Origin of the sequence: Paraburkholderia unamae (assembly GCF_003096875.1) — a bacterium.
Lineage (GTDB): Bacteria > Pseudomonadota > Gammaproteobacteria > Burkholderiales > Burkholderiaceae > Paraburkholderia > Paraburkholderia unamae.
Window position 1 is genome coordinate 57,323 of the sequence record NZ_QEOB01000023.1, and the last position, 57,671, is coordinate 114,993.

Genomic DNA, 57,671 nt, shown 5'->3' on the forward strand with positions numbered 1-57,671 from the left:
CAACGCGCAACCGATCTGCTCGGCCTCACTGAGAGCCGTCCTGCCGTCTCTGCGCCTGCCTCCCTGCCTTCGCCGGCTGTCACGCCTACCGAATCCGATTCTTTGCAGGGTCCGTCTGCCAAGGTGGCAGACGGCGCTATATATAAGGATCTTAGCCCTACTTCTTTTCAAAAGAGACAATCAGGACAGGTGCCCGCGGATCTTCAGCGTCTGAAGGTGCTGGGTTTTTCTGATTTCCTGATTTTCAAACTCATGCGGATTGCACGCGAACACGGCAAGCGCCTCTCCGAAGTTGTCGAAGCCACGTGGGAACACCTGAAGCAAGCTCGCACCCCGATCAACTATCTCGGTGCACTCCTTCGCAACCCCGTTGATTTTGGGTATCAGATCCGTCAAAAGCGTGCTGCGGAGCTCGAGGTGCAGCAACGCGCCGTACAGGCCAAGGAAGCCACGGTCGTTGCAGAACGGCATGCCGGCGAGACATTCGAGTCCGCCGACGGCCTGGTACGCTACAGCATCGCTCCTGATGGCCAGCAACTCACGGTCTGCAACGTCGACGAGGGCGTGGAGCGTGTGGCGGTCGACTGGAAGCAAGGCTTTGCGCGTGCGCTCCAAGGCGGCCGGATTCGCCGCGTTGTCCAGGCGCCGCCTGTGGCTATCCTGTCGCTTCCGGGCAAGGCGCCTGTTACCGAAGTCGTGCGGTCGCATATCGCCGGACTGAGGAGCTTCCTCGGCATGCGTGCAGATCAGTCGACTGCTTGAGCGGGGTAAGACGGGGCGAAGATTTCAGACTCTGGCATTTGCCACCAATGCTCGCCGCTTACGCACTTCTTGCCCGGCGGAAGGTTGAGCACATATCTCACTGCGACCCGCACCGTCTTTGCAACACGAATCACGTAGCGCTTCCTGTGCGAACTTATGTGTGTCTTTGATACTGGTTAGGCACGCGGGAGTGGGCGGTAAGTCGCGAGCGATGTTCCCGGTGCCTTCTTATGAAGTAGGCCGAGCATTCGATCCCACACCGGGCTTTGACGTGTTCAAGTTTGTCCGCCTGGCCGAGCATAGCCCGTGGCTCCTTTGCCGCCCAATATCATCAAGCTATAGTTTGCATTACTAAATATATTTCAGATTGTGCTCGCTCACCTCTATCGCGCGTGTCCTCTTGTTAATCCTTCTAGATGCAGAGAAAAGTCCCACCAGCCGGCCGCGTCGAAAACGAACATCGATAGCCAAATTCGCGCACAGGTATGTAGTCCTAAATTACTAGTCCCCGAACTTTGCGAAGCTTCAGAAGCAAGAAGTCGTTCTCGCGGCGAAACAGGTATGAGTCGACCTGACCCAAATCTGCAACCTGAGGCGCAAACACGATTTGAGTCTTGCCGACATGGAAAGGCTCAATCGGTAAGTAGGGCGGAGGAACCCGTGTGGCGATGGAAGCCGTTGATGTTACCCACACGCCTGAAATATCAGCAGCGCAACGCCCGATCACCCAGGTTCCACCGGGCGCAAGATGAAACACGAAGAAGCTAGTGTGCAACCTGGAGGTGGCTATCATTGGTGCGCGTTTCACGCGCGGCGAGATCAACAAGCTTTCCGAGGTGATCGCTCGCCCGGGCAACGATCTCCCTGCGGGTCACGCACAGTTGACGGTCGTACTCGTTGACCACGGCAGTGATACCGTCGATCAACGACTCGGACACGTTCCACCTTCCGGTGTGATCCGCTTCGGAGAGCACTTGTCCGAGCCCACGTTCAGCGTGTTCAATCTCCGCGATATCGAGCTTCCCATGTCCCGCACGGATGATGAACCCCGCGATGATCACAACCTGCGAAATGAGATTGACGAGCGAGCGGCTGGCTTCGCCATTACGCAGACGCTCCAGTGCAATCCGCGCACGCAACGCGAGATCCGAGGCTTCCTTCCGGGGCATGGGGAGAAAGAGCGACTTCGCATGCGCCCCTGCGGACCGCTGACGCAAGGATCGATAGTTTTTGCTGTCAGGCATATCGAATAGTCGATTAATGGATATCGAAATGCCATATTGGGATCCGTCTCGGCTCGTCAAGAGTGGATGCCGCAATTCATCTTTGACGCGTCAAAGTCGCGAGTGTCAGGGCAGGGGCCTGCCAGCGGATAACGATACCGGTAAAACGCCATGATCGTGATGCCGCTTCGGCTGTCGCACAGCCGAATAGATGCCTGGAATCCGCGTTAGAACTAACCGCGCGGTTAGCGACAACGACTCAATGTCTGGCGGTAGCGAGAAACGACGCCCGGATTGCCCGAGTTTGCCCGCAATAAAGACAAGGCCAACGCGAGCCGGCAGGCAGCCGCGCACTCAATGCAATTGAAAGGGCGATACCGTCCATTCCGGACTGACTTCGGCGCCATCCAGGTCCAATGACGCACCGCTTTGGACGCACTTCAGAAACGTCGCGACCGCGCCGTTGATTCACGAATGCTCAGAGGGTACCCACGCGCTCGGGCGTTGCGGTCGCCAGACGGCTACCGGCGAACGGATCGTCGGCCCAGTTGACTTCACGGCGTTTGGCCGCCGGTTTCTCGACCGGGGCGCTGATGGCGAAGTGCTCGCGCGATTGTCCCGCGCTCATCGCCTGAACGAGCCACTGCGGAATCTCGCCCTGGCCGTCCCACTTTTCTCCTGATGCATTCTGGTACCGTGCGGCGCGCTGCCGAAGCTGGTCTTCTGCGATCGACGCCGCGACATCCTCCGGCTCGATCCCGAACTCCGCCATCCTGTGGCGAAGATATGAAATTATGCTATCCCGTTTGCGTTCATCCACGCTTGAAACTCCTTCTATGCGACAGGCTGCTTCACAATTGCAGCTCGCAAATCGCATAACGCAAGCATAGCACGGCGGTTGACATACGTTACCTAATCCAGGGTATTCGCCGAAGGGCTGCGGGGCGCGCATGGAATGGTTTGCCCATTCCCGGCGAATATGCCGCTTTCCGCCGAAAACTGGACTGCGATTTAGCAGGAGCTTGGGCGTCATCCCGCTTCGGATCAGCATCGGACAAAAGTCACTATCATGAGCGCGTGGTTTCCACATGGGGGGACATTCCGTGGCAACGTACAAGGAACTGAAAGCACAACTCGCCGAACTCGAGAGCCAGGCGGCCGCCATTCGGCAACAGGAATACGACGCGGTTCTCGCCGATATCCGCGCAAAAGTGGCTGAATTCGGATATACGGAACGGGAGATCTTTGGTAGTCGTCGCGGCAGGCCGCGACACTCGCCCGATGCGCTGCCTGCGAAGTATCGTGATCCGGCGACCGGCGCCACCTGGTCCGGCAGGGGACGCGCACCAAACTGGATCAAAGACGCGAAGAATCGCGACAAGTTCCTGATTCTCGAATAGGGTGCCTTGTCCCTTACGATCGATTGCCACAACGGCAATACCGGCAGTCATCGGACCTCGGCAAGCGATCTTTATGAAAGGGCTTGTTCTCCGGATTTATTCCAGGGAGAATTTGCGCTGACTGAAGATGTCGGGCGGCGCTCATCCTGGTCACCCGGCAGGGCGCTCGGACATTCTCGATTGGCCGCCAAAAACCAGCATCGACGCTGGCCATGTGCGATCGGATACATCGCAGCGGGCGGGGCAAAAACTTCTCGGGCAAAGGCGTCCGGAACGGCAGCTATCCGGAAGCAACCTATGTTCAGACGCATCTTTCTCGAACTCTCCCGTGTCTTCGAACCGGCGGAGCATAAGCCCGTGCTTCCTCCCGCGAGTCTGCACGAACGCATCGACCTGCCATTCGGCGCTTTTGACGACCCGAGCGTTGGCGACGAAAACGGTCTATGCCGGCGACGTGACTGTGCAGGAATGCGTCAGGCCCGTTCAGGTCGCCGTGTCTGGAGGCCGCGCGAAATGCGTCATTCAGCACGCTCGTACGGAGAACGGCCCCTGCGTCGCGCGAACGTGCCGCGAAGTTGATCCTCGATTCGCATTTCAATGCTGTACTGCGCCTGGCACCGGATGGTGCCTTCAGGCTCCTTATGCTCGCCGCCGTGAAGGCGCCCACCCGTTATTCGGCATTTATTATGCATAACGAATTATTGAGGAAAAAGCGGCCCCTCGCTGCTTGCCAGAGATAAGGGTTAGAGGGCCAACGAGGCAAGCGTCTCCACAAGCCATTTGCCTGCTTCCCAGACATCGTCGAGCACGTTCCGCGAAGCACCCGTGATATCGGCTGCGCTCGAACTGACCCGCATTGCATCCGTTGACCGCGGTCGCACCGTCCTGTAGTCAACCCCGCATTCAGTGTTAATACTGATATCGAAACCGATATTGGTATCGCTCATTTTCTCATTAGAAATTTATCGATCGTGTCCTTAAACTGCTTCGGCGGTTAATTCTTACGAATAAGCAGGCCCATTTTCCGGGAGGAGACACCCGCCGTGACAAGCACTGTCGCGAGGCCCATAGGGCAAATCCCTATGGGTCGGCCGTTTTTCACAATATTAATATATTAGAACGCATTTGGCACCGCGTAGCGGGCGCTGTTCATGGCGCTTACTGTCTTGCCGGGACGAGAGGCGGTCCGCGATCGGCAAGGAGATGCGTTGCGAATGTTTTCTCGGAGCAAGGATGTGATCGATAACATCAAGTCGAAGGAAGGCGCGTCCCCACTCATACGGTTTTCCGGTATCGGTAAAAGTTTTGGAAATGTAAGGGCCTTGTCGGAGATCGATTTCGATTTCATGGCGGGCGAATGCGTTGGCATTGCGGGCCACAATGGAGCCGGCAAATCGACGTTGATGGCAGTGCTGGCCGGCGTCTACACGCCAACCGACGGGTATATCGAAACCGGCGGCATCCGCACCCAGCACTATGACGCCGACGCCGCACGCCGCGCGGGCGTGCGCTGCGTATTTCAGGAACTCTCTCTCTGCCCGAACCTCAGCATTGCCGAGAATATGTGCGTTGTGCACCCGCGTTTGCGCGGGCGCGGCTGGCGCAAACGCGCGAGCGCGCTGATGCGCGAGAAACTCGAAGAGATCTTCCCCGGCAATGGACTGAGCGGTAGTGAACTGGTGTCCGATCTCACGCTCACGCAGCGCCAGATGGTGGAGATTGCCCGTGCGTTCACCGAAACCGATACGCTTGTGCGGCTCGTGATTCTCGATGAGCCCACTTCCAGCCTCGACGCGCACACCGCCGAACAACTGCTCGATTACGTGCGCAAGGCCAACGCGCGCGGCGTGACGTGTCTGCTTGTCACGCACATGCTCGGCGAGATCGAGCGCGTGTCGGACCGCGTGATGGTGCTGCGCGACGGCAAGCTCATACGCATTTTGCCGCGCGAGAATCTCACGCGCGACGCGATCATTCAGGCAATGGGCCAGCACGTCGAGGTGGCGCATGCGCCGCGCGAGCACGCGGTAGCGGGCGCCTCAGTCGGGGCGCAAGCGGCTGCAAGCGAGTACCGCTGGATGGTCGGGCCGCACCGGCGCACCGAAATCAATGCCGCGCGCGGTGAAGTGATCGGCTTCGGTGGCCTGGCGGGGCAGGGGCAGACCGATGCGTTGCTCGCCATTTACGATATCGCGCAGCGCACGGCACGTGACAGCGTCGCGTTCGTGGCAGGCGACCGCGCCCGCGACGGCGTGTTTCCCGTCTGGTCTATCGCACAGAATCTCGACGTGCGCTGGCTCGGTCGAGGCGGCATCGGCGCTGATGGCGCGGTCGATAGTCAGCGAAAGCGATCGGGATGGCTAATCGATTTCCGGGCGGCGCGCTCGCTCGTGGAAACGTGGCGCACGAAGATCGGCATTCGCGGCGCGTCCATGCAAGCCAATATCCTTTCGCTCTCCGGCGGCAATCAGCAGAAAGTGCTGTTCGCGCGCGCCCTCGCTTCGAACGCAGCATTGATTTTGATGGACGACCCCACACGCGGCGTGGACATCGGCACCAAGCGCGAGATCTATGCGCTCGTGCGAGCCGAAGCCGCGAAGGGCCGCACGTTCGTCTGGTACACGACCGAAAACGACGAACTTGCGTATTGCGACCGTACGTTCGTGTTCCGTTCAAGCCGCGTCACGCGCGTGCTGCACGCGAGCGAATGCACGGAGGAAGCGCTGCTTGCGGCAAGTTTCGAGGAGCAGGCCGCATGAGCACGGTTCTCACGCAAGCGCGTTTGCGCACGCTGTTGCCTGTCGTCTCGCTGGGCGCGGTGCTGGTGCCCATCCTGATCCTGCAACCGGCCACCTTCAGCTATTTCGGCTCGAATCTGCTGCTCAATCTCGCGGTGCCGCTGGTGCTCGCGACGCTCGCCCAGCTTGCGATCATCACTGTCAACGACCTTGATCTGTCGATCGGGCCGTTCGTGAGCCTCGTCGCCTGCATCGGCGCGACGATTCTCGACCAGCATCCGTGGCTCGGCGTACTCGCGCTCGCCGCTTGTGTGCTGGGTTACGCGTTGATCGGCGCGCTCATCGAGATCCGCCGCATTCCGTCGATCGTCGTCACGCTCGGTCTGTCGTTCGTCTGGAGCGGGCTTGCGATCGTGCTGCTGCCTTCGCCGGGTGGCGCGAGCCCCACATGGCTTGGCACGGCAATGAGCTTTCAGACGCCGCTGATCGCCGCGCCCATTGTGTGGTCGGTGCTCATCGCCTTGCTCGCGCATGTCTTCCTGATGCGCAGCTCGGTGGGCGTGCGCAGTCGCGCCGTGGGCGGCAATCCGCGCGCGGTAAGCCGTTTCGGCTGGTCGCTGGTCGCACGTCGCGCCATGCTCTACGCCGTGGCGGGCGTGTTCGGCGTGCTCTCGGGGCTCGCGTTGCTCGGTCTCACGACTTCCGCCGACGCCAACATCGCGCTGCGCTACACGCTGCTCTCGATCGCGGCCGTGATTCTCGGCGGCGGCGAGTTCGTGGGCGGGCGTGTTTCGGTAGTAGGCGCCGTGCTCGGCGCCATCACGCTCACGCTCGCGGCCTCGTTCCTGGCATTCTTGAATATTTCGTCTGACTGGCAGGTCGGCATGCAGGGCGCGATCCTGATCGTCGTGCTTTCCCTGCGCGTCCTGCTTCAACGCAACGGAGACCGCCAATGACGCTCCCCCGTTCCGGCGGCGTCATCGCGCCGCCTCCCGAGCCGCCGGTGCGCGGCAACCTGTTTGCGCGCGTGAAAGCGCTCGACGCGCCGTGGGCCCTCTCGTTTGCCGGCGCCGTGCTGGTGTGGGGCGCAACCGTCGGCTTCTTCGGCTTGCCGGTGGCGGCCAATGTCCTCCAGACCGCGCTCGTCTACGGCATTTTCATGGTGCTCGTCGGCCTCGGGCAGATGCTCGTGATCACGTCTGGCACCGGGAATATCGACCTCTCGGTGCCGTCGACCATCGCGCTCGCGGGCGTGATCGGCATGCATGTGATGAACGGCGCGGACTCGCGCATCGCGCTCGGCATCGTGGCCGTGATCGGCGTCGGGCTCGCGGTCGGCCTCGCCAATTACGCGCTGATCCGCCTGCTGCGCATTCCGCCCATTATCGCTACGCTCTCGTCGAGCTTCATCATCCAGTCGGTGGCGATCACGCAAGGCGCGGATTTGCCCGCGCCGCCCGCGGCGCTCGGCAACTTCGCCACCGGCCGCTTCCTGCATGTGCCGTATCTCGCCTGGCTCGCGGCTGTGCTCTCGCTGCTGCTCGCGGTGCTGATGTATCGCTGCGTGTTCGGCCGCCGGCTTTCGGCAGTTGGGCAGAATGCGCGCGCGGCCTGGCTCGCGGGCGTGAACGTGCATCGCACGCGTTGCATCGCTTACGTGCTTTCGGCGGTAATCGCTTCGCTTACGGCCGTGTGTCTCTCGGCGGTGGCGGGTGGCGCGGCGCTCGATATGGGCGTCGAGTACATGCTGATTTCGATCGCGGTGGTGGTGATCGGCGGCACGCTCGTGACAGGCGGCAAAGCCTCGATTCTCGGCGTGTGGGGCGCCTCGATGTTCCTCTTCATGATGACGTCGATCCTCAACGCCGTCGGCGCCGACGCGGGCGTGCGCTCGCTCGTCTACGGCGCGCTGATCATCGCCGTGACAGCGATAGCGGGCGGCCGCGCGCCGCGCTGAGCGCACCCGACATAAAAAAGAAGGAGACGACATGAATCAGCACGACCACGAAGTTCACGACGCGCGTTTCCGGCATCTGATCCAGCCGAACGCGCTCTTGCAGAAGATCGCGGGCGATTGCTTGTGGACCGAAGGGCCGGTGTACTTTCCCGCGAGCGACCTGCTCGTGTGGAGCGACATCCCGAACAACCGCATGCTGCGCTGGGCGCCCGGCATGGGCGTGGGCGTGTTCCGTGCGAACTCGAACTTCAGCAACGGCAATACGCGCGACGGCGAAGGGCGGCTCGTGACCTGCGAGCATGGGCGACGCTGCGTCTCGCGCACCGAGCACGACGGCAGTGTGAGCGTGCTTGTTTCGCATTACGAAGGAAAACGCCTCAATTCGCCGAACGACGTCGTGGTCGATTCGCAGGGCACGGTCTGGTTCACCGATCCCGACTACGGCATTCTCAGCGACTACGAAGGCTTTCGTGCGGACAGCGAGATTGGCGGCTGCCACGTCTACGCGCTCGCACGCGGGGAGCGCGAGGCGCGCCGCGTGGCCGACGATTTCGTGAAGCCGAACGGCCTTGCGTTCTCGCCCGACGAAACGAAGCTCTATATCGCCGATTCGGGCGCTTCGCATGTCGAAGACGGCCCGCGCCATATTCGCGTGTTCGATGTGCGCGACGGACGCCTTTCGAACGGCCGCGTGTTCGTCACGATGGCAAACGGCATTCCCGACGGTCTGCGGCTCGACGAGCACGGCAACGTCTGGACCAGCGCCGCCGACGGCGTGCACTGCTACGCACCCGACGGCACGTTGCTCGGCAAGATCCTGCTGCCGGAGGCGGTGGCCAATCTCACCTTCGGCGGATTCAACCGCAACCGGCTGTTCATCACGGCGACGACTTCGGTCTATTCGTTGCACGTGGGCGTGCGCGGGGCGGGGCGATAGCGGCGCAACGGAAGGCAACCGAAGGCAACCTAGGGCCCGTTTCCGGGCGCAAGCAACCAACACCATGCAGCAGAGACCATCAGAGGAGATGACATTTCATGCGTAGACTGAGCCAGATTGCGCTTGCCGCGACCACCCTGAGCCTTGCGCTCGCCGCGGCGAACGCAAACGCGCAGGTCGTGCAGACGAGCACGGCCACCAAGAAGATCGCGCTGTCGAACAACTACGCGGGCAACGCCTGGCGTCAGACGATGCTCAAGGACTGGCAGGCGGTGACGGGCGAGGCGGTGGCGCAAAAGCGCGTCGCGGCCGCGCCCACCTTCACGACCGCTGAGAACCAGGTGACCGAGCAGGCCCAGCAGATCCAGAACCTGATCCTGCAAGGCTATAACGCGATCGTCGTCGATGCGGCTTCGCCGACTGCACTCAACGGCGTCATCAAACAGGCCTGCGCGGCGGGCATCGTCGTGGTGTCGTACGACGGCACCGTTACGGAGCCGTGCGCGTACCGCGTGTCGTTCGACTTTCACGCGTGGGGCGAGGACCAGGTCGACTATCTGGCCAAGCGCCTGAACGGCAAGGGCAATCTGCTCGAAGTGCGTGGACTCGCGGGCGTTTCCGTCGACGAGGCGATTCATCAAGGCGTAGTGGACGGCCTGAAAAAATACCCCGGCCTGAAAGTGGTGGCGAGCGTGAACGGCAACTGGACGCAGACGGTCGCGCAAAAGGCCGTGGCGGGCGTGTTGCCGACCTTGCCGAAGATCGACGGCGTGACGACCCAGGGCGACGACGGCTTTGGCACCGCGCAGGCGTTCAAGGCGGCCGGCCGCCCGACGCCGATCATCGTGCTCGGCAACCGCTACGACGAGCTCAACTGGTGGAAGAACCAGGCGGGCGCGGGCTACGAAACGACGTCTGTGTCGAATCCGCCGGGAGCGGTGACGGCGGCGTTCTGGGTGGCGCAGCAGGCGCTTGCGGGCAAGAAGATGCCGAAGGACATTCAGGTGCCGCTCGTGACCGTGACGCACGGCGATCTCGATGCGCAACTCGCGAAGCTCAAGCCGGGCGGCGTGAGCGACAAGCTCTATAACGCGGAAGAGACAGTGGCGGTCGTCGACAAGAAGTAGTGCGAACGAGTGCCGCCGCGCGAACGCGGCGGCGCTCGAATTACGCTTCAGGTGATCGCGCCGATCTGCCAGGGCACGAACTCATTCTGGCCGTAGCCGTGCAATTCGCTGCGCGTGCGCGCACCCGACGCGGTGTCGAGCATCATGCGGAACAGCGTCTCGCCGAGCGCTTCGATGTCGTCGTCACCATCCATGACGCCGCCACAGTTGAGGTCCATGTCGTCGGACTGGCGACGCCACAGCGCGCTGTTGGTCGCGAGCTTGAGCGAGGGCGAGGGCGCGCAGCCATACGCCGAACCCCGGCCCGTGGTGAAACAGATGAGGTTCGCGCCGCCCGCCACCTGGCCCGTTGCGGAGATCGGGTCGTAGCCGGGCGTGTCCATGAACACGAGGCCCTTCGCGATTACCGGCTGCGCGTATTCGTACACTTCGACGAGATTGGTGCTGCCCGCTTTTGCAATGCCGCCGAGCGATTTTTCGAGCACCGTCGTGAGGCCGCCCGCCTTGTTGCCCGCCGAGGGGTTGTTGTTCATCGCCGCGTTGTGGCGCGCGCAATAATCCTCCCACCAGCGGATACGCGCCACGAGCTTCTCGCCGACTTCGCGCGTGAGCGCGCGGCGCGTGAGCAAATGTTCGGCGCCGTAGATTTCCGGCGTTTCCGAGAGGATGGCGGTGCCGCCGTGACGCACGAGGCGGTCCACGGCCGCGCCCAGCACCGGATTCGCGGTAATGCCGGAATAGCCGTCCGAGCCGCCGCATTGCAGGCCCACGCTCAGGTGGCTCGCGCTCACGCGTTGGCGGCGCACGGTGTTGGCGTCGGCGAGCATCGACTGCACGATCTCGATGCCTTTGGCAACGGTCTTTGCGGTGCCACCCGAGTCCTGGATCGTGAAGGTGCGCAGCCGCGCGTGCTCCTTGAGTCCTTGCGTTTCGAGCAGGCGCGGGATCTGGTTTGTCTCGCAGCCCAGCCCGATCACGAGCACGCCGGCAAAGTTCGCATGGCACGCGTAGCCGCCGAGCGTGCGTTGCAGGAGCGCAAGCGCCTCGCCTTCGGTATCGACCGCGCAGCCCGCACCGTGTGTGAGCGCAACGACGCCGTCCACGTTCGGATAACCGGCGAGCGCCTCGGGGTGGATGTCGCGGCGAAAGTGATCGGCGACGGCGCGCGCCACGGTCGCCGAGCAGTTCACAGAAGTCAGGATGCCGATGTAATTGCGCGTGGCGACGCGGCCGTCCTCGCGCACGATGCCTTCGAAGGTCGCACGCTGGTCGTCGGGAACGAAGGCTGTCGTGTGCGCGCCCTGACCGAATGCATAGTCGCGTGCGAACTCTCCCATGTCCAGGTTATGCATGTGCACATGTTCGCCCGGCGCGATGGCCTGTCTTGCGAAGCCGATGATCTGCCCGTAGCGATGCACGGGCTCGCCCGCCGCAATGGCGCGCGTGGCCATCTTGTGGCCGGGCGGAATCAGGCCGCTTGCGACAACGCCTTCGCCCTCGATGGGCATACCGCCGATCAACTGCTCGATCGCGATGACGACGTCGTCGGCGGGATGCAGACGGATGACGCGTGCAGGAGAGATGGATTGCATGGTCGACAGGAAGAAGTGGGCGTTGTCGTTCAGTCACGAGCGCACGAGGGGTCCTGCGCGCACAGAATCTCGTAGGCTGTAAATTGATACGGTAATATATTAGTTGGCAAATTATAGAAAAACCTGGGCGGGAGAACAACGCAAACCTGGCCGGATCGAGGGAAAACCCCGACTGGAGCGGCAGGCAGGGCCGCAACGATGGGGACACCCATATACTGACGGCTGCGCTTCGCCCCGGATGCCGGAGCACGCCGTAACCAATCGACTTATGACTGAGAACCGTAATGAGCCGGCGGCGTTCGTCGCCCGGCTGCTGCCCGCCGATTTCACACTCGATCGCGCGAATGCGCTTTCCGCGCAGCTTTATCAATTGCTGCGCGAGGCGATCGTGACCATGACGCTGCAACCCGACGACGTCATCTTCGAGCGCGCGCTTGCCGATGCGCTCGGCATCTCGCGCACGCCGGTGCGCGAGGCGCTGCTGCAACTGTCGCGCGAGGAACTCGTGCGCATCGCCGCGCAGTCGGGCACTTTCGTCGCGCCGGTGAAGCGCGAGCAGTTCGCCGAGAGCGCGCTGATCCGCAAGGTGCTCGAAACCGCGAGCATTCGCCGCGCGGCCGAGATCATCACCACGCGCGAGCTGGAGCAGTTGCACGACATCCAGGAGGCGCACCGCCGCGCGATCGAACGCAACAACCCGGTTGCGGCCATCAGTTGCGACAACGCGTTTCATGCCACCGTTTGTGCCGCCGCGCGACTGCCGCGCGTGCAGCAGCTCGTGGAGCTTGCGCGCGCACCGATCGACCGCGTACGCCATATCACGGTGCGCGATCCGGTTGTCGCGGACGTCACGCTCAAGCAGCATCAAAAGGTGCTTGAGGCGCTCGAGCAGCACGACCCGGACGCCGCCGAACGCGCGCTATGCGATCACCTCGACGATGCGTTCGAGCGTCAGCAGGCCGCTTATGACGCGAACATCGGCCTGTTTCAGGGCCGCTGAAGGCGGCAATCGCGCGGCAACCGCGCGACACTGCGCCGCGCATATTGCCGGTATGCGTCGCTCAGTGCGCACTAGAATTCAAGAAGCGGCACGAACGATCCGAACCACACAATCATCGTTCGCCGTATCTCCCGACTACCTGGTTCTACGTATCGAGACGGCTCACGAGGCGGTCTCGCACGCGCAGGGCGTCCTTTTACCCAAAGGAGCTTAAAGTGAAAACGACCGGTCAACTTCAGTCCGCCGTCAACGAAACGCGCTTTCTCGGCGTATTAGGCGGCCTCGGCCCCATGGCGGGCGCATCGTTCCTCGAACGCTTGACAGCACTCACGCGAGCGCCGCGCGATCAGGACCACATCCCGACTATCCTGTGGAGCGATCCGCGCGTGCCCGATCGCACCGACGCCAAGCTGCATGGCGGCGCGAACCCGTTGCCGCTGCTGCTCAACGGCATCGAACATCTGGAGAAGGCGGGCGCGAGCGCCATCGCCATTCCGTGCAACAGCGCGCATCTGTGGTACGACGAGCTGCTTCAGCACACCGACCTGCCCATTCTCAATATCATCGACGCGACTGTCGACGACCTGCACAACCACGGCGTGTGGCGCGGCAAGATCGGCTTGATGGGCACGGCCGCCACGCTCAAGTTCGGCATGTACCAGAAGGTGCTCGAAGCGCGCGGCTTCACGCCGGTCGTCCCGACGGAAGAGGAGATCGATGAGTACTGCATGAAAGCGATCCGGCTGGTGAAGGCCAACCGTCTCGACGAAGCTTTCGCACCCGCTGCCGAAGGCGCGCGCTTGCTCAAGGAGCGCGGCGCAACCGCGATCGTGCTGGGCTGTACCGAACTGCCGCTCGCTATTCCCCACCATCGGCGGCCCGAGCTGCCCATGTCGTTCGTTGATTCGATCGACGGACTCGCGGTGGCCGCGATTCACTGGTTTTATGGAACGGGTTTGCCAGTGATGAGCGAGGCTGCTTGACGCCTTGTTATTGACTCGGCGCGCTTGAGCGAATTCGAGGCGCGAGCCTGCGAGCTGCTCGCGAAGATGCGCGCCGTGGCGAATCGCAGCACTTTTTTATTCGATTTTTTTCTTTCTTTTTTCCGGGAAATTGCCGGGCTCGATTGAATTCGATTCTCCGCATGTCGACAGACCGGACATGGTCGAATATCGGAAAATATTGTCGAACCAGACGATACATTACATGCGTTCGTTGCGGAGATTCTGCGGCGCAATGAAATAATCGGAATCTCGATGGCGGGCGCAGTCGTTCATTTGGACGTTGCGTTTGTTCGCGTAGCGATGCGCATCTGTTGTGCCGGACCTATGTCGTCCACAAGCCTTGCAGTAGGGTGCAGCCCTGGTTTGCCCGGCAGTGTTGTCCATGAGCACACGGGCTGCATCGATATCGACGCCGCAAATGAAAATCGTGGGCGAATCTCGTCGGTTTTGCGGAGTGGAATGAATCTTTTTCAGCGCTGAAAGGCGCGGACACAGGAATATCGGCGTGGGCTGTCATGGACAGCCCAATGCTCAATCCTGCCCAAGGCGCGGTACGCGCGTTGCTGCAATTGATAGCGACTATGTGCGGCTCACCCTTGACATGCAAAATGGGAGGTACCAGTGTGCTATCGGCACTAAACGAAAAAAGTTTAGGGTTTTTGCTAGACCCCCAGGACATTTCCCAGGAATTGTTAAATCCGACACTTTTTGCACGCGACATCGCGTAGACTCGCTAATATTCAATTTCGCACGTTCTTTCCGGAACGGCGTTGTCAAGCGGGTCCGTGTGGCGGTATCGATAAAACACCGTTTCACGTTACACCTGCGGGTGCCAATGACCTATGAAAATTGCAATCCTCGAATCCGACGTCGACAAATTAGACAAAACCCTCGAAACGCTTTCTGCCTCGGGGCATTTGTGCTTCGGCGTGAGGAGCGATGAGGGCGTGCGGCGGGTGCTCGATGACGTGTCGGTCGATCTGTTTCTCATCGACTGGACAGATCCCGACGGCGTGCGCTATGACACGCTCACCCACCTCTCGCAGTGCGCGCCAGGTGTGCCCGTCGTGTTGTGTGTTGCACCGCACACGCCCGACTCCGTGGTCAATTCCGGCATCAAGTGTGGTGCGAGCCTGGCGCTCGAAAAGCCGTTGCGCGGCATCGACTCGCTCAACAGCCTGCACACCTTGAGCCGCGACGGTTTCGCGTCCGTATTCGCCGCCGGCACTCACGTCATGTGAGCGAAAGGCGCTGGGTGATGGCGCGCGGGCTGTCGCAACGCGCCCGCGCCGCGCCGCCCGAACGCCTTCCGCGATGCGGTCGCGCGTCGGCTGTTGTCTCAGCCGGCATTGCCGACTTCCCTTGGATGACCGCATCCATGCGCCCGCTGACCTTGCGGGCGGCGCCGAGCGCATTCTGGCGGCTGGCGTAATCTTTCTCTCCACCTGGGCGGCATCTCTCCCGATCGTCATCTACAGCGCCGTTCGCAGCTTCGTGCCCGAACGCCTGTCACTGCCGTAGCAGCGGATTGGCGCGTGCAAGCGGCCTTGCCATTGAACGATGACCACAGCAACCGCACTCGCTGGCGCCCGCCAGGTGTGGCTCTGGATATTCGTGATATTGGATATTTCTCCACCGAGTTTATGCATTCAGAATGCATATTTTTGGGCACGGATTTCTGATACGTGCTAACCCATTGGGAAACAGAAGTTGTCTACCGATCGAGAGCCGCTTTCGGTGATGCAAATGCCGGCAATGCGATTTTTCGAGGGAATTAGCCGTGACTTTTCTATTGATCGTTGAATGACATTTTTCAACGATCACTTCACTCCACGGTCACATTGCGGGCTCCGGTCAATTCTCGCATTTGTGGCGTTCCGACACGTTGACAGTTGGCTAGACCACATTTCTCAGAAGATATTGAGAAATAGTGGCGAATCGTATATTTATTGCTTATGATCTCGTCTCGGTTCGAAATAGATCGATAAATAATTTCGAAAATTTGAGCAGTGCGGTCAACATGCGGCGATTGCTGCCAGTCACCTCACGAACGTGTGGTGTTTTCTGCTGTGACATTGGCTTGGATTACCAATTCGACTTAACGCAAGCTAATGCGACTATTGAATAGCGGGGGGTACTGATGGAGTGCGGAGGTGGCGGTCAACGAAATCGCGTCGCGGAGTGTTGCGCCTTGCCTGACCCGGATGCGGTCAGGCCTATTGGGGTTCTCCTCTGCGGTGGATTCTCGCTTTCCGAACTGGCCACCGTACTCGAGCTATTTCAGTCGGCCAATGCACTGTCGCAGTTGGACTATGCCGACGATGGACGTACCGGTTATGAGGTTTCCCTGCTGTCGCTGGCCGGCGGGCGTGTCGAAAGCTCGTCCTCGGTGTCCGTGTGGACGAACAGCGTCGAGGATCGACGCTATGCGGGCGGATTTCACACCTTGTTCGTCGCCGGCGGGCTTGTGCCGCGACACCTGCTTTACGATGAGCGCCTGCTTCATTGGCTGCGCCTCGAAGGCTTGCGCTGTGAGGTCGTGATCCCGATCGGGGAAGGCGAGGCATTGCTCGACGCGGCGGGCATCGAACGCTCAGCCAGCCGGCTGGATTGCGCGATGCAGGCCAGCACAGGCCAGGACCGCATTACCGCAACCGACTTCGCGGACATGGCCACGGGCCCGTTGCGAGAGGCGCTCGCGCTCATCGAGCGAGACCTCGGAAGCGCGCTTGCGCGCGAAGTGGCGGGCCACGCCATGCCGCGCCGACAACGAAACGGCTTCACCGCGGCGATCCGCACGACGCTCTCCGGCGGCGTGAGCGAGCGCATCCAGGCATCCGCAAACTGGCTGGAAGCGAATGGCGATCGCCCGGTGACGATTGACGACGCAGCGCAGATCGCCGCCATGAGTGAACGCAATTTTCTGCGCCGCTTCAAGATCGAAATGGGCGTCACGCCCTCGGATTACCTGCTCCATGTGCGCATCGACATGAGTTGCCGCCTGCTGGTCGAAACCGATCTACCCGTGGACAAGATCGCGCGGCGCTGCGGGCTGGGCAGCGGTGGCCGGTTGGCGAAACTGTTTCGCAAACACCTTTGCGCGACACCTACGGAATATCGCGCCCGGCGCCGTCACACCAACGACTAATATCGCCTCGGCGCCATTGCGCGGCCGGTAGAGCGCCGCAACAGGAATGCCGGATTCGCTGGTTCCTCGCGCCATGTAACCCGAACGCGAGACGCTCGCATGAGGCAGAAGGGATCGATACACCCGGCGGTGTCTGCAATGTGGCGGAAATTACGTATACATTGACGTACTCGCCTGGATGGATTTCGCATATCTTATGCGTCGTGGTTGGGATCGGGAGCCTGTCTTGTGAGTCCCCCGGCAACGTTTCATCAAGCGCTGCCGTGTGATTTCCGGTGAAAGACGCCAGTGGTTCGGTTCAGCTGATCCGTCCCGGATTATTCCGGGACAGTGCATCGCACCAGGATGGCCCCTTTCGACAACCCACGAGTTGCACCGGCTATCGACTTCCACTATGAAAATTGCAATCCTTGAGCCAGACGTTGGCGAGCTTGACCGTACGCTTGAAATACTTTCTTCCGCAGGCCACCTTTGTTTTGGAACGAGGAGTGACGAAGGACTGCGGCGTTTGCTCGAAGACGTATCCATCGATCTGTTTCTGCTGGATTGGAGTGAGCCCGACCGCGGACGCTATGAGACGCTGCGATACCTTGCTCGTCGCGAATTCGTGGGGCCGATCGTACTGTTCACGTCGCCGCAAACAGCATGTGGCGTGATCAATTCAGGCCTGGAGTGCGGAGCGGACGTTCACGTGACCAAGCCGCTCTCCGAGGGGGAATCCCTCGCGCCTTTGCACGCGCTTGGCAACGGTCCGTACTACGCGGCACGTACGGCAATCAGCCAGATGATGTGATCCCTCGCCGCATCACCGCGCATTGGCCTCGAACATAGCCGTGGTGGTTATTGAAGGTTGCTTACCTGAAGATCACCGGCCCATGTCGGCGAGTCCAGGTCGAACTCCAGCCACGCGCTACCGGCCGATGCAAACACGCCGTCTCTGATCCCCTGTCCAATCGCGGTTCTCACGAGTGCTTCGGTCGACAGCCGGCGGCTCTTCGCCACTTTGACCCTCGGTATCTCGAAGGCGACTACCATCTCCTGTGCGTCCATGCGAGAAAGCAAAACGTAGAGATCTCGCGAAAAGTGAGCCATATAAAGCGAATCGTCGGATTCAACTTCGGGAAGACGGAAGCAAAAAAAGGAATCGTTGTCTGAAATTTCCATGGTGTTGGGTCGCCCCGATGTAGCGCAACTTTCGGGTGAGCAGGTTGATCAGTCATCCTCTATTTCCGGCGACTTTCAATAGCGTGTCGCTTTGAAACACGCGAAGGCGCTGCGCGGAATCTGGCGCAAGTAAAGCGCCGCTCGCGTGTTTCCAGTACAGCATCGCTGACGTTAAACGTGAAGCGCGGCTTGAACCGACAAGAGCGTCCTTTTAATCAACTTCTTGTCTTCTACGTCGAGCGCGCTTGCGTGGCCGCGCAACAACTCAGTCATCGAGCCGCCAAGTTGCCGAATATCCAGGTCTGTTGGCTTGGGGATCGGCCAGACGTGCATTAGATACGCAAGCGGGATCACATTGCGCCTGGCACACCAGCGCTCGAAGAGCGCCGCGCAAGCGACTTCGACAGCGCTGAATCTATCGGACTGCGAATCGCCCGCACATTCCGGGCGTGCATCCATACTCGCGCGCGGGGCCGGGTCGACGATGGCCGCGAAATCGATTGTATGGCCCATTCCCGGAGAGCATGTAGTCATGGATGAGTGAAAGAGTATTGAAACGGCGTGAACGTGTCACCGCTCGACAATCAGTAAGATCTTTGCTTGCCTACGCTTGCGTTCTCGTTTGAATTGTATGTGAGCGCAGCGTCGAACATGGATCAGATCTCTTGCGATGCTGGAATTGACCAACGTTTGGCGGCGATCGTCGTCCGATCAACCAATTGCATAGCTTGTTTAGAAACCACGGTTCGCGGAGTATTGACCTGTGGCGGCACATGGTCGGAACGGTTTCGGGACGAGGTCTCTCTGGAGATCCCGGTCAACATGGTCATAAATCACGATATTTTCGGTAATTACTTAATTCGCGAATCGAAAATTTCGATTCGATTTTCTTTAAAATCAGCTAATTAAATTAGAAGATATTTACGTGATTCTTCATCATGCTTGATGATTCCGATCAATGTCGGATGGGAGAACTTTTCGGAAAACGACAATCGATTGATACCTTATGAATTGGCAGTCGGTCCCCGCCTAAAAGTACTCGGCAACATTGAAATCGACGCAGTTGCGCTGCTTCCTGTCAATGATGGGCGATGCGGCAACACCCCAATCGATGTTGAGATCCGCGTCATCCCAGCAAATTGTGCGTTCGGAATCGGCCAGGCGCGGCGACGACGCCTTTGAGAGTACCTCCGCGACCTCTGATCGAACAATGTACCCGTGCGCGAATCCAGGCGGTACCCAGAGCTGGCGACAGTTCGATGCGGAGAGAGGCTCGCCAGTCCATCGCCCAAAGGTGATCGACATACGACGCAGATCGAGCGCCACGGCGAATACTTCTCCAGACAGCACTCTCAAAACGATCCCGCGCGGATTTTGAACCTGGTAGGTCAGGCCGACCAACGCATTGCGCGGGCAAACCGCCTGCTCGTCATGGGTGAACAGGTAGCCTCGGGAGACGTTCGCATTGAACCAGTCCTGATCAAAGCTCCTGAAAAACGCGCCCGTTGATCGAGCTTCGATCTGCGGCTCAAATACTTTAACGTCACGAAGAGCGGTATTCCCAAGGCGAAAGGACATTCTTTTTCTCTGTGTGTTCCGGGTGCTTTTTGCGACTCTTAACTTATCCAATTTCTCCCCGACTATGTCACGAACTCCGACGACTTACCTGTTTCATACCGGACAAAACATTATCCGCTTCCGCCAAAGCGATTCAATTGCGTCAATGACGTTACAAAATTCGCTATCCCGGGAGTAGCCGAAGTTGATGTCGGATTGAACCCGTTCTAGTGCATGTGCTTTAAACCGACAAGATATTGCTTTAATCGGTCAAGCATCCGGACAATTTAGTAGCTCATGTATGATGCGTCGCATTGAAAAGAGGTCGATTCAGCGTCACAAGCCATACCAATATCAAGTACTCGAAAATAGAAGAGGGGGTGAAGATGGGCGACATCGGTGCCGGGGGTGCTGAGCGGGGAAATGCCGTTTCTGGCACAGGATGGCCGCGATCCGGAACGACGAGAAGAATCGGCGTGCTGCTCTACAAGGGCTTTTCGCTACTCTCGATCGGCGTGGTTCCGGAGATCTTTCACCTCGCGAATGAGATTGCGGAACGGCAACGCGACGACGGATTGCTGTATGACGTCAAGTTTTACTCCACACAGGGTGGCGACGTAGAGTGCTCGTCCTCAGTCAACGTGTGGACACAAGAATGCGACGCCACGAAGAACCTTGGCTTTGATGCACTGTTTATCGCGGACGGCGGCGACCTGACCGAAGTGACGCGCGACGAGCGCGTTCGCCAATGGCTTCGCGTGGTCGTACCGTCGACGAAAATCGTTTCCGGCATTGGCAAAGCAGCGGCGCTAATCGACACGATGCAGCTCCGTCCCGACTCTTACCGCAGCAGCTTGCTTCAATCGAATACCGATCCGTCTCAGGCGAAAGCGCCAAGCAATAGGGCAAATCGTTACGAGCCGACGAAGACGGCCCTTATGCTGGTCGGTTGGGATCTCGGCCAGGAAGCAGTCAAGGACATCTCACGCAAGCTCTCGGCAAACGGTTTTGCGACGCTTACGCCTCTGATTGCCGACGCGAGAGCTGACACGGCAATCGAAAAGGTACGCGCGTCTGCACGCTGGCTCAAAGAGAACTGTGACCGGCCGATCTCCGTGAGCGATGCGGTGAACGTCTCGGCAATGAGCGAACGCAATTTCCTTCGATGCTTCAAGCAGGAGATGGGCGTCACGCCATCCGAGTACCTGCTGCAAGCTCGACTGGATTTGACCTCCCGCATGCTCGCAGAGACCGATCTCTCGATCGACAAAATCGCTAAAAGGTGCGGCTGGACGAATGGAGATCGACTCGCCAAGATCTTTCGCCGGCGATTCTCCCTGACCCCTTCCGAATTCCGCCAACGTGAACGGGGCACCGGCCAGCAGAAGGCCTAGGCGGGCCCACCGATCGACTGTCGGCGACGACGCGCTCACCAGTGGGCATATGGAAGCGGTCCCACTGCGAGCTATCGTAAGCAGGACCACACTCAGATTTCCACAAGCAGCCAAGGTAATTAACCGCGCTTTTGGGCCAAGGCCCCGAAAGTGGGTAAATTTGCTTGCAACCGGAAATATGTGGTAAGCATAATTCAAAAGACTGATCGCAAAGAATAACGTAACCGGATCAAAACATAGAAAGCCACTGTGTGATGACCGAAATTGAATCGAAGGAGGCTAGTTAGCTTCCGGGCGGTAAGAAATACCGGAAAATCTTCCAGATTTTTCAGCAATTAATCGATAACGCATTGTATTTAAATGCGTTTTCTAGATCAAAAAGTCTTACGCTTTTGGCTGGTTAGCTCTCGTCCGACAAGACTTGTAACTATTTCGCCACTGATGGCGGAAAATGACTGTAAGTTAGGTACGATAGTGCCTTCGACGAATTCGGTTCAATGAAAGCCGAAATAGGTCCAATATCGGGGTGCGCGATGGTGAATTTCGTTAGTCACAGTATTGCTCGCAGTGGCCGCACAGGCGAAGTTCTAGTTCCGAGGATAAGAAAAAAGATAATTTTTCTTCTCTTCTCCGGATTCCGCCTACCCGAGGTTGCGACAGTCCTTGAGGTATTCCATGCAGCCAATCGCAGTTCCTCACCCCATGGTGTGGGAGGGACGGCGCCGTTCTACGACGTCCAGCTGAAGTCGCTTGAGGGCGGCCGCCTTGAGAGTTCCTCGGCGGTATCCATCTGGACCGAACCGCTCGCTCAGACCCGCGAAGTGGAGCCTATCGACGCCTTGTTCATCGCCGGACCTGGAAACAGCGCACTGTCTGGCAACGCGACGCTCCTGGAGCGCATCCGGTTCGTCAGCAGCCAGGCCGCGAATTTGATCCCGATGGCGGACTCGAAGGTATTGCTGACTATCGCGGGCGTTTCAGGTCAACCGAGTCATTGGCCCACTGGTGGAAACGTCGACGACGGCATTGCACGCAGGCCCCCGCACGCCCATATCGAACCGTTCAATGGGCCGGTCCAGCGCGCGCTACAGTTGATCAAGCAAGACCTTGGCGCGGCCATCCCTAGAGCGATTACCGACATCACGCTGCCCGGTCGCCAGGAGGTTGGCTTGATGTCGGCGGTGCGCGAACGTGCATCGAAAAGCGCAAGCGAGCGCATACTCGAGTCTGCGCGATGGATTGAGGAAAACGGCGGGAAATCCGTCGCGATTGCAGACGCCGCACAAATTGCGGCAATGAGTGAACGCAACTTCCTGCGTCGCTTCAAGATTGAAATTGGGGTGACTCCATCGGAGTATCTTATGTACTCCAGATTGGAGCTGTGCTGTCAGCTATTGGTTGAGACCGATTTGCCGGTTGAAAAGATTGCCCGGCGCTGCGGATTGAGTGGAGGGGGTTCGCTTTCAAAGCTTTTCCGCAAGCACTTTTCGCTGACGCCAACCGAATATCGTGAGAAGCGAAATATCAACTAGCTCGACGCAAAGAGTCGCTTCGCGGACGGCCGAAGTGCCCCGTGAAGATGCGTAAGTTCAGTGCCGTGTCTACCTGACTGATGTTGCCGCGCGAACCGCTCTCGCGGGCGGAACGAACGCGCCTCGCCTTTGGCGAATGATCACGTCCGCCTGTTAAACATCTCACTCCCCTCCAGCACCACGGACACCCGAAAACTCGCGGGGATTCTCGCTCACGAGGAAAGGTGCGCTCGACTGCCGTTCGACCTCAGTGGATTGCTTTCTATCCCGCTGAACATCCGAACGCTCTGCGCGGTACTCGGTTGGCGTGAGCTGTAAATGCTCGCGAAAAAGTTTGGATAGCCTGCCTCCCCCGTTTATCCCGCACCGCCGTGCAATCTTCTCGACCGGTAGCCGTGTTTGTGTGAGAAGCCGGCATGCCATGTCGAGCCGGACCTTCAGCAGATACTCCGACGGCTTCATGCCGACTTCCAGCTTGAACCGTCGCAGGAAATTGCGCCCACTCATGGCGGCAATTTGCGCAGCTTCGTCGAGTGATATATCCCGGTCGCCGTTCGCGCACATCCACTGAGCCGCATCCTGAATGGGTTGACTAAGCGTTGCCGCGACGCCTCGACGAATATCATCTGTCAAACCCGAGCCGAACTCCGGATCGATGGACTTCGCGATTTGCGCAGCAATCACCTCGCCGTGCTCGCGCTCAATCACGGCGACCGCGGCGGAAATCGCACTGTCGGCGGGAAGCGCTTGAGACTGAACATTGATGAAGGAGCGTCCGTTCGAGCTTGCCAACGCGATATCGCGCCTGAAGCTACCCAGATGGGCGAGCACAGCGCTGCTCTCGCCAATCGCCAGAAACTGCTTGCAACTCGCCTGCGCGCGATGCAGCCATCCGAGAAATGGATCGCTTCGCAGCGCATCACGGATTCCGCTACCGCCGGAAAAGATAATTGCCCGTAACGGAGCAGCAGCGACGTGACTCTCGACACTATCTGTCCAGACGCAGACCGAGGACGCGCTGGTCATCCTGCCACCCGCCGCCGAGAGGAGTCGTACGTTGTACCGGACGGCGTGCTTGCCATACCTCGCCATAGTCGTATTCAGCGCGTGAAAAGCTTCGACGACGATGGCCGTATCGGCCAGTGCAAATCGGTCGCACAAAACAAGACCGATTTGTCTCAGTTCCCCGCCAACGTATTCGACCGGCTTTGAGGCACCGGCATTCTCGCTAAAAGGTCCCATCTTCATCCCGTTGCATTAACAATTCTTATGACCGCCCCGACCTCCGGCCTTACGACCTGATCATCCTACTTAGCGAATATTATTGAAATGAGACTGTGGCGAGATCCGTCGCAGTTTTGTCTGTTTTCGCCAATTCAAACGCAGCGGTCCTGTTCTCTAACGCACGGAGCCGCAGCGTTGACTATAGCGGTGTGGCGTGGACATGCAAGTGGAGACCGTGTTGCAGTCGTCAAACGAAATCCGCCGTCAATTCAATCGCGTGAATGGCGGAATTGACGAAAGTTTTGGCGACGTGGGTGAAGTGTTGCCATTGTATAGTCGCCCAGCATACAGACATCATAGATTGGCCAACTGCGTGACGCTTCCTCTTCGGCACTGGGATCGAGCGCTGGAAGCGCAGGAAGAACCCTTCCATCAAACCCCGAGTCATTCTATGTGAACTGATTTTCATAGATTCGTATATTCATAGGGTTGCAAAATGAAATATAAGATCGCTGCCGCAGCAGTGCTTTCTGCCACTTTCGCGACAGTCGCCCAGGCGCAAAGCAGCGTCACGCTGTATGGTCTGATCGACGCAGGTTTCACGTATGTGCGGGGCGGCGGACAGAACACCTGGCAGATGAAGAGCGGAACGGTCAATGGCAGTCGCTGGGGGTTGCGTGGCTCGGAAGATCTCGGTGGCGGCCTGAAGGCGATCTTCACCTTGGAGAATGGCTTCAGCATTGCGAACGGTACAGCGGCACAATCCGGTCGCATGTTCGGAAGACAAGCCTTTGTTGGTCTCGCGAGTGACCAATACGGGGCGGTGACGCTTGGTCGGCAGTACGACAGCGTGGTTGACTACCTCGCACCGCTCTCGAACACGGGCAGCCAATACGGCGGCACGATCTCCGCGCATCCCTTCGATAACGACAATCTGAACAACTCGGTCAGATTCAACAACACGATCAAGTACACGAGCCTCAACTACGCGGGGTTCAAGTTTGGTGCGACGTATTCGTTCTCGAACAGCACGCAGTTCGCGAATAACCGCGCGTACAGCTTTGGTGCATCGTACGCGTGGGGTGGCCTGACATTGGCCGCTGCTTATCTGCAACTGAACAACGACATCACATCCACCGTATTTGGAAACAGCGGACCGAGTTCAAGCGCGAGCGGTGCACAAACTGGAGAGTGGACTTTTCTCGCTGGCAGGCAGCGCACATTTGGCGGTGGGGTGAACTACACATATGGGCCAGTAACCGCCGGCGTAGTTTATACGCAGACGAATCTGTCTGACACGCTTGGTGGCGGCATCTCATCGGGTCAGTCCGGAACGTCTGGGGGCATTGCATTCGGCGCAAATAGTGCGCGCTTCCAGAATTTCGAAGGCAACGTGCGCTACGCATTGTCGCCTGCAATTAGTCTCGCCGGGGCATACACGTATACGCGGGCCGACCTTGGCGGCGGTGTGAACCCGATTTATAACACCGTGTCGGCACAGGCGGACTATGCGTTGTCGAAGCGCACCGATGTCTACTTGCAGGGTAACTTCCAGCATGTCAGTCGGAATTCCGGTCATGTCTGGGCATATCTGAATGGCCTGAGTTCCGACTCGAACGCGCAAAAGCAAGGTGCCGTTACTGTTGGCATGCGCCATCGGTTCTAGCCCTCGGAATCAAACGACGTCTCAAGGCGCCTTAGGGCGCCTTTTTCCTTTGTGGAACTCTGCTTGTTCAGGCGCAGTCTGTCTTCGTGTTAAAAGTACATTAAAGAACAAGACATTAAAGATCATTAGAAGTGCGTGATTTCGCATAACAAATATTTGCGATGCGCACTAGTCGGCCAATTCATTGGCGGCTTCAGACAGGGTTATTGCGTCGCATGTTAAAGAAGTTATGATGCGGTGCAACCAGAGAGAATTGATGACTGATTCAATTCAGATATAGGGCCTTCAGCAACCAGGGAGAATTCATTCGAAATCCTCCGATGTTGAAAGAAATTGCGCTATGAAAAAAGTCATCCACGGGCTAGCGTTACTCAACCAGCAGGCATCCCGTCCCGACTTTATCTCAGGCGCGGATCTTTGACTCTTGGCAACCGTTGCCATGGTGCCGACCGCGAGCGATTGTTTTGCGTATCAAAGGATAGCCACGGGCTAGATTACAACGTCTAAGCGTAGATCGAAGACCAGCTTTCGCAGCCATCGATTACGTTTCAGAAGGAGCTGAAAATGCGTGGTGTACAAGGAATCGTAGCGAGATCTGTCGACGGAATCTCGGTTGTCGTCGGCGCCTTGCTTGCGACTGATGTCCGCTTCGGTGGGCTTGTCGAAGGCACTCCGGATACAGCATATATCACCTTCGCTGTCGCGCTCACTCTTGTAATATTCCCGGCATTTGGCATGTATGACTCCTGGCGCGGTCGATCGCTGCCCCGTCAGCTCTCGCAGGTCGCATTGGCATGGTGCACGGTCCAGGCTATCGGACTTGTGCTGACATTCTCTCTGCATCGCGTCGAACTGGTCTCGCGACTTTGGTTGGTATATTGGACGGCGATTGCAGCTTGCTTTCTGCTGCTATCACGCGTAGGCGCACATTACATTTTGAGCAAGGCCCGCAATGCCGGAATCAACATAAGAAACGTTGCTCTGGTCGGCGACGGTATCCACACCGAAGCGGTCAAGGAAAAAATCCGGATTACCCCGGGAAGTGGATTCCGCGTCGCAGCTGCCTACAATACACGTCTCGTCAGTGCGCCGCACAATTGCGCTGAGAAGCCTTTCGACGAGTTTGGCGACTTCGTTGACTATGTACGTCAGCGAGGCATCCAGGAGATCTGGCTGGCGCTTCCGCTCTCGGAGGAGGCATCGATTCATCGATTCGTTTCCGAGTTCAGTGAAGACCTCGTAAATGTCAGGTTTATTCCGGACGTCAAGAGCGTCGCGTTATTTGACGGAGGCGTCATTGATCTTGTGGGGGCACCCGCAATCAATCTTATCGCGTCGCCATTGGCATCAAGGTCGCTCGTAAAGAAGGAAATTTTCGATCGCCTCTTCGCATTAGCAGCACTAACTGCTTTGACTCCACTACTATTGGGAATAGCGATCGCCGTAAAAGCGTCATCAAGCGGCCCTGTATTTTTCAGGCAGTCCCGCAAGGGGGCTGATGGTCGAACGTTCAGAATCTTCAAGTTTCGGACAATGCGACAGCATGCCGAGGTTGCAGGCATCGTAACGCAAGCGACCCGTGGCGACCCTCGCATTACACGAGTTGGCGCGTTTCTTCGCCGCACGAGTTTGGATGAACTGCCTCAATTCATCAATGTCCTTAAGGGGGAGATGTCGGTTGTTGGTCCTCGACCTCACGCCATCGAGCACGATGAAATATATCGAAAGGTGGTGAACGGTTACATCCATAGATATCGTGCGAAGCCAGGCATCACAGGATGGGCGCAAGTAAATGGTTTCCGTGGAGAGACCGACCGCATTGAGAAGATGGTGAAACGAATCGAGCACGATCTCTACTATCTGCAAAACTGGTCGTTTGCGCTTGATATGCGTATTGTGATAGCGACAGTTATTAAAGGATTTGCAGGAAGCAACGCTTATTGAGCGGGATAGATTGATATTTTGTTGGATAGCTTGATGAAGGAAAGTAGATTTATATTAGATAAATATCGATTATTTTCTTTTGTGTTTGTTATCTATTGAATAATTTTTTATCAGATATCCGAATTGATATTGATCGATTGAGAGACGAGAATCAGTTCGACGCCTAAGGAAGGCAATTGTTGGGAAATCCGTAAAGCTCACTCTGCTTGCGCTATCAAATGGGGGGCGCGACTCCTGAGCTTGTGCATCTCCGCGCGAGGTGCGCTTCTAATTAATTCGCAAAACTTCGTCAGAAGCCGCGTGTGCGGGCTATGCCGGCGCGAACGCATCCATGATGACGGTCACTGGGACAAGAATGGAAAGGATTGAACTGATGCAACCGAGGGTGGCGGGGGCTGCTTTGCGTCGGCTGTTTGAACTGCGATCGCGAGTATATCGAGTCGTTCTGCTTTTTTCTGCTCCGGTTGCCATGTCTGCATGCATGTACGCCCCGGGAATGAAAATGCAACAAGCGTCAAGTTTGCCTGTCGAGTCGGCGAGTCAGGGAACCCCTGAGGCTCGCCTGCCAGTTCCCATGACAGACATCACCATGTCGCTCATTAGCAGGATGCGGAGCGACGCCGTACGGGAGACTGGCGTCGAAGCTGGGTCACTGTTTGACAAAGCGCGCCCGTATGCCATCGGGCCGGGTGACGTACTGCAAATTACCGTTTGGGATCATCCGGAACTCGCGGCAGCGCTCGGCGCTCAGCCCCCCGCAGACTCACGGACGTACGATCCACCACCGGGCTTCGTTGTTGATAATGCCGGTCGTCTTAATTTTCCGTTCGCTGGATCCATTTTGGTTCAAGGTCTGCGCGTTGATGAACTCCAGAGCAAACTCGCGAGCGCGCTGGGCAAGTCGTTCCACAATCCTCAGGTCACCGTACGGATCGCTTCTTTCCGTTCGCAGCAAGTGTATGTCGACGGCGACGTGCACACGCCTGGCGCGCAAGCAATTAACGACATTCCTACGACACTCTACGATGCGATTGGTCATGCCGGTGGCTTTGCGACAACGGCAGATCAGAGCGCTATCGAACTAGTTCGCAACGGAAAGTCGTTTCGAATCAACATGACACAGATGTTGGATGGCGGCCACAACCCGGCGGAGATTGTGCTCCGAGGCGGTGATTTCGTTCGTGTATCTGCGCGCGAAGATAACGGCGTCTATGTTATGGGCGAAGTAACAAAGCCAACAAAAGCACTTCCTCTTCGGAACGGAGTTCTTACGCTAAGCGACGCGCTGTCGCAAGCCGGGAGTATTAGTTCTACCACTGCCGACGCGGCCCAGTTGTACGTTATTCGTGGCACAGGAAAAGACGCTGAAGTATTCCATCTGGACGCGTCGTCACCCGTCTCTATGGTGCTCGCGAATCAGTTCACACTCGATCCGAAAGATGTCGTTTATGTCGACGGAAATGGACTTGTTCGATTCAGCCGAGTGCTTTCGCTCTTGCTTCCGGCTATCGATGCGGGCCTCACAGCGGGTTTGGTCGCAAAGTAAGAACGGCGAGACCTTCGACGCAAGCTAACGCAAACTGGACCAAGCAGTTATGAAACGACGTGCGCTTCTCACCCTTTCTGCGAGCAGCATCATTGCCGCTGCGTGCGATCGCGCTGTTGCTGACAAGCCGCAGCTGGTGAACCCTGGACGCGGCTTCCGTTGGATCGGCGAATTTGAAAATGCCGGTAGCGGCAACCGCGACGATGCCGCGACGCTTCAACGAGCAATCGACTATGTGCGGGAAATTGCCGAGCGATCTCAGGACACGTCGCAACTGCCAGTGTTGCTTATGCAATCCGGACGTTACGCCTTGAACCGTACTATCGAGACGGCACCGTGGGTCAAACTGTGCTCAGTCGGCGGCGTACTACTTGACTTCTCACAAGCCGCTGACGATTGCAATGGCATTGAATGCAGAAACGAGACGTCTCTGCCGCCAACATTGCTTCGCTTTCCTGGTAGCCGTTCGCCGTTCCTCGACGGCTCAGGTGGAACAATTTCGATTTTGGGACCCGGCATTCAGCGTGCTCAGGGCTGGGGTGTCGTCATGGGAAACCGCAGGCCCGGATATTCGGGCGTCGTTCGCGACGCAGGCGGCCGCAACGTTGTGGTCAGTGGTTGGCGGGGGGCACTCAAATTCGACCCGATCAACGTCTATCTGAGTAGCTGGATATCTTCCCGGTTTGAGCAAAACCGGGAAGAAGGGCTATATGTCGATCTCCCGATCTCGCAGAGAAGCATCAACAGCGGAGAACGGATGACATTCATCGACTGCACCATTGCCGGTTCGAATCGTGCGGTACGCATAGATTCAGACAGTATGGACTTCGTCTTCGATAGTTGCTCGTTCGACTTCAACGGAGACGTTGTCTACTTCGACCGTAGCGCACGCTATGGGACGGTGTCGCTGCATCATTGTCATATTGAGGGCATAGACCGGCTACTAGTGGACGCGACGCAGGCTGGCGCAAATCTTCGCGTTAATGTCGAAAATTCGATAGTTCTACCTCGTCGTTGGAAAGCCAAGGGTAAGCCGAATTCGCCGCGCCGTCTGGTCTCCGGGAGTGCGCGATTCTCGGCTTCCGCGGTCGAATGGCGATTTGAAGCACCAGCGCAGAACCCCGCTCTACCGCTCATTGGAGAAGAGGTGCCTGTCGAACATATCAGCGGCTTGAGCTTTCAGCGCATCCCCGCACTGGCTTGGCGTGGATCACTTCTCAACGCTGATAGCAAATTTGATAGTGATCCAGTCGGCATGCAACCAGGATCCCTGACGCATTGGAATATTTCGCCCAGGTCGACCGGTGGACTGGAATTCGCCGCGTCAGACGCAAACAAGGCAATGGAATATGAAGGCCAATCTACGGAAAGCAGGGCGCTTGTTCTGCGAGTTGCGCCAGGGGCGTCGACGATGACGATCCGGAATAAGTCTCCGCTTGCGGTGCGCGTCGGTCAAGCAGTGATGGCAACGTGCGTCGCCGACACTGTAGGGGGCGCATTGGCGATTGACCTGTCTTTTGAGTTTTCGGACGATTTAGGCAACTCGATTAAGACTGATTCGAATCTCGAGTACCCGAGTCGATCACTCCCCGTTGCACGCGCAGTCGTACCCCCCGGTGCGACACGACTTTTCGTAACAGCTCAGATTTCCGGAGCAAGCGGTCGAATTCGGATAACGGAATTTCCGGTCTGGTACGCTAATTAGTGTGCACTCGATGTCGAGTACGGTCCTCTCAACCGAAACCAAATATTCAGCAGATAAACGGATGATCTCCAACGTATTAATCGTATGCCACGCAAACGTGTGCCGTAGCCCCATTGCCGAAGAGTTGTTTCGACGTCGTGCCGGCCGAATTTGTGTCGTCTCGGCTGGGATCGAGGCAGAAGTCGGGTACCCGGCAGCCAGCGGCTCAATTTCGGTCTTGAGCGAGATTGGACTCGACATCTCCGCACATCGCGCACAGCAGTGCTCACAACAGATGATACGCGACGCAGATCTGATTCTCGCGATGAGTAGTGAACAAGTCGAGGGTATCGAAGCCAGATATCCCCTAACGCGTGGCAAGATTTTTAGAATTGGTGAAAGCTTGGGCATTGACATTTCAGATCCAATCGGTTTGCCGATCGACCGCTTTCGCGAATGTAGAGAGACATTGAGTCTTGCGGTGGACTACTGGGTTAGATCTCTCGATTTAGGGGTAGAGTCCTCTGAGCTGCTGAGCGCGGGGGACGAGCAATGAATTCAGCAGTAAGCACGCGCGCGAACGATACCGTGGAGCCGGAGTTCAATCTCGCGGCGCTTTTGGACGTCCTCGTTCTCTATCGACGAATGATGCTTTGGATATTCGGCATCATCGCCACGCTCGGCCTCGTGGTGGTTTTTCTCGCTGATCCGGAGTACCAGGTCGACATCCTCACGCAGGTCGACGAAAGCGCGGCGGCCTCTACCGCGACGTCACTCCTGGGCCAGGGGCTAGCAGCAATGTTTGATGTCAAGTCGTCGGCGGACACCGAAATGCAGGTGCTCCAATCCCGCCTTGTCGTCGCATCTGCGGTCGACAATCTGAAGCTATACATAACGGCGGAGCCTGTGCGTTTCCCGATCATCGGGCGAGCGATCGCGCGGTCGAACAGGGGAATTTCAACGCCGGGCCTGTTGGGATTCGGCGGGTATGCTTGGGGATCGGAAAGTATCAAGGCCTCTCACTTTGAGGTCCCGAATTCTCTAGAAGGTGAGCATTATTATCTTACGGTGCTCCCTGGTCAAAAATATAGCTTCTCTGGTCCAGGCCTGGATAAAGATGTGGTCGGAGAAGTCGGCCGCGCGGAGACATTTCTGACCGACGACGGCCCGATCACGCTCCAGATCGATTCGGTCAATGGGAATACGGGAACCCGATTCCGGCTGACACGCGACTCACGTCTTGAGACGATTAATCAGCTTCAACGAAAACTCTCAATTAGTGAGCTAGGTAAGGATTCCGACATATTGCAGGTTAAGCTCCGTGGAACAAACCCGAAGCTGATAACTAGCATTCTCAATGATATTGCAGGCCAATACGTTGACCAAAACGTCGCACGAAAGGCTGAAGATGCGGCACGGTCGCTGGACTTCCTGAGAGGTCAAGTATCGGTATTGAAAGAGAAGCTGGACGCGTCGGAGAGCGAATACGCGAAGGTGCGAGCCACGCTTAGATCGGTTGATATTGAAGGAGAAGCGAAGACGATTCTTCAGCAATCTGCCGACAACGAAACTCAACTCGCAGAGTTACAGCAGAAGCGTGCGGCGGCGGTAACATTGTTTTCGGAGACTCATCCGACCGTCACGGCGCTGGATAAGCAGATCGCGGTGTTGCAAGGTCAAGCCGACACCTTAAAGCAGCGAATCGATCGACTCCCTGGCGAGCAAAAGCAGGTCCTGCGCGTGGCAAGAGATGTAAAGGTCAACAATGATCTCTATGTTGGTCTGTTGAACAACATAGAGCAACTCCAGTTGATGCGAGCCGGGCGGATCGGAAACGTACGCGTTCTCGACAATGCCATTTTCCCGGATCGCCCCATGCGCTATTGGCGGCCGGTCTTGTCGTTGGTTGTTGTCGCGTTTGCAGCTTTCGCGGCGGTCGGTTCCGCGTGGCTGCGCGATCTGCTCTTCAGCGGAATTTCCGATCCGCACCAGATTCAGGGCGACACTGATCTTCGTGTGTTCTCTGTTGTTCCGCTTTGCCGGGTACGCGGCTTCGGGTGGTCCAATGGAATGCGTCGCAATAAGGTGGGCCGCCGGTTATTGGCGTTCCTAGAGCCTGACGACCCATCTGTCGAAAGTCTTCGTAGCTTCCGTACGGGCCTCCAGTTTTCGATGACCGACGCGAAGAACAATGTCGTGATGTTCGCAGGGCCAACGCCATCGATTGGAAAGTCGTTCGTTTCATCGAACGTAGCAGGTGTTTTGGCACGTGCAGGTAAGCGAGTCTTACTGATCGACTGCGATTTGCGCCGAGCGAATCTGAGTCATGCATACGGCGCAAGCGCGAAATTCGGACTGACGGACGTCATAGCAGGGAAGGCAACTGTGGAGCAGGCCGTGATCAAAATCGAGCACAAGAATCTGGACTTCCTGGCGGCCGGATCGCATGTGAATAACGCGGCGGACTACCTCACGCAAACATCCGTCGAAGCGATCTTCAAACATGTGTCGAGTCTCTACGATGTCGTGGTGCTCGACACCGCACCTCTGCTTGCCGTTCCGGATGCAGCGATCCTTGCGCCACTCGCGAGGGGGAATGTGTTCCTCGTCGCAAGAGCAGGAGCAACACGGGCTGGAGAGTTAGTTGAATGCGCACGGCGCCTTGAGCAGGTCGACGTTACGGTTAAGGGCGTGGTGCTGAATGGGATTGATCCGCAGGCGGGGAGATTCCGTTACGGGGCGAAGTACACGAGCTACAGCTACCGTTACGCACAGGAGACCGGTGATCCGGCCATACAAGATGAACGCTAGAACGCGCGACGCATGGAGCATGATGCTTCTCGCCGTTAGCTCGCTTGGATCCGCGGCGTTTGCGTTCGCAGTCCAAGTGGTGCTGGCTCGCCTTTTGCCCCCAGAAAGCTTCGGCCATTTTGCGTCCGCGCTTGCGGTAATCACGATCATCGCGCCGGCAGTAGGTTTCGGTTTGCCTGCGTTTTGGCTAAAGGCGTATGGAACGGAGGGATGGACGGCAATCCGGTGGATGGACGTTTCCGTTAGCTTCGTTCGGCGTAGTAGTGTCCTGTGCCTAATTGCTGCGTGTCTTTGGGCGCTCGCGCAGCCATGGGACGTGGGTGTAAATATCGTTCTGCTAATGCCGGCGCTCTTGACGCAGGGAGCCATTGAGATGGCTGCCGCGAAGTTTCAACTGGAGGAGCGTTTCGGACTTGTAGCCATATGGCAAATCCTCCAGAACCTTGGCAGATTTGGCTTCCTCGTCGCCTGCGGTGCATTCCACGCCGGCAGTACGGTGATTGCGTTGGGGTTCGGAGTCATCGGTGCGTTGATTTCGATCGGCGCATGGATTTCTATCAAAGGCCTAATAGGCGGATCGGCTCAACTTGCCGGTCATGGGAAACGTCCGAGTGAGGACGGAATTTTCGGGACGCCGAACGCGCCGAAGATGAAAGAGCTTTGGCGTAACGCGATGCCTTTTGGACTCGCAAGCGTGATTTTTTACGCCTACAACCAGAGCGGGCTAGTTCTCCTCTCTCATCTTGGAAGCAGTTCTGACACGGCAGTGTTCAGCGTCGCGATAACGGTTCTTTCTGCGCTCTATCTTGCGCCAACTGTGCTCTTTCAGAAGCTCTTGATGCCCAGGTTTCATCGGTGGGCTGCACTTCGCGATGGGCGCCTCGCAGCGGCCTACCGGACGGGCAATCTTTGGATGGTCATTACGGGGTTAGGAACTGCCGCTATTGCCGCCTTAGCCGTCCCGGTCGTGTTGCCGCTCGTATTCGGCGCTCGGTATACAGCGGCGGTTCCCACCGTAACTTTGATGACGCTCTGCGTTCCGTTCCGCTTTCTGACGACTAGCGCATCGTCAGTAATGACGACGTCGAATCTGATTCGCGTACGCAACTATTGTGCGTCGGCGGCGCTGCTTTTTAGCGTGATCCTGAGTTGCGCACTCGTTCCTCTTTATGGACTCAAGGGGGCTGCGATTGCCACTGTGCTGGGCGAAGCACTTTGGGCTGCGGTGTCAGTGGCTTCGGCGCGCATCTACGTTCTGAGGGGTAAGGGGAATAACATGGACAGTGAATTGAGTGAGTCCTCGCGGAAGTCTGCCGAGAATGTGATGGAGGCCAGTGACGGAACGGGCGAGTTGCCAGTTAGTGTCGTTATCCCGTGTTTCAATTGCAGTCGAACAATCGAGCGCGCGATCGCGTCGATCGCAGCTCAAACCGCCCGACCACGCGAGGTGATTCTCGTCGACGATTGCAGTACTGATGGCACACGGGAGTTTATTGGGACGGTGATATCCGGATACGAAACGGGCTGGATCAAGCTAGTAAAGCTCGTATCCAACAGTGGTCCGGGTAAAGCCCGAAACGTCGGTTGGTCGATGGCACGGCAACCCTATATCGCGTTTCTCGATTCCGATGATGCCTGGCATCCTCGGAAGCTCGAGGTCCAATGCGGTTGGATGCTTCGAAATCAGGACGTCGCAATTACCGGTCATCCCGTTGCTGAACTCGATGCGAGAGCACGTTTTGATTCGATTGCACTTCTAGACGTCAATGAGCCGAAAGCTGTTTCTCGCGCGAAGGTCTTGTTCTCGAACCGCTTTACGCCGTCGAGCATAGTGATGCGTTCTGATTGTTCGTCACGGTTTGATGAAAAGAAACGCCACGCGGAGGACTATTTCATGTTGCTAGGTGTCTTCCTGATGGATGGCGGAAAAGGCTCGCTCTTTTCGACACCACTGTCGTATGTCTACAAATCCCAGTTTGGGGCAAGTTCCGGGTTGAGTGCACAACTTTGGAAAATTCAACAGGGTGAGCAGGATAACTATCTCCATTTCAGGAAAATTGGGGCGATTACCAATGTCGAATGGGTATGTTTCTCCATTCTCAGTGCGATGAAATACCTACGTCGGTGTGTCATATCTCGTAAGTTTGCCTAAATATTATGCGTCGTGAGTGACTTGCTCATCGCAGCCTGACAAATGACATATTATTTACTTCCACTTTTGGTTTTCTACCTCGGGGTAGCGCTTTGCCTGACGTATGGCGGGACGAATAGAGCGGTAATCGTAGTTTGTAGCATTCCTATGATTGCGCTCGTCGTTCTGCGCGGCCATAGCGGCACGGATACTGCGGCCTATTACACGGCATTTATGGACCTGGGGGAGGGGGGGACTTATGGTGGGGAGCCTCTATTCAATGGTTACGCGCATCTTCTTTGGGCAATCTATCCGGACCCAAGATTTGTAACAAATGCAATTTCTGCGACAACCTGCGCTTTACTAATTTTTTCAATAGCAAGAAATCGCTATGGTGCATGGTTTGGCGGATTGCTGCTGGTGCCGGCGATGTTCTACGAATTGACGATGAACGTCATGCGGTTCGGTCTGGCATCGTCAATATTTATACTCGCGACGCGAGTACCGATGCAGCGTAATCCGGTCAGGTACTTCATCTATATGGCGATAGGGACGTGTACGCACTTCTCTTCGATCTTGCTATTCCTGTTCTTCATTGCCGCGACGAGACGAGGGCAAACACCTTTGCTCATTGGTGTTTCGATCGTTGCTGTTGGTGCATCGTTCTTGATGCCGGACTACATTGCGGACAAAGGAAACTTGTACAGCGGCATTGCCGCTCCCAGTGCCTCCTCAGGACTGCTGCTTCTGATTGTGCAGATATTGATTCTTAGAACGATGATTGTCTTTCGGAAGCAATTTGACATTCCGCCGGTTGGTTGGGTTGTTTGTGGTGGACTGGCGCTCGCGTTCTATGGGTTGACGCAGATTACGTATGCGGGAATCCGGTTTCAACTCATTCTGGTTGTCCTGATGGTCGTAATGCTATGGCGGCAATTTGCGCCGCAGAAACCACGAGTAAGTCCTCGGTTGGCTGCCTGGTTGTTTGTAATTGGCTGTGTCGCCCTGCTGGGACGGGTCCACAACATGGTCGACGAAGAAGGACACGGGGAGTCTCCATTCATCCCGTACCAACTGGCCCCGACTCTGCAACAACTTGGGTGAGGTAATCATGAGACAAAAGATAGTGCACGTGACTGAAGCCCTCGGAGGGGGAGTATTGCAGTATCTCCTTCTCCTCGCAAACAGCCAGGCGCGCGCCGGCGATGACGTCGTGATCATTCATTCGATGCGTTCGGACACGCCATCATCGGAAAGACTCGATCGTCTTTTTGATCCTCGAGTACGCCGTCGAGTGATCGATATGAAGACAGCGGTTGGACTTCACGATCTTTGGACTGCTCCGGTTCTGGCGATGGTGCTACGGAGCGAGAATGCCGATATTTTTCATTTCCATTCGTCGAAAGCGGCCGCGATTGGTCGTATTTCCGCAAAGATTCTCGGAATCGGGGACCGGGTTCTCTATTCTCCTCACGGGTTTTCATTCTTGAAGAAGGACATTTCACCAAGAAAAGCAAAAGCGTACCTTTTTATCGAGAGATTTCTTCACGCTCTAGGTGGCCACATTGTCACTTGTTCGAAGAGCGAGCGGTTGTACGCAAGCAGGTTACTCGGCCGATCCGATCGAATTAGTGTCGTAGAGAACGCAGTGGAGTTGACCGACTTCTCGGAAAGCGATGCTACGCGCGGCCGGCGAGCGGTAACGGTGTGTACGGCCGGGCGCGTGACGTACCAAAAGGCACCGTGGCGTTTTTCGCGGATAGCAAAGCGAGCAAAGCGCGACGCAGTTGATTTTGTTTGGTTCGGCGACGGGGAATCTACCGCTGTAAGCGAATGGATCGATCGAGATGCGCTTGAGCTAACCGGTTGGATTGAGAGTTCACGGCTTCGCAAGCAACTAGCGGAGTGTGACGTCTTTGTTTTGACGTCGCTATGGGAGGGAATGCCAATCGCACTGATCGAGGCACAGGCTGCGGGACTTCCCGCAGTAGTGAGCAGAATTGTGGGTAATCGCGATGTGGTCATCCATGGTGTTACCGGGTTCCTGGCGAACAATGATGAGGAATTATTTCTGTACACCGAGCGCTTGATCAACGACAGCGCGTTGAGAATGAGAATGGGTGCGGCGGCGCGTGAGTTTGCGTTTCGTAGATTTGGCGGCCACAAGTTCTTTAGTTCATACGTCCGTCTATATCGACAGCTGCTAAATGGCCCGCAAGGGCATCATCCTGTTGTGGTTTCAGATTACTGGATTGAGGGAGCTAAGAAATGAATAGCGCTATCGAGGAGTCGACGTCGGACACTAAAAGACCGGGTCGTGGCGACGTTCGTAACGACTCCGCTCGCCATTCCAGTGGATCGAAAGTCAGCGATAAGCGGGTCGCGTTCTTCGGGTTCTATGGAAGACATAACTTTGGAGACGATCTCTTCGGATTTCTGCTGCAAGGAATTTGCCGAACGCAGGCTGGGATCCGGCCAGTCATTGTAGGAGCTTCTGCACAGATCGAACTGGTTGATGCCTTTCATGTTCCGATTGCGAGATCACTTTGGAATCGCCCTGGTTTTGTCGGCGCAGCGGCAAGGGCATCGACGTATCTCGCTGCGATTTTTAAATGCGATGTTGCGATATTTGGTGGTGGATCTCTTTTTGGCGCGGATGCCTCTGTTGGTTTCGCAAGATTTGTTTCCTTGTGGAGTGGATTATTTCAGAAACCGGTGGCCGCCATTGGGGTCTCAGTTGGACCTTTCAAAACACCGGAGAGAAAGCGGAAATTTTTGGAAATCGTGTCGCGTATCCGTTATCTGGCGGTGAGAGACCACGCTTCAGCGCAAGTCGTTGCAATGGAGATCGGGAGAACGCCGCCTAATTTAGGTGATCTTGCGTTTAGTTTGCCAGCGATATATACGCCGAAGCGGACGGAGTCTCGTCCGAAGACGTTGATTGTCGCAATTCATCTTGAGGCGTATGTTGACGTTGTACTTGCTACGCTGTCGGAGGTTGATCGACTAGGTCTGGTTGACGAGGTTGTGTTTCTCGCCTTGGACGATGAAAGCGTATCGGTAACCGGGGATATTTCTCGCCTTTTTTTCCCGAAAAATGTTCGCGTTAGTCGATTCACGTACGCTCATTCGATTACAGAAGTCATCGATCGTATTGCGTTGGCTTCCTGTGTGCTGACATCGAAGCTTCATGGCGGAATTGTGAGCTACGTTTACAACGTGCCTACCCTTTTGTTTTGCTATCAAAAGAAGTGTGTTGATTTTCTGAACGACAATGCGTTGCCAGGGCCACGCGAAAGCATGCCGACGTCGGAGGATTGCATTGCAACAGTGAGCGGTATGCTCACTTCCGGGCAGAATGAGTGCCGATTCTCAGGTGCCGAAACCAGATTGCTCGAGTTCGATCGCTTCCTCAGGTCTATATCAAGGTAGTAATTTTAAGTTTTGGTATTTTTCTTCAACACTGATGTTGTTAGTATTACTATTTATCTTGGGAAGTTATACCTAAATCGCCTGATTGAGTGACTAGTACTCGAGAATAGGCCACCGTTCGTGAGAATTCGAATCACCACACCTAACCGAATCCGTCAAAACCCGAACGTTTTCAGCCAGTCGCCCCCCGCAGCGCCAAACCAAAGCTATGCTGTCGCCAGATATCAGCACATTCATCTTGGAGTTCGTATGCTTAAAGTCACGAAGGCCGTTTTCCCCGTTGCTGGTCTCGGTACACGTTTCCTCCCCGCTACCAAAGCCAGCCCGAAGGAAATGCTGCCTGTGGTGGACAAACCGCTGATCCAGTACGCCGTCGAAGAAGCGATTGCCGCCGGCATCACGGAAATGATTTTCGTGACCGGCCGTAGCAAGCGGGCGATCGAAGACCATTTCGACAAGTCTTACGAGATTGAGGCAGAGCTCGAAGCGCGCGGGAAAAAGCAGTTGCTCGAGCTGGTCCGTGGCATCAAGCCCAGTCACGTCGACTGCTTTTACGTGCGGCAACCGGAAGCGCTCGGACTCGGGCATGCGGTGCTTTGCGCAGAAAAGCTCGTGGGCGACAACCCGTTCGCCGTGATTCTCGCCGATGACCTGCTTCACGGTGAGCCCCCTGTCACGTCCCAGATGGTTGAACTGTTCAACCACTATCACAGCTCGGTGCTCGGCGTCGAAGAAATTCCGCGTGAGGATACGCGCTCGTACGGGATTGTCGATGGACGCGCGTGGGAAGAAAACATTATCAAGTTGTCCAGAATAGTCGAGAAACCGGCCCCCGACGTGGCGCCGTCGAATCTGGGCGTGGTCGGCCGCTACATCCTCAAGCCGCGCATCTTCAATCATCTGCGCGCGCTCAAGCCAGGCGCCGGCGGTGAGCTTCAGCTCACGGATGCAATCGAGTCTCTGCTCGCCGACGAGCAGGTACTGGCCTACAAGTATCGCGGCAAGCGATACGATTGCGGCAGCAAGATCGGTTATCTGAAGGCAACCGTTGAGTTTGCGCTTCTGCACCGCGAGGTCGGGCCGGAGTTCACGCAATACCTCAGTGAACAATTGCGCCGCATCGACCAGGGCGACTCCAATGCGTACGCACAAGCGGAAGCCGTGAACGCTGCTTGAGGTTTTTGCGCGCAGCGTTGTACCGAGTCACAGTTGATCCGTGTTCTTGAAAGTCCCAGTACATGTCTACCCGGGATGGTCCCCCGCCGTCCTGGTTTTGCCTGCCATGTTTTAGGATATGGCGGGCTTTTTTTCCTTGCGTGACGCGTTCAAGCCGTATTCGGCCGGAGGGTTGCGAACGCAAGTCGTCTACGTGCGTGAGCAGGAATTGTTGTGGTGATCGGGCATAGACAATCATTTGAGGAGGCCATCCGTGCCAACATATAAAGACCTGAGAGCTCAGTTGGTCGCGCTGGAACAGCAGGCATTGGAAGCTCGTCGGGCCGAACTGGATCAGGTTCTCGCGGAAATTCGCGAGAAAGTAAAAGAATACGGAATCACCCAGCGCGATATCTTCGGTAGCCGGGGCGCGTCGGGAAGCAGCAAGCCGAAGAGTGCGTTGCCGCCGAAGTACATCGATCCCAAGACCGGGGCGACGTGGTCAGGAAGAGGGCGGGCGCCGGCCTGGATAGCGGACACAAAGAATCGCGATCGCTTTTTGATAAAGCGCTGAGCCCCTCAGCCGGGGCGATCTCTGGCGGTGATCCGGCTGCGTCCGCGCTTGCTGTCGTAGCGCGAACGCAGGCCTTGCGTCGTTAGACCCTCGTTAGACAAACCCTCGCGGATTCTTCTCCTGCCAGCGCCAGTGATCGGCGCACATGCGCTCGATGCCGTATTGCGCTTCCCAGCCGATGAGCGACTGCGCCGTGGCCGGATTGGCGTAACACTCGGCGATATCACCGGGGCGGCGCGCGACGATTTCAAACGGCACCGCGCGTCCGCAAGCCTGCTCGAACGCCTTCACGACTTCCAGCACGCTGTAGCCGCGTCCCGTGCCGAGATTCACGGTGAAGCCTTTGTCATGCGCGACGAGCGCATCGAGCGCCTTCAGGTGCCCGTGAGCCAGATCGACCACATGAATATAGTCGCGCACGCCCGTGCCGTCCGGCGTCGGGTAATCGCCGCCGAACACGCGAAGCTGTGCCAGCTTCCCCACCGCCACCTGCGCGACGAATGGCATGAGATTGTTGGGAATGCCCGCGGGATCTTCGCCGATCAGGCCGCTGTCGTGCGCGCCCACCGGATTGAAATAACGCAATACCGCGATGCGCCACGATGGATCGGCAATCGCGACATCGCGCAGGATCTGTTCGGCGATCAGTTTGGATTGCCCGTATGGATTCGTCGCGGTGAGCGGGAAGGTCTCGTCGATGGGCGAGCGCTCCGGCGCGCCGTACACCGTTGCCGATGAACTGAACACGAACTGCTTGCAGTCATGGTGGCGCATGACGTCCAGCACGGCCAGCAGTCCGTCCAGGTTGTTGCGGTAGTACTCGATCGGTTTGGCCACCGATTCGCCAACGGCCTTGAGCGCCGCGAAGTGGATCACGCCCGTGATCTCATGCGCCTCGAAGATGCGCTCGAGCGCCTGTGCGTCGCGCACATTGGCTTCGTAGAAGGCGAGGGACCGGCCCGTGATTGCCTGGACACGCGCGAGCGATTCCCGGCGGCTGTTGACGAGATTGTCTACGACAACGACGTCGATACCCGCATCGAGGAGCGCCACGCAGGTATGCGAGCCGATGTAGCCCGCGCCACCGGTGACGAGGATCGTGCCGCGGGCGTTCGTCGTTGGCATGGTGTCTGCTGGAGTCATCTGAGGAGTGTTCGGCGCTTTAAACCGGCAGCGTGCGCGTGGCGGGGAGGAGCCGACAGGAAGCTGCCGGTATGCCGCCGAACCAATTGAGGTTGATAGAACTTCGAAGCTATCACATGCCGCAAGGTGCGCCAGCCAATCGGCAGAAAGTGAAATGTTTTGGCGCGTTGCGTCTATCGTCGGTCCGCTTCGCGAATAAAAAAAACCGCCAGGCCTTGCCAACCTGGCGGTGCGAGTCCGGGTACGATCGAGTTCGGGGGGAACCGACCCGGTGGACCACATTCAGCTCAGGGCAGCACGAGCTGAACGCCGAAGACAATTTAACAGAGCGCTTTAGCGCGCAGTTTTCAATGGCGGTCGTACACCAGATTTTGGCCGCCCAATCCGGTTTTTACGAGGCTGATCGAGAGAACATCGTGTGCACCATGAATATTCATCCCCGGAGGCTTTGAAAAGCAGGTACCTTTGTCGTGAGTCGTCTTTTTCGCTTGGCAGGAAAGCAGCACACAAGCGGCTTACATTGCTTCAAACAAGGAACGGAATCATTCATGGTCATGTTAAAAGCGAAAGCAGGCGAACTGGTCGAACGGTTCATTGAAGAGGCCATCTCCGCGGGCCTGACCTGGGACGAAGTCGTCGCGGTGTTTGGCCTTGCATCGAAGGCGTTGGCTCAGGCCGCGGTGGCGGCCGGCGAAGGCGCCGAGGCCGACTGCGTGGCGCACGCGCGCAAGCGGCTGGAAGAGGCGTTTGCGCAGGACGTTCGCGTGGTGATGGCAGACGGCCCGGAAACGGAATTCGAGGCGGAGAGCGGCGACAACGCGTTGCTGGCGACCGCACACCGGCGGCACGCTTACAAACATTGAGTCGCAGGCCGGGCGCGCCACAGGGGGAGTGCGGCCGCCCGGCTGCCTCGTTGGCGTTCGACTCGCGCAACGATCAGGCGTTGTCGAGTCGAGGCCTGCTTCAGGTATTGCGCACGAACCACGTCCGCTTGGCCGTGGCCAGTAGCCCGCTATAGACGACCCACGAAACGACGAAGGTGGCCGGCGCGGAAAGCGACGCGAGAAAGCCCGACGCGGTGTTCAACGCGAACCCCACAAATGCCCCCGCGAACCACGCGATCAAACCACCGGGATTGAACTGCGGTACGTGGGAATCCCTGCATTCGATATCCTCGCCGATGAGTTGGCCATAGCGCGCGGACGTAATATGGGCGAGTGCGACGCCGACCCACGCGACAACGAAAATGCCCTGCCAGGCGAGCGCCAGAAGGATCTTCGAGAAAATATCGGCCATCATCAGCACATAGACCACCACGCCGACCACGAGCGCCCAGAGGAACTTCGGCGCCCGCAGGCCCGCAACCTTCTGGAAGAACGCCTGCATGTTGATGGTGGCGAGATAGTAGTTCGCCGTGTTGATGCGTGACTGCGTGACCCACACGAACAGCAGCCCCCAGATGCCCATCAGCTTGAGCAGGGCCAGCACGACCGACACTTCGGAAAGCGTGCCAAGGCCCGGAATGGTACTGACGAGATAAATGCCCGCCGCGCCGTTGACGAGAAAGGTGACGAGATAGAACGGCATGCCGAAATTCCAGCGGCCGTGATATTGCGCATCTTGCTTGCGCCCGAAGCGCGCGTAGTCGAACGTGAACATCATGAGCACCCACACGCCCATGTAATAGACGAAACAGTGCCACCAGCCGTCCGCCGGCACCGCACTCTTGGGGCCGAAGTCTAGCCACGCGGCGTTATAACCGTATTCCCAGGTCGCGAGTCCCACGGCGGCGAGCAGCCCGAGCAGATAAAACGGCAGCAGCACGCCGTTGAATTTGTCGAGCCAGTGCTGCACGCTGCCGAATACGAGCGGCACGCTATAGCAGACCACGATCAGCGCGGCCCATTTGTAGGCGAGCGCGGGAAACAGATGGTTGGCCGCGACGGCGATGACCGAGCCTTCGAATACCGCATAGTAAATGGCGGTCGCGAAGAAGATGAGCGTCGCGAGCGCGGCGCCCGCGCTGCCGAACAGCACCCGTGAAAAGAGCGCGACCGACAAACCCGTGCGAATGGCGTAGCGGCTGATGATCGTGTTCACGGCACCATAAGAGACGACCGATAACGCCATGCCGATCAAGGCGTTACGCGCGCCATAGTTCAGCGCGAGCGTCGCGCCCACCACGATGTAGAACACCGCGCTGCATACCGCCCACCACGCCATCGTCAGCGCAAAGGGGGGCATTCTTGCGCTGTCGGGGAGGGCGACTGTCGAAAGATCGACGTCCGCCTCCGTGCTTTCCTGCGCCAGATTGGCCATGGTCCTGCTCCTCGAGTCTGAATTTTTGCGAACGGCGTCCGAACCGCGGTGCGAGATGGCCGCGTGGCTGCCTTGACGCCGGGCGGGCAGCCGATGCTGCGAAAAAAAGGCGCGAGCGCTCCCGCCGTATGGCCCAGGGCCGCACGGAGCGCGGGTTGCGAAAGGAAAAGCAGGGGAGCGGCGCGGCTGCCAGCCGCTCCCTGGCCTCGGAAGGGCTAGTGCGCTAGCGCTTCACGCAGCAGGGCGAGGCGATGTTGATATTCGCGTCGGGCCGCGAGCGCCTCATTCATGGTGACGCTCACGAAGCGCGCGCGGTAGTTGGGCTGCATCTGGCCGATCAGATCCATATCCGCGCTGATCACCGTGCCGATGGTGGCGTATCCGCCACCCGACACCGCATCGCGATGCAGGATGATCGGCTCCAGTCCGGCCGGCACCTGGATCGAGCCAATGGGATAACAGGCGTCGACGATATTCGACGGATCGCCCCCCGCGCCGAACGGCTGCTCGCGCTCCATGAAGTGGAGCGGGCGTCCGTTCTTGTAGCGATAGCCAATGCGGTCGGCTTCGGGCGCGACGGTCCATTCGTCCTCGAAGAACGTTTGCGCCGATTCGGCGGTGAGGCGGTAGTGATACAGCCCCGTGAGCACGCGCAGTTCAACCGTGGTGTCGAGCTTCGCCCGCAAGGCGGCCGGCAGTTCGATCCCCTCAGCCGCTTTCGTGCGGCTCGCGCCAGTCGTAATGCGGTCGCCCTTTTGCAGGCGGCGGCCCGCGAGTCCGCCGATTGCGCCGAGCGTGTAGGTCGAGCGGCTGCCGAGTACGGACGGCACGTCGATGCCGCCGGAGACCGCCAGATACGCGCGTGCGCCACGCTTCACATAGTCGAACGTCAACTTGCTCCCCGCGCGAATGCGCAGCGCGGTATTGCTGGTCCAGGCCACGCCGTCGATCTTCGGCGTCATCTCCGCGCCCGTCAGCGCGATGACGGCATCCGAGTGGAACAGGAGATCGGGGCCCAGCAGCGTCAGTTCGAGCACGGCCGCGTCTTCGGCATTGCCCACCAGCAGGTTCGCCGCGCGGGACGAGTACTGGTCGAGCGAGCCGGAGGGCGGAATGCCGACGTGGTAGTAGCCTTGACGTCCCGTATCCTGCACCGAAGTGGCGAGTCCCGGCTTGAGCACCTCGATCACATTGAGCGTATCAGTTGGCATTCAGCACCTCCACGAGGGAACGGTTGTATTCGTCAGGATCGCGAAGGAAATCGTCGAGTGAGAATTTCACGGGCTTCACGCGTAGCGAGAACGTGCCCGCTTCGACTGCGGCCACGGCCTCGTCGTAAGCCGCGCGGTCGATGGGTTTGAACTTCACGATGTCGCCGGGCCGGAAAAACACCATGAACTCGCGCAGGTAGTCGAGCCGCTGCGCGGGGTCGAAGATCGGCGCGGGCGTCACGCCGAACATCTGGTATCCGCCCGCGCCGCGCACCGAATAGATGCAGCCGAAGCAGCCGCCATGGCCGACCGTGAGTTTCGGCGTGTCGGTGCGCGGCCGCAGGTATTTGGGCACCTGAAGCTGGCGCTCGCGCTCGACCATCTGGTACATGAACGGCAGCCCCGCCACGAATCCGACCATCGAAACGAACCAAGGCGAGCCCGCATGCGCCGCGATGAATTCGTCGACGTCGCGTTTGCCGTTGATGCGCGCCGCGTATTCGAGGTCCGTCGAAGACGGGTCCTGGTGACGCTCGCGAAAGCGCATGAGCGTCTCATGCGTCCACGGATCGTTGTAGAGCACCGGGACTTCGACAATGCGCGTGTCGATGTCGAGCGCGGCTTCGCCCACTGCGGTCTCGATGTCGCGCAGGAGCGCGACGAGCGCATCGGGGGCGATCACGTCCGGGTCGTAGCGCACCTGGTAGGAGGCGTTCGCGGGGCAAATCTCGGTCACGCCGGCCACGTTACGGCTCTGGAGTTCGCGCGTGATCGCCGTGCCCTTGAAGAACGCGTCGAGCGACATCGCTTCGCTGATCTCGGCGAACACGAATTCGTCGCCGCCAAATGTGTAGCGTATGGTCATGACGCCTCCCCTGCGCTCGTTGATCCCGCCACGGCGTGCTCGCGCGCCGCGTTCGATGCGGCCTCGCTGCTGGCGCGCCACGCCGCCATCCAGGTTTCCAGATAATTGGTGTGATAACGGGCCGCGCGCACGTCGTCGTCGGCCACGAGCGCGCGGTGCAGCACGGCGGTGGTTTTCAGGCCGCCAATCTGCAACTCGCGCAGCGCGCGGGCGAGGCGTTCGATGGCCGCCGCGCGGCTTTCGTCGTGCACGATCAGCTTGGCGAGCAGCGAATCGTAGAAGGGCGGCACGACATAGCCGGGGTAGAGCAGCGAATCGACGCGCACGCCTGGGCCTGTCGGCCAGACCAGTTCTTCCACACGCCCCGGATTCGGGCGGAAATCCTGAAGCGGATCTTCGGCGTTGATGCGGCATTCAAGGGCCGCGCCGCGCAGCACGATGTCGCTCTGCTTGAAGCGCAATGGCTCGCCGTCGGCGATGCGCAGCATCTCGCGCACGAGATCGACGCCCGTGATCGCCTCCGTCACCGGATGCTCGACCTGGATGCGCGTATTCATTTCGATGAAGTAAAACTCGCCGCGCGTTTCGTCGAAAAGATATTCCAGCGTACCGGCGCTGCGATAGCCCACTTGCCTGGCGAGGCGCGCCGCCGACTCGCAAAGCTGCGCGCGCAGCGTCGGCGTGAGCGAAGGCGAAGGGGCCTCTTCCAGAATCTTTTGACGCCGCCGTTGCAGCGAGCACTCGCGCTCGAACAGATGGATCACGTCATTGCCGTCGCCGAGCACCTGGACTTCGATATGCCGCGCGCGTGCGATGAAGCGCTCCAGATAGACACCGCCGTCGCCGAACGCGGCTTGGGCTTCGCGCTGGGCAAGCGGCAGTTCGGCGTCGAGCTGCGCGGCGTCATGCGCCACGCGGATGCCGCGTCCGCCGCCGCCCGCCGCCGCCTTGATCATGATCGGGTAGCCGATGCGCGCGGCAACCTCCCGCGCGTCGTCGAGCGAGTTCACGATGCCTGCGCTGCCGGGCACCGTGGGCACGTCGGCGCGCTGCGCGGTTTCGCGGGCGCGGGCCTTGTCGCCCATCGTCGCGATGACCTGCGAGCTCGGACCGACGAAGATGAGTCCTGCCGCTTCCACCTGCGCCGCGAAATCCGCGTTCTCGGAGAGGAAGCCATAGCCCGGATGAATGGCGTCTGCGCCGCATTGCCGGGCCGCCGCGAGCACCGCAGCGGCATTCAGGTAGCTCTTGGCCGCATGCGAAGAACCGATATGCACGGCTTCGTCAGCCATGCGCGCGGCGAGGCTGTCGCGGTCGGCGTCGCTCACCACGACCGCCGCGCGCATGCCCAGCTCCTGGGCCGCGCGTATCACGCGCACCGCGATCTCGCCGCGATTGGCGACCAGCACAGTGCGAATGCGCGAGGGGCGGTAGAACGCCGCCGTCGAATTGTCCACGTTCATCGCTTCACTCCTCGATGCGCATCAGCACCTGTCCCGCATCCACGGGCTCGCCGTCCTCGACGAGAAGCTCCGCCACGCGGCCCGACACCTCGGCCTCGACTTCGGTGAACTGCTTCATCACTTCGACCAGGCCGATGACCGCGCCGGCCTGAACGGCGGTGTCGATGGCGACGTAAAACGCCGCGTCGGGCGAGGGACGCCGGTAGAACGTGCCCGGCAGGGGGCTCACGATATCGTGCAATGCCATCATGTCTCTCCTTGAATGGGTTTAGAACCGGGGCGTCGGCGCGAGCGGCCCGGTGATGCGAATGCCTTCGCGAACGAGGTGCTCGCGCGTGGTTTGCACGAGCTCCAGCGCGCCGGGCGTGTCGCTGTGGATGCAGATGGAGTCGAAATCGATGTCGATGTCGTCGCCGTCGACCGTGCGCACCTTGCCTTCGATGCACGCACGCAGAACCTTCTCCGCGACCTGTCCGGCGTCGAGGCGGCCAACGCGGCGCGTGAAGACAATCGAACCGCTGCGGTCGTAGTCGCGGTCGGCGTAAAACTCGCGCACGACCGGCTGGCCGATTTCACGCGCAATGCGATAAGTGGCCGACGACTCCATGCAAAAGAGCAGCAGATTCGGATCGACCTGTTGCAGCGTTTCGACGAGGAGCCGCGAGAATGCCTCGTCGCGCGCGGCGTGCATATAAAGCGCGCCATGCGGTTTCACGTGCTGGAGCCTGAGGCCGTGCAGGCGCGCGAATTCGCGCAGTGCGCCGAGTTGGTAAAGGATGTCGTTGACGAGCGCCTGGGGCGTTTCGGCGATATTGCGGCGGCCAAAGCCGACCAGATCGCGAAAGCCGGGATGCGCGCCGATCCCGACGCCGGACTCCCTCGCCAGTTGCACGGTGCGCGCCATGATGTTCGGATCGCCGGCATGAAAGCCGGTGGCGATATTCGCCGAGCTGATGAGCGGCATGATGGCTTCATCCACGCCATCGCCAATGCGCCACGGGCCGAAGCCTTCTCCCATATCGGAGTTCAGGTCGACGGACTGCTTCTTCATACGGTTCCCCTCCTGGTTCGCTCGGCCGGGTGTTTCGAAACACGCGCAGCCGACTGTCGAACTGAGGTTATACGGAGGCAGGTGGTCAAAAAAGTTTTATTTTTATATGCCTCGGTATCGATTTTTTCGATAATGCGGGCTAGTCTTCGGGCTGACACATTCACTTTCTATCGAAGATGGCGCTCACCCTCAGGCAGCTCAAGTACTTCGTCGCGACGGCCGAACTCGGGCAGCTCTCGCAAGCGGCCATTCATCTGACCATATCGCAGTCGGCGGTGACGAGCGCCATCAAGGAACTGGAAGACAGCCTCGGCACGCAGCTTTTCGTGCGCACCGCTTCAGGCGTGACGCTGACCGACACGGGGCGGCGCTTCCTCAATCACGCCTACACCATTCTCGCCTCGGTGGACGAGGCCATGCGCATTCCCAACCTGGAAAGCACGCTCACGGGCACGCTGGCCATCGCGGCGAGCTACACGGTGCTGGGCTATTTCCTGCCGCATCATATTCAGCGGCTCAATGCGCTGTATCCGCGCCTCACCATTCAACTGCACGAGTTGAACCGCGATGCGATCGAGGAGGGATTGATCACGGGCCAGTACGACATGGCCGTTCTGCTCACGTCGAACGTCTCGAACCCGGAACTCGCGCTGGAGCCCATGATTCATTCCGTGCGGCGGCTCTGGGTGGGCGCGCATCACGCATTGCTCAAACGCGAGAGCGTGACCTTTGCCGAGGTCGCGCATGAGCCCTTCGTGATGCTGACCGTGGACGAAGCCGCGCAAACGGCAATGCGCTACTGGAACGAGACGCCCTGGCGGCCGAACGTGATTCTGCGCACCTCATCGGTGGAAGCGGTGCGCAGCATGGTTGCGAACGGCTCGGGCGTCGCCATTCTGTCCGACATGGTCTACCGGCCGTGGTCGCTCGAAGGCCGGCGCATCGAAACGATCATGCTGCTGGACGCCGTTCCCGCGATGAGCGTGGGTCTCGCGTGGCGCAAGAACAAGGAACTGAGTCCCGCGATGCACGCCGTGCGCGAGTATTTCCGGCATACGTTCATGGAGCCGCGAGCCAGCGGCTAAAGCGCCCTGAAGCGGCACCTGCGCGCGCTGGCCCGCGTGAGCGATCAGAGGCCGCTGACCGTCTTGACCGTCACCCACTGGCCGTTCTTCACCTGATAGACGGTTGAGGAGCCGTTCTTGAGCGAGCCATTCGCGTTGTACTCGATATGGCCGGTGATGCCGTCGAAGTTGATGCCTTGCAGCTTCGAGCGATAGTCGTCGGGCTTCGTCGAATTCGCCGCCTGCATCGCCTTGATGGCGGCCCACGCCGCGTCATAGCCGAACGGCGCGTACGAGAGCACGTCGTCGCCGAACTTCTGCTTGAAGCGTTCAGCGAACTTCGCGCCCGTCGGCGTGCTGTCGAGCGGACGGCCGTATTCCCACGCCATCGCGCCTTCGGACACGTCGCCCGCGAGCTTGATGAAGTCGATGTCCTTCACGCCGCCGCCGCCCACGTACTGCGCCTTGATGCCGAGCTGGCTCATCTGCTTCATGATGCCCGCCGCCTGCGGATTGAGGGCGCCCACGAAAATCAGATCGGGGTTCTTGCTCTTGATGGTCGTGAGCTGCGTCTTGAAGTCCGTCGCCTGGTTCGAGGTGTATTCGCGATCGATGATGTCGCCGCCATGCGCCTTGACCGCCTTCACGAACTCGTCCGCCTCGCCCTGGCCGAACGCCGTGCGGTCGTCGATCACGGCGATGCGTTTGGCCTTCGTCGTCGTGACCGCGTAGGCGCCCGCCGTGCCCGCGTTTTGCGCGTCGCTCGAAATCACCATGAAGATGTTCTTGAAACCGCGGTTGCTGATAACCGGATTGGTGGCGGCCGGATCGATATCGGGCAGCCCCGCTTTCTCGTAGAGATCGGAAGCGGGAATGGTGGTGCCCGAGTTGAAGTGGCCGACGACCGCGGAAACGCCTTCGTCCACGAGCTTTTGCGCGACCTGCACGCCCACGCGCGGGTCGGCCTGATCGTCTTCGGCAACGAGTTCGAACGAGACAGGCTGGCCGTTGATCTTGACGCCCTGGGCCTTGGCATCGTCGAGGGCCATCTTGACGCCGTTCTCCAGGTCCTTGCCGTAACTGGCGTTAGGTCCGCTGAGCGGCGCGGCAAAGCCGATCTTGACGACGGTATCCGCGCGGGAGGCGAGAGGCGCGAGGGCGAGGAGGGCGCCAACTGCGACGGCGCCAGGGGTGAGGGTCTTCGCAAAACGCATGTTGTTTCCTTTTGTCGGCAAGCATGGGTTCATTGCTGTGGCGTGCGTGCCGGCATAGCTCGCCCGCAGCGCTCGCTGCAAGCGCGAGCCAGGCGGCCGGTTCACGGCTCTTGTTCGTATCGGCTGCGCGTATCGACTGCGTATCGACTACGTGTGGGCTCCTTGTAAGCAGGCGTGGTGTCGAGCGGATCGCTCCGGGCAGGAAGCGCCGGGGCGATTAGCGGAGGCGACTGGAGCCGAATATAGGAAGCCAATAACGGTCCGTCTTGACCGTTTTCGACGCCATCCATGCGCATTTCGGCATAGTGCGCCGCGAGCGGTCGCGCGTGGCGAGCCGTGCGTCCGGCGGCCGCGCCCGCCGCGTCGATTCCGCCCGGGTCTGGAAAAGTGCATTACGGAATTGGCACTTAGTCGCAAATTTTCGATGTTTGAAACTCCCCTCCTGCAATGCAACACGCTTATCGGCTTCCGGTTCGTCCGGCTGGGCGCATAAGCGGAACGGGGGCGGCGAACGCCGCGAAATCGCATCTACGCGCATCTACGGGAGAACAGAATTGAACGCAAAGCTGGGGGGATGCCTGCTCGTGACACTGATCGGCAGCAGTGCGGCTTACGCGCAGAGCAGCGTCACGCTCTATGGGAAGATCGAAGACGGGCTCAACTTCACGAGCAACGCGCGGGGCAACTCGGCGTGGCAACTGGAGAGCGGCTACGACTACGGGAGCCGCTGGGGCTTGAAGGGCACGGAGGATCTCGGCGGCGGCGTGCGCGCGCAGTTCCAGCTGGAAAACGGCTTCGACGTGAACACGGGCCATAACGCGCAGGGTGGCCGCCAGTTTGGCCGCCAGGCCTGGGTCGGCCTTTCGTCCGATCGATTCGGCGCGCTGACGCTGGGCCGCCAGTACGATCCGAGCGTGGACATGTTCTCGCCGATGACGGCCAACGGCAACTGGACCGGCTACATCTTTGCGCACCCGTACGACAACGACAACACCGACTACTCGTTCCGGGTGAACAACTCGGTCAAGTACGTGTCGCCCACGTATCGCGGCTTCACGGGCGAAGCGATGTATGGTTTCAGCAACGAGGCTGGCGGATTTTCGAATAACCGCCTGTATGGCTTCGGCGCGCAGTACGTCAACGGCGGCCTTTCGCTCGCCGCGTCGTACCTGAAGATGAACAATGCGACCAGCGCGACGACCGCGGACGCGAATGCGTCGGGCGCCGTCACGAGCGACAACACGTTCAACGCGAGATCGCAGCAGAATATCGGCGTGGGCGTGAACTACACGTTCTCCAACTGGCTGCTCGGCTTCGCGTATTCGCACGTGGATGTCTACGATCCCACCGCCAACGCGTACTTCACCTCCGATGGCGGCAACACGCAGCCGGCCGGCGGCGTATGGCACGCGTGGAAGTTCGACAACTTCGAAGTCAGCGCGCTGTACCACTTCACGCACGCGCTCTACCTGGGCGGCGCTTACACGTATACGCAGGCGCATTTGACCGCGAGCACCGGCAGCTACAATCCGAAGTGGCATCAACTGAGCCTGAAGCTCAACTACGATATTTCGGCGCGTACGTCCGTGTATCTCGAAGGCGCGTACCAGCGGGCCGTGTCCGCGAATACGGGCACGCAGTTCGACTACGCGAACATTCCCGGCTCGGCGGACGTCTCATCGGGGCAAAACCAGATGCTGTATCGCATCGCGCTGATTCACGGCTTCTAAAGCGCGGCTCCCCGCTTCTCGCACGGTCCTTCGCATGGGGGCCGTGCGAGCCAAATCGCCTGCATCGCTTTCGATCTGAAAAAAGCTTGGTTCCCTCTTGCCTGTCGTGCCGATAGGCTGCGTGCTTCGCCAGCGCAATGTCCAATGACGGCGCACGGGCAACGAACGAAGGAACTCGATAATGAAAAGCAGACTCTGGGGCGCAGTGCCCGCCGCACTGTTGACGGCGCTTCTGGCCGTGGCATCGAACGCCGCACATGCGGATCGTCTGGACGACATCAAGCGCGCGGGCGTGCTGCGCGTGGCCGCATTCGACAGCAACCCGCCGTTCGGTTTCGTCGATCCGAAGGACAACCAGATCGTCGGGCTCGACGTGGACTATGCGCGCGCCGTGGCGAAGAGCCTGGGCGTGAAGCTCGAAGTCCAGCCGACCAATCCCGCCAACCGCATCGCATTTCTGAAGTCGGGCAAGGTCGATCTGGTCTTCGCCAACTTCACGATCACCGACGATCGCAAGAAGGAAGTGGATTTCAGCACGCCGTACTTCGCATCGGGCACGCAGTTCATCGCGAAGAAGGGCGTGCTGAAGGCGCCCGAGCAACTGAACGGCCTGCGCATCGGCGCGGATAAAGGCACGACCAACGAACAGCAGGTGCGCGCGAAATTCCCGAGCGCGACCATCGTCGCCTACGACGACACGCCTTTTGCTTTCGCCGCGCTGCGCACGGGCAACGTGCAAGCCATCACCCAGGACGGCCCGAAGCTCGTCGCGCTGCTTGCACGCACGCCGGACAAGGCGAACTACGAGATTTCTCCGTTCACGATCTCGAACGACTACGAAGGCGTTGGCGTGCCCAAGGGCGAAACGCGCCTGCTCGACGCGGTCAACGGCACGCTCACGCACCTGGAAACCGACGGCGAAGCCGCGCAGATTTACGACAAGTGGTTTGGCCCGAAGAGCGCCGCGCCGCTGCCGCGTCTGTTCAAGATCGGCGATCCGCAAAAGAACAGTTGAGCGCCGCAACGGCCTTCGAGGCTTCAGGGTATCGGGTTCATCGCGCCTCGCGACAGGGGGCGCTGTGGACCCTTCCCGCATTTCCTTGCCTGATTCATGCATAACTGGCTTGAACCGAAATATCTTGCGTGGCTGGAACAGGGTTTCTTCGTTACGTTGATGCTGTCCGCCTGCGCGGCGCTGTGCGCAACGCCGCTGGGTTTCCTGCTGGCGGTCGCGCGCACGGCCCGCAGCGGCGCGGTGACGCGCGCGGCGGCGCTCTACGTGTTCGTTTTCCGCAACTCGCCGCTCCTCGTGCAACTGCTGTTCTGGTACTTCGGCGCGGCGGCCGTGCTGCCCGCCGACTGGATGACCTGGCTTAACACGCCCCACGTGGCGACGCTTGGCCCGCTCACGCTGCGCTGGCCGAGTTTCGAACTGTTCGCGGGCTGGGTCGGCCTGACCTGCTACACGACGGCGTTTATCGGCGAGGAGTTTCTGGCCGGCATGCGCGGCGTGAGCCACGCACAGTGGCAGGCCGCCGCGGCGCTTGGCATGGGCCGTTACGCGACGCTGCGCCACGTGATCCTGCCGCAGGCGCTGCGCATCGCCACGCCGCCGCTCGCCGGGCAATACATGAACGTGATCAAGAATTCGTCACTGACGATGGCGATAGGCGTCGGGGAACTGTCGTATATGTCGCGTCAGGTCGATACGGAAAGCTTCCGCACCTTCCAGGCATTCGGCACGGCGACCGTCTTTTATATTCTGGCCATCGCGGTGATCGAGGTCGCGCTGGTGCTCTGGCAACGCACCGGTCAGCGCGCATGGCAGCGAGGCCGCGCGTGAACGAGTTCGACTGGCTTCCCACGCTGCGCTACCTGATGATCGGCGCGTTTCCTGCGGGCCCGTTGGGCGGCGTGGCGCTCACGATCGTCCTTTCGGCGGTCTCGGCGCTACTCGCGGCGTTGATCGGTCTCGCACTGGGCGTGGCGCTCGCCATGACGCGCGGGGTCGTGCGCCTCGCGCTCACGGCCATGGTCGCGTTCTTTCGCGCGATTCCCGTGCTGATGCTGATTTTCTGGACCTTCTTCCTGATGCCGATCCTGCTGCACGTGAACGTGCCGGGCCTCGCGACCGTGGTGTGCGCACTCGCGCTGATCGGCGGCGCGTATCTCTCGCACTCGGTGTACGCGGGCATCACGTCGATCAGCGACGGCCAGCGGCAGGCGGCGCTCTCGCTTGGCCTGACGCGCTGGCAGGCACTGCGCGAAGTGATCCTGCCGCAAGCCGTGCGTGTGATGATGCCGTCGTTCGTCAATCAGTGGGTGTCGCTCATCAAGGACACGTCGCTGGCCTATATCGTCGGCGTGCCGGAATTCACGTTCCTCGCCAATCAGCTCAACAACCGTCTGCTGGTGTATCCCGCACAGATCTTCCTGTTCGTCGGGCTCGTTTATCTGCTGCTGTGCGGTGCGTTGCAGTGGTTCGCCGGTGCGCTGATCGCGCGGCGCAAGTTGCCGCGGGTGCAGGGGAGCGACGCCGCGCGGTAATGTCGCGCGGCCGAACGATCCGGCCGCGCCGCCTATGCCTGAAGGCCCGGCGCGGCTTGAGCCAGCGTGGAGACGAAGCGCGCCGTACGTGCATCGCGCGGGCGCGAGAACAGCGCCTGCGACGGCGCGGCCTCCACGATCTCGCCATCCATCAGGAACACCGCGTCGTGCGCGACGGAAGCCGCGAGCCGCAGGTCGTGCGTGGCCATCAACATGGTCGTGCCCTCCAGCGCAAGCTGCCTCAGCACATCGACGACTTCCGCCGAGAGTTCGGGGTCGAGCGCCGAGGTGGGTTCGTCACACAGCAGCACCTCGGGCGAGGGCGCCAGCGCGCGCGCAATCGCCACGCGCTGCTGCTGACCGCCCGATAGCGTGGACGGCCAGGCATCGGCCTTCTGCGCGATCCCCACTTTCGCAAGGAGCATGGCGGCGCGTTCGCGGGCGCGATCCTTGTTCCATTTGAGCACGGTGACCAGACCTTCCGTCACGTTGTCGATGACGCTCAAATGCGGGAATAGCTGGAAGTTCTGGAACACCATGCCGGTGTGTTTTCGGACCGCAGCGATTTCGGCGTGAGCGAGCCGCCGGTCGCGGCGAAACTCGATGCGGGCGTCGCCCACGCTCAGCGCGCCGTCATCGGGGACTTCGAGCAGGTTGATACAGCGAAGCAGCGTGCTCTTGCCGCTGCCGGAGGGACCGATCAGCGCGGTGACGCTGCCCGCTTTGAGCGTCAAATCGATGCCCGAGAGCACCCGATGCTCGCCAAACGACTTGTGGAGCTTCTCGACACGGATCATCAACGTCCCGCCGAAAACACGGCGTGGCGACCGAAGCGCGCTTCGAGTTTGCCTTGCGCCTGCGAGAGCACGGAACTGAACAACAAATAGATCAACGCGGCCTCGGTATAGAGAATGAGCGGTTCGTAGGTCACGGCGGCGATGCGCTGCGCGGCCTGGAAAATCTCCGGCACGGTCAGCACCGCCGCAAGGGACGTGTCCTTCACGAGCGAGATGAACGAGTTCGAGAGCGCGGGCAACGCCACGCGCGCGGCTTGCGGCAGAATCACGCGGCGCAGCGCCTGCGCGCGTGTCATGTTCATCGAATAGGCGGCTTCCCACTGACCACGCGGAATCGATTCGATCACACCGCGTATCACCTCGGCGTTATAGGCGCCGACGTTGAGCGAAAAGCCGATGATGGCCGCGGTCAACGGATCGAGCACGATGCCGACGTTCGGCAAGCCGTAAAAGATCACGAACAGTTGCACGAGCAGCGGCGAGCCGCGAAAGAGCCAGATATAAAAGCGCACGGCGGCGACCGCCCAGCGTGGCCCGAAAAGCCGCACGAGCGCGGCGCAAAACGCGAGCGCCATGCCGAGCGCGAAGGAAGCCAGCGTGAGCGGGACGGTAAAGACCAGTCCCGCGTAAAGCAGCGGCCACAACGATTGCGCCATCAGATGCAGCCATGCCGGCATCGTTCAATCCGCCTTATTGCGAAACGTCTTTGCCGAAATACTTCTGCGAAATGCGTGCATAGGTGCCGTCGGCCTTGATGTCGACGAGCGCCTTGTCGATGGCCGCGAGCAGCCCGGGGCTGCCCTTGCGGATCAGCACGCCCGACTGGTCGCCGGCCGAGGTGGTATCGGCGGCAACGATCTTGAGCTTCGCGTCGGGCTTGTGCTTCTGGAAGTCGAGGAACGAGAGCGAGTCGTTGATGGTGGCGTCCACGCGGCCCGAAGTCAGGAGGTCGATGGACTCGTTGAAGCCCTGGACCGGCACGACGTCGGCGCCGTGCGCGGCGGCGAGCTTGCCGAAGTTGCTCGTGAGCGTATTGGCCGACTTCCTGCCCTTCAGGTCGTCGAACGAATGGATCGTCGTGTTGTCCGAGCGCACGATCAGCACGGCGCGCGTGGCGATGTACGGCGTGGAGAAGTCGTACTTCGCCTTGCGCGCGTCGGTGATCGACACCTCGTTGATCACCGCGTCGTAGCGGTTCACATCGAGGCCCGCGATCAGGCCGTCCCACTTGCCCTCGACGAACTCGGGCTTGACGCCGAGTCGCTGGGCGATCGCCGTTGCGATGTCGACGTCGAAGCCGGTCAGCTTGCCCGACGCGTCGTGGTAAGTGAACGGGGCGTAGGTGCCTTCGGTGCCCACGCGAAACACGCCGGATGCCTTGACCTGCGAGAGGTCGTCGGCGGCGAAGGCGGGCGCGGCTGCCACGACGGACAGCAGCGCGGCAACGAGCGCGGAACGGATGATTTTCATGATCGATCTGTCTGGATTATTCGGCGAATACGAAGCGGCCTTCGGCGGCGATCGCGGCCAATGGGGCGCGTGAGCTCGGCACTTCCCGCGCGCGC

The 57,671-nt window shown here is 59.2% G+C and carries 55 protein-coding genes (2 of these 55 running past the window's edge); 36 read left to right on the forward strand and 19 right to left on the reverse strand.

The window, feature by feature from the left end; genetic code table 11:
• Positions 1-762: the 3' portion of a Replication protein O gene (locus C7402_RS36020; RefSeq protein ID WP_116613972.1), read on the forward strand. It extends 405 nt beyond the left edge of the window; only the last 762 of its 1,167 coding nucleotides appear in the window; its start codon lies off the left edge, out of view; its stop codon occupies positions 760-762.
• Between the two features lie 764 nt (positions 763-1,526).
• Here C7402_RS36020 and C7402_RS36025 read toward each other — a convergent pair.
• The gene (locus C7402_RS36025; RefSeq protein ID WP_244315016.1) at positions 1,527-2,006 is read right to left on the reverse strand and encodes a hypothetical protein; all 480 of its coding nucleotides are present in this window, start codon (positions 2,004-2,006) and stop codon (positions 1,527-1,529) included.
• A gap of 457 nt (positions 2,007-2,463) precedes the next feature.
• Complete coding sequence (locus C7402_RS36030) at positions 2,464-2,805, reverse strand: H-NS family nucleoid-associated regulatory protein (protein WP_116613973.1); 342 nt, start codon at positions 2,803-2,805, stop codon at positions 2,464-2,466.
• A 283-nt stretch (positions 2,806-3,088) separates the two neighbouring features.
• Here C7402_RS36030 and C7402_RS36035 point away from each other — a divergent pair, with 283 nt between their 5' ends.
• From C7402_RS36035 to C7402_RS36065, 6 genes are all read left to right on the forward strand, one after another.
• Positions 3,089-3,385 carry an H-NS histone family protein gene (locus C7402_RS36035; RefSeq protein ID WP_112175456.1) on the forward strand — a complete coding sequence of 99 codons (297 nt, stop codon included), beginning with the start codon at positions 3,089-3,091 and terminating at the stop codon, positions 3,383-3,385.
• Between the two features lie 1,238 nt (positions 3,386-4,623).
• Positions 4,624-6,144: an ATP-binding cassette domain-containing protein gene (locus tag C7402_RS36045; protein ID WP_372460528.1), complete on the forward strand. Its 1,521-nt coding sequence runs from the start codon at positions 4,624-4,626 to the stop codon at positions 6,142-6,144.
• Complete coding sequence (locus C7402_RS36050) at positions 6,141-7,079, forward strand: ABC transporter permease (RefSeq protein ID WP_116613976.1); 939 nt, start codon at positions 6,141-6,143, stop codon at positions 7,077-7,079. Before C7402_RS36045 ends, C7402_RS36050 begins: the two co-directional genes overlap by 4 nt.
• Entirely contained in the window at positions 7,076-8,080 is a 1,005-nt protein-coding gene (locus C7402_RS36055) for an ABC transporter permease (protein ID WP_116613977.1), read from the forward strand. The genes C7402_RS36050 and C7402_RS36055 overlap by 4 nt, the downstream gene beginning before the upstream one ends.
• A 31-nt stretch (positions 8,081-8,111) precedes the next feature.
• Positions 8,112-9,017, forward strand: a complete 906-nt coding sequence (locus C7402_RS36060; protein WP_116613978.1) for an SMP-30/gluconolactonase/LRE family protein — start codon at positions 8,112-8,114, stop codon at positions 9,015-9,017.
• Between the two features lie 98 nt (positions 9,018-9,115).
• Positions 9,116-10,144 (forward strand): ABC transporter substrate-binding protein, encoded by a 1,029-nt coding sequence (locus C7402_RS36065; protein ID WP_116613979.1) that lies wholly within the window; start codon positions 9,116-9,118, stop codon positions 10,142-10,144.
• 47 nt (positions 10,145-10,191) lie between these two features.
• Here the strand turns inward: C7402_RS36065 and C7402_RS36070 are convergent, their stop codons facing one another.
• Entirely contained in the window at positions 10,192-11,736 is a 1,545-nt protein-coding gene (locus tag C7402_RS36070; RefSeq protein WP_116613980.1) for a UxaA family hydrolase, read from the reverse strand.
• Positions 11,737-12,004: 268 nt separating this feature from the next.
• On the opposite strand from C7402_RS36070, the gene C7402_RS36075 reads away from it, so the two are divergent.
• From C7402_RS36075 to C7402_RS36095, 7 genes are all read left to right on the forward strand, one after another.
• Positions 12,005-12,736, forward strand: a complete 732-nt coding sequence (locus C7402_RS36075; RefSeq protein ID WP_116613981.1) for a GntR family transcriptional regulator — start codon at positions 12,005-12,007, stop codon at positions 12,734-12,736.
• Positions 12,737-12,951: 215 nt separating this feature from the next.
• Positions 12,952-13,719, forward strand: coding sequence for a cysteate racemase (gene cuyB / locus C7402_RS36080; protein ID WP_224044891.1), 768 nt, complete (start codon positions 12,952-12,954; stop codon positions 13,717-13,719).
• A gap of 24 nt (positions 13,720-13,743) precedes the next feature.
• Entirely contained in the window at positions 13,744-13,866 is a 123-nt protein-coding gene (locus tag C7402_RS48065; protein ID WP_279635591.1) for a hypothetical protein, read from the forward strand.
• 716 nt (positions 13,867-14,582) lie between these two features.
• Positions 14,583-14,981 carry a DNA-binding transcriptional response regulator gene (locus C7402_RS36085; protein WP_112175440.1) on the forward strand — a complete coding sequence of 133 codons (399 nt, stop codon included), beginning with the start codon at positions 14,583-14,585 and terminating at the stop codon, positions 14,979-14,981.
• A 121-nt stretch (positions 14,982-15,102) separates the two neighbouring features.
• On the forward strand, positions 15,103-15,261 hold the full coding sequence (locus C7402_RS47210) for a hypothetical protein (protein ID WP_165842077.1): 159 nt from the start codon (positions 15,103-15,105) through the stop codon (positions 15,259-15,261).
• Between the two features lie 670 nt (positions 15,262-15,931).
• Entirely contained in the window at positions 15,932-16,888 is a 957-nt protein-coding gene (locus C7402_RS36090; protein ID WP_224044893.1) for a GlxA family transcriptional regulator, read from the forward strand.
• A 394-nt stretch (positions 16,889-17,282) separates the two neighbouring features.
• Entirely contained in the window at positions 17,283-17,681 is a 399-nt protein-coding gene (locus C7402_RS36095; protein ID WP_116613983.1) for a response regulator transcription factor, read from the forward strand.
• 47 nt (positions 17,682-17,728) lie between these two features.
• Here the strand turns inward: C7402_RS36095 and C7402_RS36100 are convergent, their stop codons facing one another.
• Together C7402_RS36100 and C7402_RS36105 are read right to left on the reverse strand one after the other, a co-directional pair.
• The gene (locus C7402_RS36100; RefSeq protein ID WP_116613984.1) at positions 17,729-18,052 is read right to left on the reverse strand and encodes a hypothetical protein; all 324 of its coding nucleotides are present in this window, start codon (positions 18,050-18,052) and stop codon (positions 17,729-17,731) included.
• 171 nt (positions 18,053-18,223) lie between these two features.
• The gene (locus tag C7402_RS36105) at positions 18,224-18,565 is read right to left on the reverse strand and encodes a hypothetical protein (RefSeq protein WP_116613985.1); all 342 of its coding nucleotides are present in this window, start codon (positions 18,563-18,565) and stop codon (positions 18,224-18,226) included.
• A gap of 138 nt (positions 18,566-18,703) precedes the next feature.
• Between C7402_RS36105 and C7402_RS46545 the strand changes: the two genes are divergently transcribed.
• Positions 18,704-18,961, forward strand: coding sequence for a hypothetical protein (locus C7402_RS46545; RefSeq protein WP_133254619.1), 258 nt, complete (start codon positions 18,704-18,706; stop codon positions 18,959-18,961).
• A 120-nt stretch (positions 18,962-19,081) separates the two neighbouring features.
• Here the strand turns inward: C7402_RS46545 and C7402_RS36110 are convergent, their stop codons facing one another.
• Positions 19,082-19,630, reverse strand: a complete 549-nt coding sequence (locus C7402_RS36110) for a dTDP-4-dehydrorhamnose 3,5-epimerase family protein (RefSeq protein WP_112175430.1) — start codon at positions 19,628-19,630, stop codon at positions 19,082-19,084.
• A 455-nt stretch (positions 19,631-20,085) separates the two neighbouring features.
• Here C7402_RS36110 and C7402_RS36115 point away from each other — a divergent pair, with 455 nt between their 5' ends.
• Both C7402_RS36115 and C7402_RS36120 read left to right on the forward strand, forming a co-directional pair.
• Entirely contained in the window at positions 20,086-21,003 is a 918-nt protein-coding gene (locus C7402_RS36115; RefSeq protein WP_244315017.1) for a helix-turn-helix domain-containing protein, read from the forward strand.
• A gap of 497 nt (positions 21,004-21,500) precedes the next feature.
• Positions 21,501-22,535: a helix-turn-helix domain-containing protein gene (locus tag C7402_RS36120; protein ID WP_116613987.1), complete on the forward strand. Its 1,035-nt coding sequence runs from the start codon at positions 21,501-21,503 to the stop codon at positions 22,533-22,535.
• A 162-nt stretch (positions 22,536-22,697) separates the two neighbouring features.
• On the opposite strand, the gene C7402_RS36125 is transcribed toward C7402_RS36120, so the two are convergent.
• Positions 22,698-23,783: a GlxA family transcriptional regulator gene (locus tag C7402_RS36125; RefSeq protein WP_116613988.1), complete on the reverse strand. Its 1,086-nt coding sequence runs from the start codon at positions 23,781-23,783 to the stop codon at positions 22,698-22,700.
• 472 nt (positions 23,784-24,255) lie between these two features.
• Here C7402_RS36125 and C7402_RS36135 point away from each other — a divergent pair, with 472 nt between their 5' ends.
• The 12 genes from C7402_RS36135 to C7402_RS36185 all read left to right on the forward strand — a co-directional run bounded on the left by C7402_RS36135 (position 24,256) and on the right by C7402_RS36185 (position 40,702).
• A complete protein-coding gene (locus C7402_RS36135) occupies positions 24,256-25,425 on the forward strand; it encodes a porin (protein WP_116613990.1) in 1,170 nt (389 codons plus the stop codon).
• Positions 25,426-25,989: 564 nt separating this feature from the next.
• Entirely contained in the window at positions 25,990-27,369 is a 1,380-nt protein-coding gene (locus C7402_RS36140) for an undecaprenyl-phosphate glucose phosphotransferase (protein WP_112175416.1), read from the forward strand.
• A 373-nt stretch (positions 27,370-27,742) separates the two neighbouring features.
• Positions 27,743-28,915, forward strand: a complete 1,173-nt coding sequence (locus C7402_RS36145) for a polysaccharide biosynthesis/export family protein (protein WP_372460530.1) — start codon at positions 27,743-27,745, stop codon at positions 28,913-28,915.
• 49 nt (positions 28,916-28,964) lie between these two features.
• Positions 28,965-30,620 (forward strand): hypothetical protein, encoded by a 1,656-nt coding sequence (locus C7402_RS46550; protein ID WP_133254620.1) that lies wholly within the window; start codon positions 28,965-28,967, stop codon positions 30,618-30,620.
• Between the two features lie 61 nt (positions 30,621-30,681).
• Positions 30,682-31,155 carry an arsenate reductase/protein-tyrosine-phosphatase family protein gene (locus tag C7402_RS36150; protein WP_165842078.1) on the forward strand — a complete coding sequence of 158 codons (474 nt, stop codon included), beginning with the start codon at positions 30,682-30,684 and terminating at the stop codon, positions 31,153-31,155.
• Positions 31,152-33,410: a polysaccharide biosynthesis tyrosine autokinase gene (locus tag C7402_RS36155; protein ID WP_112175412.1), complete on the forward strand. Its 2,259-nt coding sequence runs from the start codon at positions 31,152-31,154 to the stop codon at positions 33,408-33,410. The genes C7402_RS36150 and C7402_RS36155 overlap by 4 nt, the downstream gene beginning before the upstream one ends.
• Positions 33,411-33,429: 19 nt before the next feature.
• Positions 33,430-35,562, forward strand: a complete 2,133-nt coding sequence (locus tag C7402_RS36160) for a glycosyltransferase (RefSeq protein WP_165842079.1) — start codon at positions 33,430-33,432, stop codon at positions 35,560-35,562.
• 42 nt (positions 35,563-35,604) lie between these two features.
• Positions 35,605-36,645: an EpsG family protein gene (locus C7402_RS36165; protein ID WP_112175408.1), complete on the forward strand. Its 1,041-nt coding sequence runs from the start codon at positions 35,605-35,607 to the stop codon at positions 36,643-36,645.
• A gap of 28 nt (positions 36,646-36,673) precedes the next feature.
• Positions 36,674-37,813, forward strand: a complete 1,140-nt coding sequence (locus tag C7402_RS36170; protein WP_165842081.1) for a glycosyltransferase — start codon at positions 36,674-36,676, stop codon at positions 37,811-37,813.
• Complete coding sequence (locus C7402_RS36175) at positions 37,810-38,973, forward strand: polysaccharide pyruvyl transferase family protein (RefSeq protein ID WP_116613993.1); 1,164 nt, start codon at positions 37,810-37,812, stop codon at positions 38,971-38,973. The genes C7402_RS36170 and C7402_RS36175 overlap by 4 nt, the downstream gene beginning before the upstream one ends.
• 249 nt (positions 38,974-39,222) lie before the next feature.
• Positions 39,223-40,149: a UTP--glucose-1-phosphate uridylyltransferase GalU gene (gene galU, locus C7402_RS36180; protein ID WP_112175402.1), complete on the forward strand. Its 927-nt coding sequence runs from the start codon at positions 39,223-39,225 to the stop codon at positions 40,147-40,149.
• A 253-nt stretch (positions 40,150-40,402) separates the two neighbouring features.
• On the forward strand, positions 40,403-40,702 hold the full coding sequence (locus C7402_RS36185) for an H-NS histone family protein (RefSeq protein WP_112175400.1): 300 nt from the start codon (positions 40,403-40,405) through the stop codon (positions 40,700-40,702).
• 93 nt (positions 40,703-40,795) lie between these two features.
• On the opposite strand, the gene galE is transcribed toward C7402_RS36185, so the two are convergent.
• Positions 40,796-41,827, reverse strand: coding sequence for a UDP-glucose 4-epimerase GalE (gene galE / locus C7402_RS36190; RefSeq protein WP_116613994.1), 1,032 nt, complete (start codon positions 41,825-41,827; stop codon positions 40,796-40,798).
• A gap of 89 nt (positions 41,828-41,916) precedes the next feature.
• On the opposite strand from galE, the gene C7402_RS46555 reads away from it, so the two are divergent.
• Complete coding sequence (locus tag C7402_RS46555; RefSeq protein ID WP_133254621.1) at positions 41,917-42,297, forward strand: hypothetical protein; 381 nt, start codon at positions 41,917-41,919, stop codon at positions 42,295-42,297.
• An 18-nt stretch (positions 42,298-42,315) separates the two neighbouring features.
• Positions 42,316-42,708, forward strand: a complete 393-nt coding sequence (locus tag C7402_RS36195; RefSeq protein ID WP_133254622.1) for a hypothetical protein — start codon at positions 42,316-42,318, stop codon at positions 42,706-42,708.
• Between the two features lie 100 nt (positions 42,709-42,808).
• On the opposite strand, the gene C7402_RS36200 is transcribed toward C7402_RS36195, so the two are convergent.
• The 6 genes from C7402_RS36200 to C7402_RS36225 form a co-directional block, all read right to left on the reverse strand.
• Entirely contained in the window at positions 42,809-44,164 is a 1,356-nt protein-coding gene (locus tag C7402_RS36200; protein ID WP_116613996.1) for a purine-cytosine permease family protein, read from the reverse strand.
• A gap of 215 nt (positions 44,165-44,379) precedes the next feature.
• Entirely contained in the window at positions 44,380-45,375 is a 996-nt protein-coding gene (locus C7402_RS36205) for a 5-oxoprolinase subunit C family protein (protein WP_116613997.1), read from the reverse strand.
• Positions 45,365-46,240 (reverse strand): 5-oxoprolinase subunit B family protein, encoded by an 876-nt coding sequence (locus tag C7402_RS36210; protein WP_116613998.1) that lies wholly within the window; start codon positions 46,238-46,240, stop codon positions 45,365-45,367. The genes C7402_RS36205 and C7402_RS36210 overlap by 11 nt, the downstream gene beginning before the upstream one ends.
• On the reverse strand, positions 46,237-47,703 hold the full coding sequence (locus C7402_RS36215; protein ID WP_116613999.1) for an acetyl-CoA carboxylase biotin carboxylase subunit: 1,467 nt from the start codon (positions 47,701-47,703) through the stop codon (positions 46,237-46,239). The genes C7402_RS36210 and C7402_RS36215 overlap by 4 nt, the downstream gene beginning before the upstream one ends.
• A gap of 4 nt (positions 47,704-47,707) precedes the next feature.
• A complete protein-coding gene (locus tag C7402_RS36220) occupies positions 47,708-47,950 on the reverse strand; it encodes an acetyl-CoA carboxylase (RefSeq protein WP_116614000.1) in 243 nt (80 codons plus the stop codon).
• 21 nt (positions 47,951-47,971) lie between these two features.
• On the reverse strand, positions 47,972-48,754 hold the full coding sequence (locus tag C7402_RS36225) for a 5-oxoprolinase subunit PxpA (RefSeq protein WP_112175386.1): 783 nt from the start codon (positions 48,752-48,754) through the stop codon (positions 47,972-47,974).
• 176 nt (positions 48,755-48,930) lie between these two features.
• On the opposite strand from C7402_RS36225, the gene C7402_RS36230 reads away from it, so the two are divergent.
• On the forward strand, positions 48,931-49,839 hold the full coding sequence (locus tag C7402_RS36230; protein ID WP_112175384.1) for a LysR family transcriptional regulator: 909 nt from the start codon (positions 48,931-48,933) through the stop codon (positions 49,837-49,839).
• 44 nt (positions 49,840-49,883) lie between these two features.
• Here C7402_RS36230 and C7402_RS36235 read toward each other — a convergent pair whose 3' ends face one another.
• Positions 49,884-51,032, reverse strand: coding sequence for a branched-chain amino acid ABC transporter substrate-binding protein (locus C7402_RS36235; protein ID WP_112175382.1), 1,149 nt, complete (start codon positions 51,030-51,032; stop codon positions 49,884-49,886).
• Positions 51,033-51,586: 554 nt separating this feature from the next.
• Between C7402_RS36235 and C7402_RS36240 the strand changes: the two genes are divergently transcribed.
• The 4 genes from C7402_RS36240 to C7402_RS36255 all read left to right on the forward strand — a co-directional run bounded on the left by C7402_RS36240 (position 51,587) and on the right by C7402_RS36255 (position 55,309).
• Positions 51,587-52,762, forward strand: a complete 1,176-nt coding sequence (locus C7402_RS36240) for a porin (protein ID WP_165842082.1) — start codon at positions 51,587-51,589, stop codon at positions 52,760-52,762.
• A 181-nt stretch (positions 52,763-52,943) separates the two neighbouring features.
• Complete coding sequence (locus C7402_RS36245; protein ID WP_112175380.1) at positions 52,944-53,777, forward strand: ABC transporter substrate-binding protein; 834 nt, start codon at positions 52,944-52,946, stop codon at positions 53,775-53,777.
• A 96-nt stretch (positions 53,778-53,873) separates the two neighbouring features.
• Entirely contained in the window at positions 53,874-54,605 is a 732-nt protein-coding gene (locus C7402_RS36250; protein WP_116614001.1) for an amino acid ABC transporter permease, read from the forward strand.
• A complete protein-coding gene (locus C7402_RS36255) occupies positions 54,602-55,309 on the forward strand; it encodes an amino acid ABC transporter permease (protein ID WP_116614015.1) in 708 nt (235 codons plus the stop codon). The genes C7402_RS36250 and C7402_RS36255 overlap by 4 nt, the downstream gene beginning before the upstream one ends.
• Before the next feature lie 32 nt (positions 55,310-55,341).
• On the opposite strand, the gene C7402_RS36260 is transcribed toward C7402_RS36255, so the two are convergent.
• The 4 genes in view from C7402_RS36260 to C7402_RS36275 are tightly spaced (at most 16 nt apart) and all read right to left on the reverse strand, a layout consistent with a single transcriptional unit that may run on beyond the window.
• Positions 55,342-56,106, reverse strand: coding sequence for an amino acid ABC transporter ATP-binding protein (locus C7402_RS36260; RefSeq protein ID WP_116614002.1), 765 nt, complete (start codon positions 56,104-56,106; stop codon positions 55,342-55,344).
• Entirely contained in the window at positions 56,106-56,783 is a 678-nt protein-coding gene (locus C7402_RS36265; RefSeq protein WP_112175374.1) for an amino acid ABC transporter permease, read from the reverse strand. Before C7402_RS36265 ends, C7402_RS36260 begins: the two co-directional genes overlap by 1 nt.
• A 13-nt stretch (positions 56,784-56,796) precedes the next feature.
• Positions 56,797-57,576 (reverse strand): amino acid ABC transporter substrate-binding protein, encoded by a 780-nt coding sequence (locus tag C7402_RS36270; protein ID WP_116614003.1) that lies wholly within the window; start codon positions 57,574-57,576, stop codon positions 56,797-56,799.
• 16 nt (positions 57,577-57,592) lie between these two features.
• Positions 57,593-57,671 carry the end of a nitroreductase family protein gene (locus C7402_RS36275; RefSeq protein ID WP_116614004.1) on the reverse strand. Its footprint extends 524 nt past the window's final position, so only the last 79 of its 603 coding nucleotides appear in the window; its start codon lies off the right edge, out of view; it ends in the stop codon at positions 57,593-57,595.

What these genes read in the sequence shown, in the direction of transcription:
- C7402_RS36025 (WP_244315016.1), bottom strand. Translation starts at nt 2,006, where the DNA reads ATGCCTGACAGCAAAAACTATCGATCCTTGCGTCAGCGGTCCGCAGGG.
- galU (WP_112175402.1), top strand. Translation starts at nt 39,223, where the DNA reads ATGCTTAAAGTCACGAAGGCCGTTTTCCCCGTTGCTGGTCTCGGTACA.
- C7402_RS36100 (WP_116613984.1), bottom strand. Translation starts at nt 18,052, where the DNA reads ATGGAAATTTCAGACAACGATTCCTTTTTTTGCTTCCGTCTTCCCGAA.
- C7402_RS36145 (WP_372460530.1), top strand. Translation starts at nt 27,743, where the DNA reads ATGCAACCGAGGGTGGCGGGGGCTGCTTTGCGTCGGCTGTTTGAACTG.
- C7402_RS36265 (WP_112175374.1), bottom strand. Translation starts at nt 56,783, where the DNA reads ATGCCGGCATGGCTGCATCTGATGGCGCAATCGTTGTGGCCGCTGCTT.
- C7402_RS36050 (WP_116613976.1), top strand. Translation starts at nt 6,141, where the DNA reads ATGAGCACGGTTCTCACGCAAGCGCGTTTGCGCACGCTGTTGCCTGTC.
- C7402_RS36250 (WP_116614001.1), top strand. Translation starts at nt 53,874, where the DNA reads ATGCATAACTGGCTTGAACCGAAATATCTTGCGTGGCTGGAACAGGGT.
- C7402_RS46545 (WP_133254619.1), top strand. Translation starts at nt 18,704, where the DNA reads ATGGATCAGATCTCTTGCGATGCTGGAATTGACCAACGTTTGGCGGCG.
- C7402_RS36160 (WP_165842079.1), top strand. Translation starts at nt 33,430, where the DNA reads ATGATGCTTCTCGCCGTTAGCTCGCTTGGATCCGCGGCGTTTGCGTTC.
- C7402_RS36235 (WP_112175382.1), bottom strand. Translation starts at nt 51,032, where the DNA reads ATGCGTTTTGCGAAGACCCTCACCCCTGGCGCCGTCGCAGTTGGCGCC.
- C7402_RS36075 (WP_116613981.1), top strand. Translation starts at nt 12,005, where the DNA reads ATGACTGAGAACCGTAATGAGCCGGCGGCGTTCGTCGCCCGGCTGCTG.
- C7402_RS36105 (WP_116613985.1), bottom strand. Translation starts at nt 18,565, where the DNA reads ATGGGCCATACAATCGATTTCGCGGCCATCGTCGACCCGGCCCCGCGC.
- C7402_RS36165 (WP_112175408.1), top strand. Translation starts at nt 35,605, where the DNA reads ATGACATATTATTTACTTCCACTTTTGGTTTTCTACCTCGGGGTAGCG.
- C7402_RS36200 (WP_116613996.1), bottom strand. Translation starts at nt 44,164, where the DNA reads ATGGCCAATCTGGCGCAGGAAAGCACGGAGGCGGACGTCGATCTTTCG.
- C7402_RS36065 (WP_116613979.1), top strand. Translation starts at nt 9,116, where the DNA reads ATGCGTAGACTGAGCCAGATTGCGCTTGCCGCGACCACCCTGAGCCTT.
- C7402_RS36220 (WP_116614000.1), bottom strand. Translation starts at nt 47,950, where the DNA reads ATGGCATTGCACGATATCGTGAGCCCCCTGCCGGGCACGTTCTACCGG.
- C7402_RS36205 (WP_116613997.1), bottom strand. Translation starts at nt 45,375, where the DNA reads ATGCCAACTGATACGCTCAATGTGATCGAGGTGCTCAAGCCGGGACTC.
- C7402_RS36260 (WP_116614002.1), bottom strand. Translation starts at nt 56,106, where the DNA reads ATGATCCGTGTCGAGAAGCTCCACAAGTCGTTTGGCGAGCATCGGGTG.
- C7402_RS36135 (WP_116613990.1), top strand. Translation starts at nt 24,256, where the DNA reads ATGAAATATAAGATCGCTGCCGCAGCAGTGCTTTCTGCCACTTTCGCG.
- C7402_RS36155 (WP_112175412.1), top strand. Translation starts at nt 31,152, where the DNA reads ATGAATTCAGCAGTAAGCACGCGCGCGAACGATACCGTGGAGCCGGAG.
- C7402_RS46550 (WP_133254620.1), top strand. Translation starts at nt 28,965, where the DNA reads ATGAAACGACGTGCGCTTCTCACCCTTTCTGCGAGCAGCATCATTGCC.
- C7402_RS36055 (WP_116613977.1), top strand. Translation starts at nt 7,076, where the DNA reads ATGACGCTCCCCCGTTCCGGCGGCGTCATCGCGCCGCCTCCCGAGCCG.
- C7402_RS36225 (WP_112175386.1), bottom strand. Translation starts at nt 48,754, where the DNA reads ATGAAGAAGCAGTCCGTCGACCTGAACTCCGATATGGGAGAAGGCTTC.
- C7402_RS36230 (WP_112175384.1), top strand. Translation starts at nt 48,931, where the DNA reads ATGGCGCTCACCCTCAGGCAGCTCAAGTACTTCGTCGCGACGGCCGAA.
- C7402_RS36070 (WP_116613980.1), bottom strand. Translation starts at nt 11,736, where the DNA reads ATGCAATCCATCTCTCCTGCACGCGTCATCCGTCTGCATCCCGCCGAC.
- C7402_RS36060 (WP_116613978.1), top strand. Translation starts at nt 8,112, where the DNA reads ATGAATCAGCACGACCACGAAGTTCACGACGCGCGTTTCCGGCATCTG.
- C7402_RS36215 (WP_116613999.1), bottom strand. Translation starts at nt 47,703, where the DNA reads ATGAACGTGGACAATTCGACGGCGGCGTTCTACCGCCCCTCGCGCATT.
- C7402_RS36085 (WP_112175440.1), top strand. Translation starts at nt 14,583, where the DNA reads ATGAAAATTGCAATCCTCGAATCCGACGTCGACAAATTAGACAAAACC.
- C7402_RS36175 (WP_116613993.1), top strand. Translation starts at nt 37,810, where the DNA reads ATGAATAGCGCTATCGAGGAGTCGACGTCGGACACTAAAAGACCGGGT.
- C7402_RS36125 (WP_116613988.1), bottom strand. Translation starts at nt 23,783, where the DNA reads ATGAAGATGGGACCTTTTAGCGAGAATGCCGGTGCCTCAAAGCCGGTC.
- C7402_RS36120 (WP_116613987.1), top strand. Translation starts at nt 21,501, where the DNA reads ATGAAAGCCGAAATAGGTCCAATATCGGGGTGCGCGATGGTGAATTTC.
- C7402_RS36140 (WP_112175416.1), top strand. Translation starts at nt 25,990, where the DNA reads ATGCGTGGTGTACAAGGAATCGTAGCGAGATCTGTCGACGGAATCTCG.
- C7402_RS36110 (WP_112175430.1), bottom strand. Translation starts at nt 19,630, where the DNA reads ATGTCCTTTCGCCTTGGGAATACCGCTCTTCGTGACGTTAAAGTATTT.
- galE (WP_116613994.1), bottom strand. Translation starts at nt 41,827, where the DNA reads ATGCCAACGACGAACGCCCGCGGCACGATCCTCGTCACCGGTGGCGCG.
- C7402_RS46555 (WP_133254621.1), top strand. Translation starts at nt 41,917, where the DNA reads ATGCCGCCGAACCAATTGAGGTTGATAGAACTTCGAAGCTATCACATG.
- C7402_RS36095 (WP_116613983.1), top strand. Translation starts at nt 17,283, where the DNA reads ATGAAAATTGCAATCCTTGAGCCAGACGTTGGCGAGCTTGACCGTACG.
- C7402_RS36210 (WP_116613998.1), bottom strand. Translation starts at nt 46,240, where the DNA reads ATGACCATACGCTACACATTTGGCGGCGACGAATTCGTGTTCGCCGAG.
- C7402_RS36270 (WP_116614003.1), bottom strand. Translation starts at nt 57,576, where the DNA reads ATGAAAATCATCCGTTCCGCGCTCGTTGCCGCGCTGCTGTCCGTCGTG.
- C7402_RS36150 (WP_165842078.1), top strand. Translation starts at nt 30,682, where the DNA reads ATGATCTCCAACGTATTAATCGTATGCCACGCAAACGTGTGCCGTAGC.
- C7402_RS36245 (WP_112175380.1), top strand. Translation starts at nt 52,944, where the DNA reads ATGAAAAGCAGACTCTGGGGCGCAGTGCCCGCCGCACTGTTGACGGCG.